At 30.1% G+C, this 57,671-nt stretch carries 45 protein-coding genes, 1 other RNA gene and 1 pseudogene (2 of these 47 cut by a window edge); 24 read left to right on the forward strand and 23 right to left on the reverse strand.

The annotated features are described in order from the left end of the window. Both Q0662_RS05390 and radC read right to left on the reverse strand, forming a co-directional pair. Nucleotides 1–313, reverse strand: partial view of a polysaccharide deacetylase family protein gene (locus Q0662_RS05390; protein ID WP_298947928.1) — the start only. It extends 992 nt beyond the left edge of the window; the window shows 313 of its 1,305 coding nt (coding positions 1–313); it begins with the start codon at nt 311–313; the stop codon falls past the left edge of the window. A 70-nt stretch (nt 314–383) separates the two neighbouring features. Continuing rightward, nucleotides 384–1,070: a DNA repair protein RadC gene (gene radC, locus Q0662_RS05395; protein ID WP_298947929.1), complete on the reverse strand. Its 687-nt coding sequence runs from the start codon at nt 1,068–1,070 to the stop codon at nt 384–386. 132 nt (nt 1,071–1,202) lie between these two features. Between radC and trkA the strand changes: the two genes are divergently transcribed. The 5 genes and pseudogenes from trkA (at nt 1,203) to Q0662_RS05420 (ending at nt 9,075) form a co-directional block, all read left to right on the forward strand. Further along, entirely contained in the window at nt 1,203–2,549 is a 1,347-nt protein-coding gene (trkA, locus tag Q0662_RS05400) for a Trk system potassium transporter TrkA (protein ID WP_298947930.1), read from the forward strand. A gap of 1 nt (nt 2,550) precedes the next feature. Then, the gene (locus tag Q0662_RS05405) at nt 2,551–4,050 is read left to right on the forward strand and encodes a TrkH family potassium uptake protein (protein ID WP_298947931.1); all 1,500 of its coding nucleotides are present in this window, start codon (nt 2,551–2,553) and stop codon (nt 4,048–4,050) included. Nucleotides 4,051–4,257: 207 nt separating this feature from the next. Next, nucleotides 4,258–4,404: pseudogene (locus Q0662_RS05410) on the forward strand (transposase); the annotation flags it as partial. A 209-nt stretch (nt 4,405–4,613) separates the two neighbouring features. Further along, nucleotides 4,614–7,643: a lamin tail domain-containing protein gene (locus tag Q0662_RS05415; RefSeq protein ID WP_298947932.1), complete on the forward strand. Its 3,030-nt coding sequence runs from the start codon at nt 4,614–4,616 to the stop codon at nt 7,641–7,643. A 283-nt stretch (nt 7,644–7,926) separates the two neighbouring features. Beyond that, nucleotides 7,927–9,075, forward strand: a complete 1,149-nt coding sequence (locus Q0662_RS05420) for a hypothetical protein (RefSeq protein WP_298947933.1) — start codon at nt 7,927–7,929, stop codon at nt 9,073–9,075. Between the two features lie 20 nt (nt 9,076–9,095). Here the strand turns inward: Q0662_RS05420 and murC are convergent, their stop codons facing one another. Beyond that, nucleotides 9,096–10,448 (reverse strand): Mur ligase family protein, encoded by a 1,353-nt coding sequence (murC, locus tag Q0662_RS05425; RefSeq protein WP_298947934.1) that lies wholly within the window; start codon nt 10,446–10,448, stop codon nt 9,096–9,098. Nucleotides 10,449–10,881: 433 nt separating this feature from the next. Next, the gene (locus tag Q0662_RS05430) at nt 10,882–11,865 is read right to left on the reverse strand and encodes a M28 family peptidase (RefSeq protein ID WP_298947935.1); all 984 of its coding nucleotides are present in this window, start codon (nt 11,863–11,865) and stop codon (nt 10,882–10,884) included. Nucleotides 11,866–12,071: 206 nt separating this feature from the next. Here Q0662_RS05430 and kdsA point away from each other — a divergent pair, with 206 nt between their 5' ends. Continuing rightward, on the forward strand, nt 12,072–12,890 hold the full coding sequence (gene kdsA / locus Q0662_RS05435; RefSeq protein WP_298947936.1) for a 3-deoxy-8-phosphooctulonate synthase: 819 nt from the start codon (nt 12,072–12,074) through the stop codon (nt 12,888–12,890). 387 nt (nt 12,891–13,277) lie between these two features. Beyond that, nucleotides 13,278–13,850 (forward strand): hypothetical protein, encoded by a 573-nt coding sequence (locus Q0662_RS05440; protein ID WP_298947937.1) that lies wholly within the window; start codon nt 13,278–13,280, stop codon nt 13,848–13,850. A 235-nt stretch (nt 13,851–14,085) separates the two neighbouring features. Here Q0662_RS05440 and Q0662_RS05445 read toward each other — a convergent pair whose 3' ends face one another. Together Q0662_RS05445 and Q0662_RS05450 are read right to left on the reverse strand one after the other, a co-directional pair. Next, complete coding sequence (locus tag Q0662_RS05445; protein WP_298947938.1) at nt 14,086–14,310, reverse strand: DUF3820 family protein; 225 nt, start codon at nt 14,308–14,310, stop codon at nt 14,086–14,088. Beyond that, nucleotides 14,297–15,502 carry an NAD(P)-dependent oxidoreductase gene (locus tag Q0662_RS05450; RefSeq protein ID WP_298947939.1) on the reverse strand — a complete coding sequence of 402 codons (1,206 nt, stop codon included), beginning with the start codon at nt 15,500–15,502 and terminating at the stop codon, nt 14,297–14,299. The genes Q0662_RS05445 and Q0662_RS05450 overlap by 14 nt, the downstream gene beginning before the upstream one ends. A 521-nt stretch (nt 15,503–16,023) precedes the next feature. Between Q0662_RS05450 and ssrA the strand changes: the two genes are divergently transcribed. Next, nucleotides 16,024–16,418, forward strand: a transfer-messenger RNA (tmRNA) gene (gene ssrA, locus Q0662_RS05455). 133 nt (nt 16,419–16,551) lie between these two features. On the opposite strand, the gene Q0662_RS05460 is transcribed toward ssrA, so the two are convergent. Continuing rightward, a complete protein-coding gene (locus tag Q0662_RS05460; protein WP_298947940.1) occupies nt 16,552–17,637 on the reverse strand; it encodes an aldose epimerase family protein in 1,086 nt (361 codons plus the stop codon). A gap of 350 nt (nt 17,638–17,987) precedes the next feature. Here Q0662_RS05460 and Q0662_RS05465 point away from each other — a divergent pair, with 350 nt between their 5' ends. Next, a complete protein-coding gene (locus tag Q0662_RS05465) occupies nt 17,988–19,073 on the forward strand; it encodes a glycosyltransferase (protein ID WP_298947941.1) in 1,086 nt (361 codons plus the stop codon). Nucleotides 19,074–19,076: 3 nt separating this feature from the next. Here Q0662_RS05465 and Q0662_RS05470 read toward each other — a convergent pair whose 3' ends face one another. Then, on the reverse strand, nt 19,077–19,961 hold the full coding sequence (locus Q0662_RS05470) for a glycosyltransferase (protein WP_298947942.1): 885 nt from the start codon (nt 19,959–19,961) through the stop codon (nt 19,077–19,079). Beyond that, nucleotides 19,961–20,647: a cell division ATP-binding protein FtsE gene (locus Q0662_RS05475; protein ID WP_298947943.1), complete on the reverse strand. Its 687-nt coding sequence runs from the start codon at nt 20,645–20,647 to the stop codon at nt 19,961–19,963. Before Q0662_RS05475 ends, Q0662_RS05470 begins: the two co-directional genes overlap by 1 nt. Before the next feature lie 161 nt (nt 20,648–20,808). Between Q0662_RS05475 and Q0662_RS05480 the strand changes: the two genes are divergently transcribed. From Q0662_RS05480 to Q0662_RS05505, 6 genes are all read left to right on the forward strand, one after another. After that, nucleotides 20,809–23,847 (forward strand): tetratricopeptide repeat protein, encoded by a 3,039-nt coding sequence (locus Q0662_RS05480; RefSeq protein WP_298947944.1) that lies wholly within the window; start codon nt 20,809–20,811, stop codon nt 23,845–23,847. Further along, nucleotides 23,847–25,613, forward strand: a complete 1,767-nt coding sequence (locus tag Q0662_RS05485) for a TonB-dependent receptor (RefSeq protein ID WP_298947945.1) — start codon at nt 23,847–23,849, stop codon at nt 25,611–25,613. Before Q0662_RS05480 ends, Q0662_RS05485 begins: the two co-directional genes overlap by 1 nt. A gap of 117 nt (nt 25,614–25,730) precedes the next feature. Next, nucleotides 25,731–27,161 carry a M20/M25/M40 family metallo-hydrolase gene (locus Q0662_RS05490; protein WP_298947946.1) on the forward strand — a complete coding sequence of 477 codons (1,431 nt, stop codon included), beginning with the start codon at nt 25,731–25,733 and terminating at the stop codon, nt 27,159–27,161. Nucleotides 27,162–27,165: 4 nt separating this feature from the next. Continuing rightward, on the forward strand, nt 27,166–27,528 hold the full coding sequence (locus Q0662_RS05495) for a MauE/DoxX family redox-associated membrane protein (RefSeq protein WP_298947947.1): 363 nt from the start codon (nt 27,166–27,168) through the stop codon (nt 27,526–27,528). Between the two features lie 10 nt (nt 27,529–27,538). Continuing rightward, the gene (locus Q0662_RS05500; protein ID WP_298947948.1) at nt 27,539–29,152 is read left to right on the forward strand and encodes an amidohydrolase; all 1,614 of its coding nucleotides are present in this window, start codon (nt 27,539–27,541) and stop codon (nt 29,150–29,152) included. 39 nt (nt 29,153–29,191) lie between these two features. After that, complete coding sequence (locus tag Q0662_RS05505) at nt 29,192–29,644, forward strand: FKBP-type peptidyl-prolyl cis-trans isomerase (RefSeq protein ID WP_298947949.1); 453 nt, start codon at nt 29,192–29,194, stop codon at nt 29,642–29,644. A gap of 63 nt (nt 29,645–29,707) precedes the next feature. Here Q0662_RS05505 and trpA read toward each other — a convergent pair whose 3' ends face one another. The 13 genes from trpA to Q0662_RS05570 form a co-directional block, all read right to left on the reverse strand. Beyond that, nucleotides 29,708–30,472: a tryptophan synthase subunit alpha gene (gene trpA, locus Q0662_RS05510; RefSeq protein ID WP_298947950.1), complete on the reverse strand. Its 765-nt coding sequence runs from the start codon at nt 30,470–30,472 to the stop codon at nt 29,708–29,710. A gap of 13 nt (nt 30,473–30,485) precedes the next feature. Continuing rightward, entirely contained in the window at nt 30,486–31,253 is a 768-nt protein-coding gene (locus Q0662_RS05515; RefSeq protein WP_298947951.1) for a DUF3050 domain-containing protein, read from the reverse strand. Then, nucleotides 31,253–32,437 (reverse strand): tryptophan synthase subunit beta, encoded by a 1,185-nt coding sequence (trpB, locus tag Q0662_RS05520; RefSeq protein ID WP_298947952.1) that lies wholly within the window; start codon nt 32,435–32,437, stop codon nt 31,253–31,255. Before trpB ends, Q0662_RS05515 begins: the two co-directional genes overlap by 1 nt. A gap of 31 nt (nt 32,438–32,468) precedes the next feature. Continuing rightward, nucleotides 32,469–33,155, reverse strand: coding sequence for a phosphoribosylanthranilate isomerase (locus Q0662_RS05525; RefSeq protein WP_298947953.1), 687 nt, complete (start codon nt 33,153–33,155; stop codon nt 32,469–32,471). A 98-nt stretch (nt 33,156–33,253) separates the two neighbouring features. After that, nucleotides 33,254–34,042, reverse strand: coding sequence for an indole-3-glycerol phosphate synthase TrpC (gene trpC / locus Q0662_RS05530; protein WP_298947954.1), 789 nt, complete (start codon nt 34,040–34,042; stop codon nt 33,254–33,256). Between the two features lie 18 nt (nt 34,043–34,060). Further along, a complete protein-coding gene (locus tag Q0662_RS05535) occupies nt 34,061–34,231 on the reverse strand; it encodes a hypothetical protein (RefSeq protein WP_298947955.1) in 171 nt (56 codons plus the stop codon). 56 nt (nt 34,232–34,287) lie between these two features. Continuing rightward, a complete protein-coding gene (gene trpD / locus Q0662_RS05540) occupies nt 34,288–35,280 on the reverse strand; it encodes an anthranilate phosphoribosyltransferase (protein WP_298947956.1) in 993 nt (330 codons plus the stop codon). Between the two features lie 31 nt (nt 35,281–35,311). Next, the gene (locus Q0662_RS05545; RefSeq protein WP_298947957.1) at nt 35,312–35,917 is read right to left on the reverse strand and encodes an aminodeoxychorismate/anthranilate synthase component II; all 606 of its coding nucleotides are present in this window, start codon (nt 35,915–35,917) and stop codon (nt 35,312–35,314) included. Nucleotides 35,918–36,072: 155 nt separating this feature from the next. Further along, the gene (locus Q0662_RS05550) at nt 36,073–37,464 is read right to left on the reverse strand and encodes an anthranilate synthase component I family protein (protein WP_298947958.1); all 1,392 of its coding nucleotides are present in this window, start codon (nt 37,462–37,464) and stop codon (nt 36,073–36,075) included. Nucleotides 37,465–37,725: 261 nt separating this feature from the next. Then, nucleotides 37,726–41,079 carry a bifunctional amidotransferase subunit GatB/aspartate--tRNA ligase AspS gene (gene gatB/aspS / locus Q0662_RS05555; RefSeq protein WP_298947959.1) on the reverse strand — a complete coding sequence of 1,118 codons (3,354 nt, stop codon included), beginning with the start codon at nt 41,077–41,079 and terminating at the stop codon, nt 37,726–37,728. Then, nucleotides 41,079–42,473 (reverse strand): amidase family protein, encoded by a 1,395-nt coding sequence (locus tag Q0662_RS05560; RefSeq protein WP_298947960.1) that lies wholly within the window; start codon nt 42,471–42,473, stop codon nt 41,079–41,081. Before Q0662_RS05560 ends, gatB/aspS begins: the two co-directional genes overlap by 1 nt. Before the next feature lies 1 nt (nt 42,474). After that, nucleotides 42,475–42,741: a hypothetical protein gene (locus tag Q0662_RS05565; RefSeq protein WP_298947961.1), complete on the reverse strand. Its 267-nt coding sequence runs from the start codon at nt 42,739–42,741 to the stop codon at nt 42,475–42,477. Nucleotides 42,742–43,038: 297 nt separating this feature from the next. After that, nucleotides 43,039–44,295 carry a porin gene (locus Q0662_RS05570; RefSeq protein ID WP_298947962.1) on the reverse strand — a complete coding sequence of 419 codons (1,257 nt, stop codon included), beginning with the start codon at nt 44,293–44,295 and terminating at the stop codon, nt 43,039–43,041. A gap of 377 nt (nt 44,296–44,672) precedes the next feature. Between Q0662_RS05570 and gyrB the strand changes: the two genes are divergently transcribed. From gyrB to obgE, 7 genes are all read left to right on the forward strand, one after another. Further along, nucleotides 44,673–46,610 carry a DNA topoisomerase (ATP-hydrolyzing) subunit B gene (gyrB, locus tag Q0662_RS05575; protein WP_298947963.1) on the forward strand — a complete coding sequence of 646 codons (1,938 nt, stop codon included), beginning with the start codon at nt 44,673–44,675 and terminating at the stop codon, nt 46,608–46,610. A gap of 171 nt (nt 46,611–46,781) precedes the next feature. Then, a complete protein-coding gene (locus Q0662_RS05580; RefSeq protein ID WP_298947964.1) occupies nt 46,782–47,819 on the forward strand; it encodes a DUF6588 family protein in 1,038 nt (345 codons plus the stop codon). 125 nt (nt 47,820–47,944) lie between these two features. Then, nucleotides 47,945–48,871 carry a malate dehydrogenase gene (gene mdh, locus Q0662_RS05585; protein WP_298947965.1) on the forward strand — a complete coding sequence of 309 codons (927 nt, stop codon included), beginning with the start codon at nt 47,945–47,947 and terminating at the stop codon, nt 48,869–48,871. A 114-nt stretch (nt 48,872–48,985) separates the two neighbouring features. Next, nucleotides 48,986–49,588, forward strand: a complete 603-nt coding sequence (locus tag Q0662_RS05590; RefSeq protein WP_298947966.1) for a hypothetical protein — start codon at nt 48,986–48,988, stop codon at nt 49,586–49,588. 159 nt (nt 49,589–49,747) lie between these two features. Next, nucleotides 49,748–52,753, forward strand: a complete 3,006-nt coding sequence (secDF, locus tag Q0662_RS05595; RefSeq protein WP_298947967.1) for a protein translocase subunit SecDF — start codon at nt 49,748–49,750, stop codon at nt 52,751–52,753. A gap of 108 nt (nt 52,754–52,861) precedes the next feature. Continuing rightward, a complete protein-coding gene (locus Q0662_RS05600; RefSeq protein WP_298947968.1) occupies nt 52,862–53,980 on the forward strand; it encodes an adenylate kinase in 1,119 nt (372 codons plus the stop codon). Nucleotides 53,981–54,043: 63 nt separating this feature from the next. After that, nucleotides 54,044–55,033, forward strand: coding sequence for a GTPase ObgE (gene obgE, locus Q0662_RS05605; protein ID WP_298947969.1), 990 nt, complete (start codon nt 54,044–54,046; stop codon nt 55,031–55,033). A gap of 28 nt (nt 55,034–55,061) precedes the next feature. Here obgE and Q0662_RS05610 read toward each other — a convergent pair whose 3' ends face one another. Further along, nucleotides 55,062–55,514: a hypothetical protein gene (locus tag Q0662_RS05610; protein ID WP_298947970.1), complete on the reverse strand. Its 453-nt coding sequence runs from the start codon at nt 55,512–55,514 to the stop codon at nt 55,062–55,064. Between the two features lie 224 nt (nt 55,515–55,738). Here Q0662_RS05610 and Q0662_RS05615 point away from each other — a divergent pair, with 224 nt between their 5' ends. Both Q0662_RS05615 and lysS read left to right on the forward strand, forming a co-directional pair. Then, nucleotides 55,739–56,239 (forward strand): DUF456 domain-containing protein, encoded by a 501-nt coding sequence (locus tag Q0662_RS05615; protein WP_298947971.1) that lies wholly within the window; start codon nt 55,739–55,741, stop codon nt 56,237–56,239. Between the two features lie 238 nt (nt 56,240–56,477). Further along, a protein-coding gene (gene lysS / locus Q0662_RS05620; protein ID WP_298948066.1) for a lysine--tRNA ligase crosses the window boundary here: on the forward strand, nt 56,478–57,671 show its 5' portion. The gene runs 501 nt beyond the window's last position; only the first 1,194 of its 1,695 coding nucleotides appear in the window; its start codon is at nt 56,478–56,480; its stop codon lies beyond the right edge, outside the window.

Below are 57,671 nucleotides of genomic sequence, written 5' to 3' on the forward strand. Positions count from 1 at the left end.
AAAAACTTGCTGCAAAAATATCAAAAGGAATTGCAGATTTACTTCCAGTAGCAAAAAAACATGGTACTTCTTCCCATTTTTGTATGTTTATTTCTAAATCGTTTACACCTTGTTCAAATAACAATTCGTTACTTTTTATAAAAAACTCGTTACTTAAAGGTGATTTTGTATAGGTTAATTTAGGCCCTTTATGTGCTACAAATTCTTCAACTTTAGTTGTAAAACTAACCGGTATTTGTAAGGTTCTAGTTAAAATATGTTTAAATATATAACGAACTCTGGGTGTTATTTTATGTGTATATACTACAATCATTATTTTTTTACATTACAGCGTTTAGCAGTAGTTTACAGTGTTTTTTTTTACTAATCAATGCAACTTAAAACTACAACAAGCCTTCATCTGCAAAGCTAAAATACGCTTTTTCTGTAATTATTAAATGGTCTAGTAGTTTAATATCTAAAGTATTGCCAGCTTGTTTCATTTTTTCGGTTAAATTTTTATCTGCAACACTGGGCTGTAATTTTCCTGAAGGATGATTATGACAAACAATAATGGCTACAGACACCAACTCTAAAGCTCTCTTAAACAACAGTCTAATATCTACAACTGTAGCTGTTAACCCACCTTTACTAACTTGACTTTTTGCTAAAACTTTATTAGAGTTACTTAAAAAAAGAACCCAAAATTCTTCGTGGTCTAAATCGCCAATTATGGGTTGCATTAAGTTTGCCACATTTTTACTACTAACAATTTTAGGTTTTTCTAAGGCTACTTCTAGCTGCCTTCTTTTCCCTAATTCTAATGCAGTAATAATTGCAATGGCTTTTGCCTCTCCAATACCATTAAACTCGGTTAATTTTTCTACAGATAGTTTTGCAAGCTCGTAAATATTACCATTTACAGCACTTAAAATACGTTTAGACAATGCCACTGCACTTTCATTTCTATTACCTGAACCAATTAAAATTGCTATTAATTCTGCATCAGACAATACTGCTTTTCCTTTTGCTAATAACTTTTCTCTAGGCCTATCGTCTAAAGCCCAAGATTTGATTGTTAACTTATCCATTCGCCTATTTTTTTATAAATATACAAAATAGAAAAATGTTATATTTATTTACAAAAAAGGGAAAAAACTCAATTATTTGCATTTGCACCTAAACTCTTTATATCTTTGCGGTTAATATTCTATATTTGAAATATGAAGATTATTATTGCTGGTGCTGGAGATGTAGGTTTCCATTTAGCAAAACTGCTTTCTTACGAGTCTCAAGATACTTACATAATAGATTTTGATGGCGAAAAACTAAATTATATCAATAATCATTTAGATGTAATTACCAGAAAAGGAGATGCCACATCTATCAAACTATTAAAAGAGCTTGGTGTAGATTCTGCTGATCTTTTAATTGCTGTTACAGAAAGTCAAAACACCAATTTTACAATCTCTGTTATTGGTAAAGCTCTAGGAGCAAAAAAAACAATAGCAAGAATAGACAATCCAGAGTTTTTAAATGAGTGCGAAGTAGACTTTAAAAAGTTTGGTTTAGACTTTATGATTTCTCCACAAGAGTTGGCCGCAAATGAAATAAAAATGTTGTTAAATCAATCTTCATTTAACGATACTGTTACTTTTGAAAGCGGTACTTTTAATGTAATGGGTACTTCTTTAACCTACAAATCTCCTTTAGTAGATTTGACGGTTAAAGAAGCGAAACAAAAGTTTAAAAATATAGATTTTATAACCATTGCTATCAAAAGAGATAATGTTGCACAAACAATTATTCCTAGAGGTGATGTTGCTTATCAATTAAATGACCAAGTGTATTTTTCTGTTCCCAATTATAGTATGAAGGATTTGTATCCCATCATAGGAAAAAAACAGTTTAATATTAAAAATGTAATTATATTAGGGGGTAGTAGTATTGGCGAAAAAACTGCTAGAAATCTTTGTGAAGATAATTTTAAAGTTAAATTAATAGAAAAAAATAAAGAGAAAGCAGAAAATTTAGCAGAAAGTTTAGACAATGTATTAGTTATTAATGGAGATGGAAGAAACCTTGAACTTTTAGAAGAGGAAAATATTAGAGAAACAGATGCTTTTATTGCAGTTACCAACAACTCAGAAACCAATATTATGTCTTGTTTGGTAGCAAAATCTAAAGGAGTAAAAAAAACCATTGCACTTGTAGAAAATATGGACTATATTGATATTTCTCAAACGATTGGTATAGAATCTCTTATCAACAAAAAACTAATTGCTGCAAGTAATATTTTTAGACACATTAGAAAAGGAGAAATACTAGCATTAGCAAATCTACACAATATAGACGCAGAAGTATTTGAATTTGAAGTAAGACCTAACGCAAAAGTTACTAAAAAACCAATTAGAGATTTAAATGTTCCTAGAGAAGCTGTCTTTGGAGGTATTATTAGAAATGGAAAACCGTTAATGTCTTTTGGGGGTATGCAAATACAAAGTGGAGATAAAGTAATTGTGTTCTGCTTACCAGAAGCTATAGAAACTGTAGAAAGTCTATTTAGATAAAATGGGTACTTTAAACACAAAAATAATCTACAGGTTTTTAGGCATAACAGCTATTTTAAATGGTTTGTTTATGTTTTTAGCTGTTCCTTTTAGTATTTTTAATGATGAACCCGAAAAATGGGGGATTTTAAATGCTGGAATTATCACCGTTTTTATTGGTGTGATTTTATACTTTGCAAACAAACCCACAAGTACAAATATTCAGAAAAAAGAAGGGTATTTAATTGTAACATTGGGTTGGTTAATCCTTTCTTTTACAGGGATGTTGCCTTATTTACTTTCTGGAGCAATATCTAGTGTTACAAATGCATTTTTTGAAACTATTTCTGGCTATTCTACCACAGGTTCGTCTATTTTAACTAACATAGACAATATGCCAAAAGGAATTTTATTTTGGCGAAGTGCAACGCATTGGATTGGTGGAATGGGAATTATTGTATTAACCATTGCTATTTTACCTCTTTTAGGTATTGGTGGTATGCAGCTGTTTATGGCAGAAGCACCTGGACCATCAGCAGATAAATTACATCCTAGAATTACAGATACAGCCAAAAGACTATATTTAATATACGTTTTATTAACGCTTTTAGAGTTTTTGTTGCTAAAATTTGCAGGTATGACTTGGTTTGACGCCATCAATCATGCAATGGCAACCATGAGTACAGGTGGTTTTTCTACAAAAGGAGATAGCATTGCTTTTTATAATGGTAAACCCTTAATACAATACATTATTATAACTTTTATGTTTGTTGCAGGCACCAACTTTGTACTTACTTATTTTGCCTTAAAAGGGAAAATTCAAAAGGTATTTAAAAGTGAAGAGTTTAAATATTATTTATTTGGAATTTTAAGTATCTCTGCCATTATTGCAATCATTATCATCTTTTTTCAAGACCCAAATTTAGAAAGTACCTTGGCACATCCTAAAGTTTTAGGAGAAACAGAGAGTGCGATAAGACATTCTTTATTTATGGTTACATCAGTGGTAACAACAACTGGTTTTGTGTCTGCAGATTTTACCATGTGGAATTTCTTTGCAACAGGTATTTTCTTTGCCTTATTTTTTACAGGCGGTTCTGCTGGTTCTACAAGTGGTGGTGTTAAAGTGGTAAGGCACATTGTGATGTTAAAAAACAGTTTTTTAGAATTTAAAAAAGCCTTACACCCAAATGCAATAATTCCTGTTAGGTATGATGGCCAAACTGTGCATAAAAATATTGTTTTTAATATTTTATCTTTCTTTATTATTTATATGCTAATTTTTATAATGTCATCTGTGGCTTTAACATTATTTGGATTAGATTTTATGTCTGCATTAGGTGCCGCAGCATCCTCTTTGGGTAATATTGGGCCAGCAATTGGCTCTGTTAGTCCTGTTGATAATTTTAATCACCTAACTTCGGCTGCAAAATGGTTTTGTTCTTTTTTGATGTTAATTGGTAGGTTAGAATTATTTACTGTATTAATTTTATTCACTCCATTTTTCTGGCGGAAGAATTAAGTATCTCACCTTTAATACTAAGTTTTTAGTATTTTAGTTAAATGACTTTTACTACTTTAAACTCTAAAAGATAAAAAAATGATACTATTATTTGTATAAAAAAAATGTATCCGTTTTGATAATCTTGTTGATTGTATATATTAAAATCTGAATGTCCGTAATCACCCATAATTTTGTATATTTAAAAGAACGTAAAGTATATAGGAAATGAATCTTTTTACATTTAGTGCACATTTTGGAGATGAAGAAGCTTGTAGGCTTCATTTTAAACAAGAGCGTGATGAAATTGGAGTAAAATGCCGTAGATGTGGTCACGACCAGCATTATTGGATAAAGAGTGTATGGAGTATTAAAATTTACATTCTGAGAATAAAAAAATGAAGTTATTTTTCTTTTTAAAAAAATTCTTTCTTTAACAAAAGAAATATTTTAAAAAACACCTCTCTTTTTTATCAAATTATTTTTTTGTTAAGACGAAGATAGTTAAGAGTTATCTTATTGCTAATTAATTATTTGAGTTTCTATATTTTATATTTATTTGTATTTTTAACAAAAAAATAAATATGAAACAAAAAAACTTTTTAAAAATTGCTTTATATATGTTGTTTGCTATATCAACAACATTTTCATTAAAAGCTCAAACACTAACTATTGGAGATTTAGCTATAATCGGGGTTAGTGTCGATAATGAAGAATTTCTATTAATTGCTTTAGTAGACATACCTTCAGGAGAATCTGTTTTCTTTACAGATAACGAATGGAATGGTAGTACCGCTTTTAATACAAGTGAAGGTTTCTACGAGTGGGTAACCCCCTCTATTACAGCTGGTACTACTATAACTTTAACAACAACATCATCCTCTTTTGGTGGAACTGTAACTCAAAGAGCTGGTTCTTTTGCTTTAGGAAATAGTGGAGATGGAGTTTTTATTTATCAAACAACAACAAATGTATATAATACCGGTACATATACAATACTTGGCTTTGCAGGTGAAGATTCAGGTGATTCAGGTTCTTTAACTGGAACTGGCTTAACGGAAGGTACAAATGCAGTTTATTTGGGTGGCGACAATGGTATTTATACTGGAGTTAGAACAACTAATGATAAACCTGGTCACTTAACGAACATTTACAATAGTACAAATTGGACAACTTCTGGAACCGCACAAACATTTGATACCACTAACTTTGCAATGGCAAGTGCAGGACCTGGTATAACTTTAGGTGCAGTGTCAGGTAACACCTCAGAAGATGGTACTACAGCAACATTTACAATTGTATTAAATGCACAACCAACTACAGATGTAGTTTTAAATATTACTAGTGGAGATACTGGAGAAGTTACCTTAAATGAAGCTACATTAACGTTTACAAATGCCAATTGGGATACTCCACAAACAATTACTGCAACAGGTGTAGATGATGCTTTACAGGATGGAAATATAGAAGTTACTATTACAGTTTCTGTAGATGATGCTAATTCTGATGATGCTTATTCTCCAGTTGCAGATGTTACTACTATAATAACAAATGATAATGATGAATTACCTAATTTAGTAATTAATGAAATCTTAGCTGATCCAGATGAAACTAATGGTGATACTAATGGAGATGGAACTTTAAGTACTACAGAGGATGAATTTATAGAAATTTATAATGCATCAGGAGGTGAATTGAATATTGGTGGATACGCCATTGAGGATGCTACTGGATTAAGACATACATTTCCTAAAGGAACTATTATACCTACTACAGGAACTATTGTTGTTTTTGGTGGAGGTACCCCAACAAATATACCTTCACTAACACAAACTGCATCAGCAGGTTTCTTAGGTCTTAATAATGGAGGAGATACAATAACTATAAAAGATGCTAATGGCACAACTATTACTTCTTACACCTATGCTAGTGAAGGAGGTAATAATATCTCATTAGCAAGAGATCCAGATTTTACAGGTAACTTTGTTACACATGATAATGTAACTGGTAATGGAAGTGTTTTATTTTCTCCAGGGAGAAATAATACAAGTAATACAGGTTTTTATAAAACATGGTCTGGAACCACAGATAATAATTGGAATACTACAACTAACTGGATAGATAGTAGTAATCCATCTGGAACTTCTGATAATATTTTAATTCCTACTGGTATAACCAATTACCCAACCGTAAGTACTGCTGTAACTATTAACTCCTTAAATATAGCTTCAGGAGGAACTTTGAAAGCTACAAATACTTTTACCGTAAGTTCAGCTACTTTCAATAGAAATTTTTCTAATGGCTCTCAATGGTATTTAATATCATCACCTATTGTTGGGGAAACTTATGATGCAAATTGGGCAACATCCAACTCTATTCCTACAAGCAGCCTAGATACAGATAATATTGGTTTGAGTTGGTATGATAATACATCTTCTGATATAGACACAGATAATGAAGGTTCAGATACAGCAACTGGTCATTGGAGATATTTACAAACAGACGATAGTAATAATGGAACTTTTGGTAAAGGTAAAGGATATGGAATTATAAGATCTGGTAGTGGTCTAATCTCTTTTACGGGAACAGGGATTTACACTTCTACACAAACTACAACTATTACTTATGGAACATCCAATCCTAATAATTACAATTTGGTGGGTAATCCTTTCACATCATTTTTAAATTTAGGAAGTTTTTTTACAAGTAACAATACAGCTAATCTTATTGGTGGAACAGTTTGGTTTTGGAATGGAAGCTCTTATGATGCAAAAATGTCAGGTATTACAGAAGATACTAATTTTGAAATTGCACCAGGACAAGGATTCTTTATAGAAGCAGGAACTGCTGCAACGAGTTCAGATAATATAAGTTTCGATATTAGTGGCACAGATCATCATAGTACTGAAACATTTCAAAAATCAAGTAAAATAACATCTTCAATCTATCTAAACGTAAATGATGGCATTAATAATAGATATGCCAAAATTTATTATGTAGATGGAACTACAAAAGGCTTTGATAATGGTTTTGATGGTAAATTGTTTGGAGGAGTTTCTCATAATTTTGCAATTTACTCCAATCTGTTAAACGATAATACTGGGAATAAATACCAAGTACAATCTTTACCAAATACAGGTTATGAAAACATGGTAATTCCTATTGGACTAATTTCAGCAGCGAATTCAGAGATTACTTTTTCTGCTGAAGTAAATAATTTTCCAAATGGTTTAAAAGTTCAATTAGAAGATAGAGCAACAGGTCAGTTTACAAATTTAAATGAGGCTAATTATACAGTCGTTTTAAATGAAAAACAAGATGGTTCTGGTAGGTTTTTTCTACATACTTCTCATAAGACGTTGTCTGTAAATTCAGATATATTAACTACAGCAAGTATTTATAAAGTTAACAATCAAACTTTAAAAATAAACGGTTTAGAAACTAGTAATGCTTCTATAGCTATATATAACATTTTAGGTAAACAAATTTTAAATAAAAACTTGCAAACTACAAACTCTTTTGAAGTTGCACTACCTAATATGTCTACTGGTGTTTATGTTGTAAAATTATATACAAAAGAGGGGCAACTATCAACCAAAATAATGATAGACTAACTTACACGAATTAAACAATGGCAAAATATGAACAACAAAGAACAAAATAACGATACTATTTCTCGTAAAGAAGCTATAAAAAAAATAGGTAATTACAGTAAATATGTTTCTTTAACAGCATTAGAACTTATCTGATTTTAAATGCACAAGAAGCACAAGCTCAAAGTCCAGAAGCGACTGGAACAGGATTTTAAACTAAAATTAATTTTTTTTAAAAACGTCTCGAATATTTTCGAGACGTTTTTGTTTTATATAACTATAAAAATAACTACATTTATTTTTTATGAAAAACAACACATCTTTTTTATATAAACCAGTAGAAGACAAAACAATTACATGGTTTGAAAACAGTAACAAATATCTAGTTTTAGAAAATACAACTGCAGGTATTTTAAAACGATTAAGTAAAGGTGTTTCTGTTGAAGAAATAGCAAAGGCACTTTCTAAAAAGTTAAATGTTCCTTTAGACAAAACAATCGATTTTATTCTAGATTTAGAAAAAAAGATTTACGCTTCTAAATCAACAAAAAAATCATTTTTTTTAAATGATTACAGGGATATAGAAAAACCAACCTACTTTGAATTTACCAAGTTTTATAAAATAAATGATATCATATTTAAAGTCGCTTTTTCATCTGAATATGAGTTGTATTTGGTGCACCCGAAATTTGCACATTTAGAAATAGAAAACTCTGAAAATATAACTCATGAATTTTTGGTTTTTTTAAATAATAAATATGTTTTTTTCTACGTAGATAAAAATTTTATTGGTGCTTGGAGCAATAAAGATATTCATTATTTTCAAGGGAAATTTTCTATGGAATTAATTCAGAAAATTCATCAAAAAGAAGAACATGAATGGATGGGTGTTTTTCATGCATCTGCAGTTTCTAATACAGAAAAAACTATTTTATTTTTAGGAGATTCTGGAAATGGCAAAAGCACTTCTTTGGCATTATTACAAGCCAATGGTTTTACTTGTTTAGCTGATGATTTTGTGCCAATAGCTAATAAAAATATTCATGTATACAGTTTTCCTGCAGCTATTTCTATTAAAAAGAATAGTGTAGAAACGTTACTTCCACTCTACCCTGAATTACAAAATTCTGCAGAATATCATTTTAAAAGATTAAATAAAATTGTACGTTATTTAAAACCTAACAATACAGATTTTTACAATCATTTACCATGTAACGACTTGGTTTTTATAAAATATGAAAAAGAAAGTGACTTACAAGTTCGTCAAATTTCAAAAATAGAAGCTTTTCAAGAACTGGTTCCAGACTCTTGGCTATCTCCTTTAAAAGAAAATGCTCAGAAGTTTTTAGACTGGTTTCATCAAATAAACTGCTATCAAATTACCTATTCAAACAATACAAAAATGATTGATACTGTTTCTAAAATATTTAAAAATAACATAGATAAAAACTGATTCAATTCAGTCTAAAAAAACTAAATCAAACTCTTAACTTCTTCAAAATCTAAACCGCCATAGTTCCCAGAACTCATCAGTAAAATTGCTTTATTTTCTAATTCTAAATTGAATATAAATGTTTTAAATTCTTTAGGATTTGTATAAATTATTAAATCATCTCTTTCGAAAGCTGTAGCTATTTGCTCTTTTGTAACTTCTTCTAATTGCTTAATTTTTACTGCGTGAGGAGCGTAAAATACAACTGCTTTATCTGCAAATTCTAAAGCACCTTTATACTCTGCTAAGAACGCTGCATTTAAACTAGAATAGGTATGCAATTCTAAACAAGCAACTACAGTTCTGCTACTATATTGTTCTTTTACAGCTTTTGTAGTAGCTGCCACTTTACTTGGAGAATGCGCAAAATCTTTAAAAATAACTGTTGATGAATTTTCAGCAATTTTTTCTAGACGCTTACTTGCTCCTTTAAAACTAGCTATTGCTTCGTAAAAATCATCTTCATCAATTCCCATGTGCTGACAAATCCATTTAGCCCCAGCTAAGTTTTGTAAATTATGATTTCCAAAAATCTCTAAAGGTAAGTCACCTTCTTCGGTTTCTAAAAAGGTGATTCCGTCTTCTATAAAATGTGCTGGTGTTTGGTATGGGTATTTTTTAATATGATTGGTTGATGATTCTACTACCTCTTTCACAATTACATCTTCTTCGTTATAAACCATACTCCCACCATTTACCATAGATTCTGTAAATATTCGAAACTGTTCAGTATAATTATCAAAGGTTGGAAAAACGTTAATATGGTCCCAAGCTATACCACTTAACAAAGCTATATTTGGTTTATATAAATGAAATTTAGGACGCATATCTATTGGTGAACTTAAGTATTCATCACCTTCTAAAACAATAAATTCGTTATCTTTTGTTAAGTGCACCATCGTTTCAAAACCTTCTAATTGAGCACCAACCATGTAATCTACTTCTTTTTCATGATAATTTAAAACATGTAAAATCATAGAAGTAATGGTTGTTTTACCATGAGAACCACCAATTACAACTCTAGTTTTATCTTTAGATTGTTCGTACAAAAATTCTGGATAAGAATAAATTTTTAAACCTAATTCTTGGGCTTTTAAAAGTTCTACATTATCTTGTTTTGCATGCATCCCTAAAATAACAACATCTAGATTATGGGTTATTTTTTCTGGAAACCAACCAAATTCGTCAGGTAATAAACCATATTTTTCTAACCTAGATTTAGAGGGATCGTGTATAGTATCATCACTTCCTGTAACTTGGTATCCTTTTTGGTGTAAAGCGATGGCAAGATTATGCATTGCGCTTCCGCCAATAGCTATAAAATGAATTTGCATGTAAAGATTTTTAAAAAGTAAAAATACAAAAGCTCTCTATAATATTAATTATATTTAGCACTAAACTGAACTAAAAGTTTATTTTACTATTAAAAATACTAAGTGATTATAATACACTAATAATGCTTTAGGTTTGAGAATTGATTTTAGGGATTTTAAAGCAACCATATGGTATGGATGGGTTTAGTATTTAAAAAACAAATTCAATTCGCATAGCCTCAGAAATACCAAAAACACCATTTATACCTCTGCGGCCTACTCCAATTTTGAAAGTGATTTTTCATATATTTTCGTTTATTTTAATATCAAAAAAAACTTAGAAATCAAAAAAATATACCTTAAGAAATTGATGTCTTTTTTATCATCTTTAACTACACCAGAAAAGAAAAATTTAAAAGACAATTAAAAAAGCAGTCGTCGTTTAATTATATAATTATTTGTATTCTTTTATCACGACTCTTTTAGGGGTATCTTTTCCGTTTATAATACTTGTTGTTCCCTTTGCAACAGCTTGTATAGTTTGTGTAATTACAGTCATGTTTAAGGTTTCTGATTCGTCTGTAAGTTTATGATAATCTGGATCCACATCAATAGGGGTTGTAGAAAATGTATGGGAAGGCACACCCAATCTTGCTAAAGAAGCATTGTCTGACCTAAAAAATAAATTGTATTTTTTATAAGGATCTGGAAATAGCTGATAACCTGTACCTTCTAAATTATTCTGAATAATTTTACCAAAATCGCTTCTTTCAAAACCTGTTAACCAGGCAGTATTGGGCCCAAAACTTGGTACTTTACCAATCATTTCTAAATTAATGCCAGCCACAAATTTGCTAGCATCTATCCCTTTACCAAAATGTGTAGATCCAATTAAGCCCATTTCTTCTGCAGTAAAAGCAGCAAAAACAATAGTTCTTTCATTACCCATTTCTTTAAAATATTTTGCCAGTACCAAAACAGCGGCTACACCAGAAGCATCATCATTGGCTCCATTATAAATCAAATCTCCTTCTCCACGCTTTTTCTTCCCTAAATGGTCATAATGTGCAGAAACTATCACATATTCGTCTTTTTTACTTTTCCCTTCTAAAACCCCAATAATATTACTTGATGTAATATTTTCTTTGGTTCTTCTATTTTCAAAATCAAAAGTTTGCCTGTAAGATTGTAAATTCCCAAAGGTTTTTAAATCTAGTTTTTCAAACTCATTTTCTATATATTTTGCCGCTTTTTCAATACCTTCTGTACCTGCTTTTCTTCCTTCCATTTCATCAGAAGCCAACGTGTATAAATGCTTTTTTACAAGTGTGGAGTCTATAAAAAAAGCCTTTACAGCTTTACTTTTAGTGCTACTATTTACTATAGGTTTACCATCTATACCAACTTTAGCTGTTTGCACAACTTTACAACTATACATATTAAAAATAAATACGAAAACAAATACAATACTTTTAACTAATTTGGTCATAATCTGATAAAAATTTAAGCTATAAATATAGCGAATTAAAATAAGAATCTAAAAGAAGAATAGATTTTAAACAGTCATCATTACTTCATTATGACTTCAAAAAAAACAAAGCTAAAAACATATATTTTTATGTATTTTTGATAAAAATTTTACAGATGATTTTATCAGAAATACCAAACATAAAACACACCACCTCTAATAACTTTTTCTTGTTAGCAGGCCCTTGTGCTATCGAAGGCGAAGAAATGGCTTTAAGAATTGCAGAAAAAGTAATCTCTATTACAGATAAATTAGAAATTCCTTATATTTTTAAAGGAAGTTTTAAAAAAGCCAACAGAAGTAGAATAGATAGCTTTACAGGTATTGGAGACGAAAAAGCATTGAAAATTTTACGTAAAGTTTCCGAAACTTTTAACGTACCTACTGTTACAGATATTCATGAAGTTTCAGACGCTGCAAAAGCAGCACAGTATGTAGATGTGTTGCAAATTCCAGCATTTTTGGTTCGACAAACAGATTTGGTTGTGGCCGCTGCAAAAACAGGCAAAGTTGTCAACTTAAAAAAAGGGCAGTTTATGAGCCCTGCTGCCATGAAACACGCAGTACAAAAAGTAAAAGATGCTGGTTCTAATAAAGCATGGATTACAGATAGAGGTACTATGTTTGGGTATCAAGACATGATTGTAGATTTTAGAGGAATACCAGAAATGCGCGATTTTGCACCTACTGTTTTAGACGTTACACACTCTTTACAACAACCTAACCAAACTGCTGGTGTTACTGGCGGTAGGCCAGAAATGATAGAAACCATTGCTAGAGCTGGTGTTGTAAATAATGTAGATGGTTTATTTATAGAAACACATTTTGATCCTGCAAACGCAAAGTCAGATGGTGCTAATATGTTGCATTTAGACAACTTAGAAAACCTACTAACTAATTTAGTTACCATCAGAAAAACAATCAATAATTTATAATATGTTTTATTTTTTTTTCGTTTTAAATCGCTTTAGCTACTCATTTTTTTCCAAAAAAGATAAAAGGTGTGTGTAAATAATATACATAACCTTTTAAAATATTTTGTATGTAAAAAATTATACTTTTTTTTATTTTCTTAAATTAAATAGTCATTATATTATATAGTTGAGCAAATAGCCAAAAAGGTCTATCATTTAAGTAATAAAAAGGAATTTTCCTTTTGATTTGTAAATCAACTTCTTGAATAGTGCTTTTTATGAAAATTTGCAAATGCATCTAAATAGAATTAGATAGTTTTGGCTGTTTTAAAAAGTATGCTTCTCCACAGAGTATATGAATAAAAAAAGGTAAAGGTAATTTTGTATCTTTACGAAAGTTAAAAAAATATGTCAAACAAAATACATTTACACGATAATTTTGAAGTAAACTTTCAACTTAAAGGTTTTAATAGCATATTAATTGGTATATATATATTTTTAGCTGCCTATGTCTACAAATATGTTTTAGATAGTTATTTGATAGACGATAACCCCTTAGCTTTGTTATCTCCACAACTAATTGAAATATTGTTTATTTCTGTTGCTTTTTTTGTTACTTTATTGAGTTCATTAGCATTATTTTTTAGTGGAAAAAGAAAAGCTAAAAGGTTTCAATTCAAATTATGGAATGGAAAAACTAAAACTGCTTTTTTAAAATATTTGTTAGGTATTTTTATTATTTCTATTAGTGTTTTAACTTTAAAAAACTATGGTAACATAAATTTTATTACTCCTGCATTTTTATTTTTATATGGCTTATTACTTTTAATTTTAAAAAATAAAGGCAGTAAAAGTTTATATATTTTAATTAGTTTGTGTTTGCTGCTAGGTGTTTTATGTATTTTAATACCAACATATTGGTATTCTTCTTTAACCATTGTTGCTATTGCACATATCACTTATGGTGTAGTTGTAAAATAATTTATTTTTAAAAATAATTTTTTTTTACTCAAGTATAATTTTATGTTTTAATCTAATAAATTATACCTCTTTTTATTGTTGGCAATATTTATAGCCAAATCCACAGGGCTTTTACAGGATATTCTGTAAAAGACTAGTTTAGTTTTTTACTTATGTACACCTTTATAATAAAAAGTATTTTTTAAATATTTGTAAAAAATAGAATTAAGCTTTAAATAAAAATTTATGGTTTGAATTATTTAATCTTTCTAATTAAATCTTCTAAACCATTTAATTTTAACTCGTAAACTAATTGCATTTGTAACCCTAACTTACCTTTTGGAAAACCTTTGTTGTGATACCAAACCATATAATGCTCTGGTAAATCTATTAAAAATCTACCTTTGTATTTACCAAAAGGCATTTTCATTTTAGCTAAATCAATTAAAAATTGCCTGTTTTGTAGATTATTCTTTTCCATCTACATAATCTTGTAAATAAGAAAAACGAGGTGTTAATTTGCCATTTTCTGTCATTTTAGCACGTTGTAAAACTCCATCTTTATCGTTATTAAAAAAAGCAGGGATTACATTTTCTAAAAACATTTCTCCAAAACCTTCACTTGCATCTTTTGGCAATTCGCAAGGTAAATTGTCTACAGCCATTACTACTATAGCATCTTTATCTTTAAAATTAACTTCTTTTTCTGTTTGTGGGTTATAACCGTAAATAGGATCTGCAATGGTTGAAGAACGAATTGTTGAAGCTACAGGACCATTGATATCACATGAAATATCTGCTACATATTTTATTTGAAAATCGTTTGATTTTGCATCTTCTCTTGTGTATAAATACGGAGCTCCATCACCATAAAAATGACCTGCAATAAAAAAGTCGGTTACCTTTGCAAAACGCATAAAATTAGCTTCGTAAGCTTCTGGATGCTCGTAAAAATCGAAATTATCTACTACCTTACCATCTGTGCGTTTGTTATAATCTAACACATCTGCCAAACAATACACTGTTTCTGAATAAGTATTTTCTAAATACTCATTTACAGAAACTTCTCTTATCTGCATGGCATCTAACATTTCTTTGGCTCCATAAGCTACTTTACCATTCCCTGTTAGTAATATTTTTATTTTTTTTAGGTTGATTGTTTTTAATTCTGAGATTAATTCTTGTTGGCTGTCTAAAGTTTCTGCTTTAGGTAAATTAAAGGTTTCGTTTGCTAAACCAATGGCTCTAAAACCATTGTAAGCGCCAACGATGCCAGCATACCGTCCGAAACCAATTAAACGTGCGCCATTTTCTTTTACTATGGTTTCATGATCAAAAAGTTGAATTTTTTTATGTAAAATAGCCTTTAACAAATCTCTATTATAGGGTTGTTTTTTAATAGTATGACTAAAGAAAAAGTATTTTTTATTGGGTATTAAAGCATCAATTGGCACTTCTTTTACACCAAATAAAACATCGCAGTCTGATACGTTTTCTACAACATCTATTCCTACATTTTTATATTGCTCATCAGAAAAAACTCTTATGGCTGAACTTTCTACAACAATTGCTGCTGTTGGATACTTTTGCTGGAATTGCTGCAGTTTTTTTGGTGAAAAAACAACTCTTCTATCTGGTGGATTTTTGCGCTCTTTAATAATGCCAAACTTCATATTTCTGTAATTTTATTCGAAGATATTTATTTTAATGTTAATTACGAAAAATTAATTTACTCTTTAGACTTCTATTTCTAATTTTAATATAAAATCGCCTTCATTTTGTTTGATATAAAAGGTTTTGTTATCATCGATGCCATTTCTTGTAACCTCGTGTACTATTCTGTTTTTGTTGATTTATTTTTCTTTAAAACTTAGCGTTGTTATACTTATAACTTTTTGTATTTTTGCAGACCGCGTTAAGGATTGAAGTGATATCCTTTTTTTGTTATTTTTAATATGTATTCTATTCTTTTAAAAAGATTGTTTTTTTTATACTAATGTTAAAATAAATGCTGCAAAAAAAGATTTAACGGAAAGCCTGACCTCGCTTTTTTGCGGGGTAACGCCCTAAAAAATGGTCTGATTTTTAAACTATTTTTTATGTTCTTTGAAAAAATATAATAAGAGTTGTTACGATGCTAAAATAAATTAAGTGTTGTGTTGACTATGCAAAACAGGTTTTGCAAACTTATTAAGGGGACGACTGGTTTTGACAGCAAGGTCAGTGAATTTGTAAGCATATCAAGGAATGAAACTATACTTGTAAAACTTGTTTCAACTTTATAAACGGCGAAGATAACTACGCTTTAGCTGCCTAATCTGAATTAATAGTAAGATTAAGCCTCGGCTCACAAGGTGAGCAAGCTTTATGTCCACGAAAAGCCTTGGTTTATGGCGTTTCATTTATGGGCATCGTAAAAATAAACATAGAAAACTTGTAGCTTTGGCAGGTTTTTGAAACTAAAAAAGATAAGTTAAAAGTGGATTGTTCTTAATCAGCTTTTAAACGAAAACTAAGAAAGAACTAAATATGTAGAAAGCCAATTTGTTGCTTGTTTGGACCCGAGTTCGATTCTCGGCGTCTCCACAATTAAAAAACCTAACTAATTTATTATTAAATTGTTAGGTTTTTTTTAATTGATTATCAGTATTTAAATTGCTAAAAGTTAGCCTAAAACGTAAGCAAAAATAAAATCGATTTATATCATATACATTTTTGCGTTTTACTTCACCGAAAATTTAAATGACGTTGTAGTTGAATAAGTGTCTCCAGGTTTCAAAATTGTTGATGGAAAATCTTTTTGATTAGGAGAATTTGGGTAATGTTGAGTTTCTAAACAAAAGCCTGTTCTATTTGTATAAATACCACCTTGTTTATTTGGTAAAGTTCCACCTAAAAAGTTACCTGTATATAATTGAATTCCTGGTTCATCAGAAAAAACTTCTAATAATCTACCACTATTTGGTTCGTAAGCAGAAGATGTAAAACGTATACCTTCATTTTGGTCATTTAAAACCCAACAATGGTCGTAGCCTAATCCTCTTTTTAATTGCTCATTATCAGCATTAATATCTTGCCCAATTGTTTTTGGCTCTCTAAAATCAAAAGGAGTATTTGCAACTTCTTTAAGCTCTCCTGTTGGAATTAAAGCTCTGTTTACAGGTACAAATCTATCTGCATTTATTTTTACAATGTGATCTAAAATAGGTTTAGTAAAATCTCCAGATAAATTAAAATAAGAATGTTGCGTTAAGTTTACAATTGTTTTTTTATCGGTTGTAGCTTGGTAAGCAACTTCTAAAGTATTGTCATTCGTTAAAGTGTAGGTAACTTCTGTATTTAAATTTCCAGGATATCCTTCTTCCATATCTTTACTCAAGTAAGATAATTTTAAAGCCCCTTTATCTTTTAAAACTTCTGCAGTCCAAACAACTTTATCAAATCCTTTAACGCCTCCATGCAAATGATTTGAACCATCATTAGTTTTTAAAGCATATTCTTTACCATCTATAGAAAATTTACCATTTGCAATTCTGTTACCATACCTACCAATTAAAGCTCCAAAATAAGGGGTTGCTTTTTCATAACTTGCCAATAATTTGTAACCTAAAACAACATCTTCTGAAACACCCTTTTTATTAGGTACTTTTAATGTAGTTATGATACCTCCGTAAGTAATAATACTTGCTTCCATACCTTTTTCGTTTTTTAGGGTAAAGCTTTTTACAGAAACACCATCTGTGGTTGTGCCAAAAACTTCTTCTGAAATAGTAATAGGATTATTTTTTGTTATTTGTGTTGAGTTCATTTCCTTCTTTTTGTCTGATTTACATTTAATACTGCTAAAAGTAACTAAAATTTCGGTCAACAAATAAAGATACTTTTTAAATACATTCATAAAAATAATCTAAAAAAACATTAAACCTAAAGTAAGTCTATACTATTTAATTGAAAATATAAACTTACTCGTTTGAACTATCGTTTAAAACAAAAATTTCTTTTTAGCTTTTTTTAGCTAAACATTTAGAAATTTCACAAAATAGCTATTGCAGCGCTTTTTCATCAATATAATTATAAGTTAATGTATTTAAAATAAAAATCACTTACTTTATTATACTTATAGTTTACGCTATATTTGTTTTTTTAAATTTCTTTTTGTTGAATAAAATAATAGTTTCTGTTTCAAACGATTTACATACAGACCAAAGAGTTGCTAAAGTTTGCGACTCTTTGTACAAAAATGGCTATGAAATTGTTTTAATAGGCAGGGAACTTAAAAACAGTAAAAATATTGATAGAAAATATAAAACAAAAAGATTTAAACTTTTATTTAACAAAGGTTTCTTATTTTATTTTGAATTTAATTTAAGATTATTTATATACCTTTTTTTTACACAAAAAAACATATTACTGGCGAATGACTTAGATACGCTTTTACCTAATTTTTTGATTAGTAAAATACAGAGTAAAAAATTAGTTTTCGATAGTCACGAATTGTTTTCTGAAATACCAGAATTAGTGCACAAACCAAAAATTAAAAATTTTTGGATATGTCTAGAAAATTGGATGTTACCAAAACTTAAAAACAATTATACAGTTTGTAATAGTATTTCAAATTACTACAAGAAAAAATACAACGTAAACTTTACAACTATAAAAAATTTACCTTTTAAGAAGGAGGTAAAAAAAGGGACTTTTAATTTTGATACAAAGGGTAAAAAAATAATTCTATACCAAGGTGCTATAAATATTGGGCGTGGACTAGAATTAATGATTGATAGTATGGAATTTTTAGACAATCATATATTGGTAATTATTGGGTATGGAGATATTTACAAAGATTTACAACAAAAAGTAAGTTTAGAAAAACGAGATAAAAAAGTAGTTTTTTTAGGTAAAATGGCACCAGAAAAATTACAATTATTAACGCCTTTAGCAGATATAGGAGTTAGTGTAGAGGAAGATTTAGGTTTAAATTATAGGTTTGCACTACCTAACAAAATTTTTGATTACATACAGGCAGAAGTACCAATTTTAGTATCTGACCTACCTGAAATGAGACAAGTTATTACAAACTATAAAGTAGGTGAATTTATTTCTAAAAGAAAACCAGAACTAGTAGCAAAACAGATTAAAAACATCTTAGAAAAAGACTTTTCGGAAAAATTAAAAATAGCTAAACAAGAATTGATTTGGGAAAAACAAGAAGCCGATTTACTATCTATTTTTAGAAATATAAAATAACATTTAGGTTGCTTTTTTATCCTTTTTTAAAAAACAGAAATAAGCCATTTTCAAACAATTTAAATAAAATACCGATTTTTTTTGCAACGCTTTTTTCTCAAAAAAAGAATATGTTTTTCCAATAATACTTGTAAGTTTTAAAGCATCTAATTTATTAGCTAGTTTTAATAACTTTAAATCGTATTTGGTTACTAAATTTTGCTCTTTTAAATAAAATAGATTTTCTATAGCTTTTTTTGTTTTTTTAATAAATATCAAATCAGTATCTAAACCTAAATGGTATACTTCATTTGCTAAATGCTCTATTTTGTAGCCATTTTTAATCAAATCTAAAGAAAACAACAAGTCTTCTCTACCATATTGTGTTAGTTTTTCTTCAAAATTTACCTGATTAAAAATTTTCTTTTCAATTAAAAAATTTGAGGTAAAAAAATATTTTTCGGGTTGTTGTTTTCTTTTTTCAACAGAGACTTCTTCTTGTTTTTTTCCGAATTTATAGCGTAAGAGATTTACATTTTCTTCCTTATTTTCATATAGTAATCCTCCACAAAAAACTGTATTTTCTTTTTGAAAACAGTTTATATAGTTTTTCATAAAATTGTTAGTTACTGGCATTACATCTGAATCTAAAAAAAGTAACCAAGTGTAATTTGCTTTATGAGATAATAAATTTCTTATTGCGCTTCTGCCAATATTTTTATTTAAAGCAGAAAAAATTGCAAAATCTAAAGTATTTATTTTTTCGTTTTCTGAATTTAAAACAGACTTAGAAGCATCATCTAAACAAATAATTTCAAATTTTATATTTTCTAAAATTAACTGTTGATGAATTTCTTTCACCAAAAAAAAAGCGTTGTAATTATATGTGGGTATTAAAACTGAAAGCATTATACAGTGGCTTGTTGGGCTACTTCAAACAACTCACCACCTTCGCATTTTAATGTTTTTTGCTTAAATTTTACAATTAGTTGATAATCATGTGTAGCCATTAAAATGGTTTTTCCACTTGCGTGGATTTCGTTTAAAAGCTCCATTACTTCCATAGATGTTTTGGGGTCTAAATTTCCTGTAGGTTCATCTGCTAAAATAAGTTCTGGGTCGTTTAATAAAGCTCTTGCAATAGCCACTCTTTGTTGTTCTCCTCCAGAAAGTTCAAATGTTTTTTTATAGTATTGAGATTTCATTCCCACTTTATCTAAAACTTCATGAATTTTCTCTTTCATCAACTCTTTGTCTTTCCAACCGGTTGCTTTTAAGACAAATTTTAAATTATCAAAAATATTTCTATCATTCAGTAATTTAAAATCTTGAAAAACAATACCAATTTTTCTTCTTAAAAACGGAATTTGCTTTTCTTTTAACTTTTTTAAATCAAAATCTACAATACTGCCTGATCCTTTTTGCAGAGGTAAATCGCCATATAAAGTTTTCATTAAACTACTTTTACCACTTCCTGTTTTACCAATTAGATAATAAAAATCTCCTTTATTTATGGTTAAATTAACGTTAGAAAGCACCAAAATATCTCTTTGGTAAATATTTGCGTCTTTTAATTGTAAAACAATATTTTGCATAATTTGAAGTAGTTTGTACAAACTTAAAAGTTTCTATTGATTTTTTTACTATGAATTGGCAACTATTCTTATTTTTGAATAAAATTATTATATTTTACACTTCCCTAATCCAACAAATTAAAATTTTGTACGTTATTAATTTTGAATGTAAAAATAACTATATGAAAATTCGTTTTTTAAAAAAACTATTTATTTTCTTGTCTATTACATTTGTAGTAAATTATAGTTTTTCGCAACAAACAGTTGCCAATACTACAGATTTAAAAGTGTTTAACAATGCGCTAAATCTGTACAATAGTAAAGCTTATGCTGTTGCTCAAAAAACATTTGCACAGGTTAGCAAATTTGCGTCTATGGGCTCTAATTTAAAAGCAGATGCTAGTTATTATGAAGCTATGTGTGCTGTAAAATTAAATCAGCCAGAGGCAGATAAAAAAGTTTTAAGTTTTGTTAAAGAAAACCCAAGTAGCAATAAAAAAAACGTTGCTTTTTTTAATCTTGCCAATTATTATTTTTCTAATAAAAACACTACTTACGCTTTAAAATGGTTCCAAAAAGTAAATATTAATGCACTTTCAAACGAAAATCAAAAGGAATTAAATTTTAAAATGGGATATAGTTTTGTAGTTACCGAAAACTTAAACCTAGCAAAAGAACGTCTCTTGCCTTTAATTAACGATGCAAAATATGGCAATGATTCAAGATACTACTATGGTTTTATTTCTTACAAATTAGGAGATTATGACAAAGCAGAATCTACTTTAAAAGAAATTGCAGACAATGATTTATATAAAGCAGAAATCTCTTATTACTTATTAGATATTAGTTTTAAAGCTGGTAAATTTAATCGTTGTATAAAAGTTGGTTTAGAACTCTTACCAAGCATAGATAAAAAGCTAAAATCTGATGTTTCTAAAATTATTGGAGAAAGTTACTTTAATTTAAAAAAGTATGCACAATCTATACCTTACCTAAAGGTTTATAAAGGTAAAAAAGGTAAATGGAACAATACAGATTATTATCAATTAGGATACGCTTATTACAAACAAAACAATTTTAAAAATGCTATTAACAATTTTAATAAAATTATTGATGAGAAAAATGCAACTTCGCAAAATGCATACTATCATTTAGGCGAATGTTATATGAATTTAGAAAAAAAACCTGAAGCTTTAAATGCATTTAAGTCTGCTTCTGAATTGAACTTTAATAAAAATATACAAGAAGATGCAGCTTTAAATTATGCCAAATTAAGTTACGAAAGTGGCAACCCTTTTAAAACGGTTTCTGAGGTTTTACAAGACTATTTAAAAAAATATCCGAATTCTAAAGCCTATCAAGAAATTAATGAGTTGGTAATTTCTTCTTTTTTTAATCAGCAAGATTACAAAGGTGCTTTGGCATTTTTATCAGAAAAAAAATCGAAAGCAAACACTAAGTTAACTTTTGAAGTTTCATTATACAGAGGTATCCAGTTATTTAACGAAAACAACTATAAAGAGGCGCTCCCTTTTTTTACAACTGCAAAACAATCTACAATTGACAAAGTGCAACTAAGGGCAAAATATTGGGAAGCAGAAACAATTTATAGGTTGAATAATTTTAAGGATGCTTTACAGAAATTTATCACTCTAAACACTACTTTACAGTCCAATAGAAAAGATGATTTTAAACTAATAGATTACAATATAGGCTATAGTTTTTTTAGGTTGAAAAATTATGAAAAAGCAGCACTATGGTTCTCTAAATTTTTAAAACTTAATTCCATTGCAGACCCTTATAAATTTGACGCACTTATACGATTAGGAGATAGTTATTTTGCAACTACAAATTATAGAAAAGCTATAGATACTTACAAAAAAGTAACCGAAAATTTTGGTTTAGGTGCAGATTATGCCGAGTATCAAACTGGAATGAGTTATGGTTTTATAGATGCTAATAAAGCAAAAATTAGAGCTTTAAAAAATGTAATAAACAACTATGAAACTTCTACTTTAAAAGACGATGCGTTGTATCAACTTGGAAACACCTATGTAAAATTAAAAGATTCTAAAAATGCTAATATTACTTATAATAGGTTGATAGAAAAACACCCAAAAAGCATATTTGTTTCTAGAACGCTTTTAAGACAGGGTTTGCTTTATTTTAACGAAAATAAAAACATACAATCCTTAAAAAAATATAAAGATGTTGCTGCAAGATTCCCTAATACTCCAGATGCTTTAGAGGCTGTTGCCAATGCTAGAAACGTATATATTGATGAAGGAAATTTAGAAGATTATGTAAATTGGACTTCTTCTTTAAAATTTGTAAATATTAGTAACTCAGAACTAGACAATACTACATTTGCAGTTGCAGAAAAAAAATATTTAGAGTCTAAAAAAAGAGAGGAAATTATAGAAAGTTTACAAACTTATATTAGAAAATTCCCAAAAGGAAAACATATTTTAAAAGTAAATTACTATTTAGCAAATATATTTTTTAAAGAAAAAGAATTTAAAAATGCGATACCTTCTTACGAGTTTATTATAAATAATAATACTTCTGAATTTACAGAAGACTCTTTAAACAAATTAGCACAAATATATTTAGAGCTAGCAGAATACAAGAATGCGTTACCTCTTTTAGACAGGTTAGAGCAAGAAGCCTATATTACAGAAAACATCTTGTTTGCGCAAAGTAATTTAATGAAAGGTTATTACGAAACTGAAGCTTATGATTTTGCCATAAAATATGCTAAAAAACTTTTACAAAAAGACAAATTAGACATTACTCTAAAAAACGATGCTAAAACTATTATTGCAAGATCTGCCCTAAAGAAAGAAGATTTTAGCACTGCAGAAGAATATTATACAGCCGTAGAAGAAACTGCCAATGGCCAATTAAAAGTAGAGGCCTTGTACTACAATGCATATTTTAAAAATCAGCGAAAAGAGTATGAAGCATCAAACAAAATCGTACAAAAACTAATTTCAAAATATACTACATACAAATATTGGGGTGTAAAAAGCTACGTAATTATGGGTAAAAATTACTATGGTTTAAAGGATGTATATCAAGCCACTTTTGTATTAGAAAATGTAATTAAAAACTTTAAAGAATTTAAAGATATTATTGAAGAAGCACAACAAGAATTAAATAGAATTAAAGAAAACGAAGCCAAAACTAACAATTCAGTTAACCCAGAAAAAAAGAACTAATGAAAAAAGGCTTTCTAACATACATGCTATTATTTGTTTTTTTGTCTGCATTTGCACAAGGGCAAAAAAAAGATACTATTGTAAATACAGAGGTTGTTAATGTAGTTACAAAATACAACCCAGAAATAGCAGATGCAAAAAAAATAAAAAGCAATCCTACCATAAAATTGTTAAAGAAAAATAATAAGAAAAAATTGAAATACACTATTTTTTCAGCACCTGTAGCATCTACATTTACACCTAAAACAGGAGTTTTAAAAAGTATAAATTTTGATGTAAAAGAAAGGATTTACAACAATTATTTTGCTGGTGGTTATGGTAATTATAAAAGCCCTTATGCTGAATTATTTATATATCATCGCACACGTTTTGACAACGAATTTGGTTTGCATGCAACATATGTAGCATCAGCAGAAAATGTTAGAAACTCTCTTTTAAATAGTGATTTTTCTAACTTTAATGCTACCTCATTTTTTAAACAAGAAGCAAGCTCTTTTGATTGGAAAGTAACTTTAAACACAGAACTTAACAAGTATAATTGGTATGGTTTACCCTCTAACAAAATGTTCAACCAACTTGTTATAAACTCAATAGATGAAGTCCAGAACTACAACTATTTAAAGCTAGCAGGTAAATTTAAATTTCATGATTCGCACATAAAATATGGTAATATTGCTGTTTCGTATTTTACAGATAACTATAATAGTGCAGAAGTTTTAGTTGATTTTGATTCGCAATTGTATTATCCTTTAGATTTTTTGAGTAAAAACCTGAATGAAATTGCTATTAAAGCAGGGATAGAATTTTTAAAAGGAAATTTTAAAAATAATTATAATGATACTACTCGTAAAATTAATTATAATCAAATAACCTTTAGAGTAAATCCCACGTATAAATTAGAGTATTTAGGACTAAATTTAAATGCAGGTTTAAAAACATATGTATCACTAGACCCAGAAAACAGTAGCAATAATATTTTTATATTTCCCAATATATTTATACAAACTCCAATCCTAAAAAAATATATAAATACTTATGCTGGTTTTACAGGAAATTTACACACCAACACCTATAAAAGTTTTACTGAAGAAAATCCATACGTATCACCAACATTATTTATAACACAAACTGCAGAAACCTCTAATTTTTACGCAGGTTTAAAAGGAAACATTACAAGAGACATTACTTACAACCTAAAAGTGAGTTTTATCAAAGAAGAAGACAAACCTTTGTTTTTAAGAAATAGTTCTAAATCAGATGGCACAACATCTATTATTCATGGAAAAAACTTAAAAGGTTATGAGTATGGTAACTCTTTTAGAGTTTTTTATGATGATGTAAAAACTACTACAATATTTTCTGAAATAGAATATTTATTTAATAAAAACCTTACTTTTTCAACACAAGTAGAATTTAATAATTACACAACTACAACCGCTGTAGAGAACTGGAATTTACCAAGCTTACAAAGTACTTTTTTAGCCAAATACAAAACCAATTACTGGTATGCGACAGCTAATATTTTTTATGTAAGCGAGCGTAAAGATGTTTTATACAATGCCATAAACTCAACTAGTTTAGAAGGCATAGAAACAATAAATTCTTTTGTTGATATAAACTTAAATGGAGGCTATCATTTTAATGATAAGTTCTCAGTATTTTTAAATATAAACAATGTTTTAAACACAAAATACCAACGTTTTGCAAATTTTGACACGCAAGGTTTTCAAATATTGGGAGGTATTACTTACAAGTTTGATTTTTAATTGGTAAAAATTCATTAAAAAAAGATTTATTTTTAGTGTAATAGAAAAACTTGCATAATTTTTTAAAAAATATATAATTTCAATTTTGTAATTTTATAGAAAACAAAAAACAACTTCATGAAAAAGGTTTTACTTCTAATGGCTGTTTCACTTGCTATTATTTCTTGTACTAAAAAAACTAAAAAAATAGCAGAAACAGGTCTTTCTACAGAAGAAAAAAAAGATTCTACCACTATTAAAACATTATTTAATAGCGCTTTAACAGATGGTAAATCTTACGAATGGTTAAGAGATTTAACTCAAAATATTGGTGGTAGATTATCTGGTTCTCTAGAAGCAGCAGAAGCTGTAGAATGGGGTGCAAAACTGATGAAAAACGTAGGTTTAGATTCAGTTTGGCTACAACCAGTTATGGTACCACATTGGGTTAGAGGAGAAAAAGAAATTGCTACATATACTACAAATAAAACACAAAAAAATGTACCCATTTGCGCTTTAGGTTTTTCTGTTGCTACTCCAAAAACAGGTGTTTTAGCGGAAGTGATAGAAGTTAGCTCTTTAGAAGAAGCCACAAAGTTAGGAGATAAAATGAAAGGTAAAATTGTGTTTTTTAACAGACCTTTCGACAATACTTTAATCAACACTTTTAAAGCTTATGGGGGTTGTGTAGACCAAAGAGTTCAAGGTGCTGCAATTTGCGGTAAATTTGGGGCAAAAGGCGTTATTGTGCGTTCTATGACAAATTCCATAGACGATTTCCCCCATACAGGAACCATGTCTTATGGAAATTTACCAAAAAGCCAATACATACCAGCAGCAGCTATTAGTAGTAGAGCTGCAACAATTTTGAGTGATGATTTGAAAGAAAATCCAAACTTAAAATTCTATTTTAAACAAAGCTGTAAAACACTACCTGATGCACCTTCTTTTAATGTAGTTGGAGAAATTAAAGGATCAGAAACACCCGAAAATATTTTTGTTGTGGGTGGTCATTTAGATTCTTGGGATTTAGGTGAAGGAGCACATGATGATGGTACAGGAATCGTACAATCTTTAGAAGTTGCCTATTTGTTTCAAAAAAACAACATCAAACCAAAAAACACTTTACGAGTGGTCTTTTTTATGAACGAAGAAAATGGAACCAGAGGTGCTAAAAAATACGCAGAAGTGTCAAAACAAAATAAAGAAACACATATTGGAGGCTTAGAATCGGATGCTGGTGGTCACACACCAAGAGGTTTCTCTATTGATGCAAATACCATAAACACAAAACTATTACAAAGCTGGAAAAAACTATTGTCTCCTTATGGTTTACACGATTTAGATAAAGGTGGTTCAGGTGCAGATATTTCTCCTTTAAAAGACGAAAACGTAACTTTAGTTGGTTACAGACCAGATTCTCAGCGTTATTTCGATTACCATCATACAAGTAGAGATACTTTTGATAAGGTAAACAAACGAGAATTAGAATTAGGTAGTGCATCTATGGCTAGTATTATTTATTTAATGGATAAATATTTATACAATAACACTCTTGTTAAACCATAATTTTATGGATACATTTTCACTTTTTTTAAAAATAATTTTAGGAATTTTATTCTGTTTTGCAGGTATTATGCATATTATAAAACCAAAAAATTTTAAAAACTTTATTCCAGATTTTTTACCAAAACTTACAATAAACTATCTTTTTGGTGTCATAGAATTTTTATTAGGAATTGGTTTATTTCTTTCAAATTACACAAAACATGCAGCCGTAGGAATTTTTATATTAATGATTATTTTCTTACCAATCCATATTTGGGATGCAACAAAAATTAGACCAGCAATTGGCTCTAAAAAAATAGCTTACATTAGAATACCTTTACAGTTTTTATTAATGTATTGGGCGTATTATATTTATCTAAATGCTTAAAAGCAATACAATGAAAAAATTTATACAATTTGCTATTATTACATTCATAATCTATTCTTGTACAAAAGAAAAAGTAGATTTAATTGTAGTAAACGCAAATATTTATACTGTAAATAACAATTTTGATAAAGCAGAAGCTTTTGCTATTAAAGATGGCGTTTTTGTTGCAGTTGGCAACAATCAACAAATAGAAGGCAAATATGAAGCAACAGAATTTATAGATGCAAAAAACCAAACAATTGTACCTGGTTTAATTGATGCTCATTGCCATTTTTACAGAATGGGTTTACAACAACAAAAAGTATCTTTAGAAGGTACAAAAAGTTATGATGAAGTTTTACAAAAATTAGTCGACTTTCAAAAAGAAAAAAATACAACTTTTATTACAGGACGTGGATGGGATCAGAACGACTGGAAAATTAAAAAGTTTCCAACCAAAGAAAAACTAGATGCTCTTTTCCCTGAAATTCCTGTTGCTATTACAAGAGTTGACGGGCATGCGTTATTAGTAAACCAAGCTGCATTAGATTTCTCTAAAATAACAGCCCCTTTTAAGGTAAAAGGTGGAGAATGTATTACCAAAGATGGGAAACTTACAGGGGTCTTAATAGACAATGCTATGGATTATATAAAATTCCCAAAAACCTCTAAAAAACAAGCCATACAAGGTTTACTAGATGCTCAAAAAATAGCTTTTTCTTATGGTTTAACCACTGTAGACGATGCTGGTTTAGACAGAAACACTATAGAATTAATAGACAGTTTACAAAAAATAGGCTCCTTAAAAATGCGTGTTTATGCAATGGTTTCTGGTGATAAACAATCGCAAATTGATTACTACATCAATAAGGGAATTATTAAAACTGATAGATTAAATGTTAGGTCTTTTAAAGTGTATGGTGATGGTGCTCTAGGTTCAAGAGGAGCTGCAATGCGCAAACCCTATTCAGATAGAGAAAATCATTTTGGTGCATTTATATATGCCCCTAAAAGATATCAAGAAATTGCAACGCAAATTGCTGCCTCTGATTATCAAATGAACACCCATGCTATTGGAGATTCTGCAAATACTTGGATGTTAAAAACATATAAAGAAGTATTAAGAAACGATAAAAACAGACGCTGGAGAATTGAACATGCACAAATAATATCAGAAGAAGATTTTGATAAATTCGATAATATTTTACCATCTGTACAACCTACACATGCCAGTTCAGATATGTATTGGGCAGAAAACAGAATTGGTAAAAAGAGAATGAAAGGTGCGTATGCCTTTAAAGATTTATTAAATAAATATGGTAAAATTGCATTAGGAACTGATTTCCCTGTAGAACAAGTAAATCCATTTTTAACATTTTATGCAGCAACAATAAGAAAAGATTTAGACAACTATCCTGAAAATGGTTTTCAAATGGAAAACGCTTTAAGTAGAGAAGAAACTCTAAAAGGGATGACTATTTGGGCGGCATATTCTAATTTTGAAGAAGATGAAAAAGGAAGTATCGAAGTTGGTAAATTTGCTGATTTTGTCATACTAAATCAAGATATTATGACTGTTGAAGGTAATAATATTCCTAAAACTGAAGCTGAAAGTACTTATTTAAACGGAAAAAAAGTATATTAAATTTTTTCCTTTTATATTCACCAAATAAATTATAAAAAAATGAAAAATATTTTATCTCTTATTCTATTTACTACTCTTTTTGGTTCTTGTTCTTCTAATGATGAACCAAATTTTGAGCCTCAAACAGAAGCTGATATTCTAAAATACATTGACGAAAATGGTTTAAATGCAGAAAAAAGTAATACTGGACTTTATTATGTGATAGAAAACGAAGGAAGTGGAGAAAAACCAACATCAACCTCTAATGTTACTGTTGCTTACAAAGGTTATTTTTTAAATGGAACAATTTTTGATAAAAGTAATTCTAGTGGAGTTTCGTTTAACCTACAACAGGTAATAAAAGGTTGGACCGAAGGTATTACCTATTTTAAAGAAGGTGGAAATGGAATTTTAATAATTCCATCTAACTTAGGTTATGGTAATAATGGAAGAAGAAGTATACCTGGTGGCGCAGTTTTGGTTTTTGATATAAACTTAATTAGTGTGAACTAAATGACAAAGCGAAACAAAAATGTTTCGCTTTTTTTATTCTTGCAATAAATAATTAAGTTCTTTTTAACTTATAATTGGCGCTATAAAATCCTTAATTTTAGAAACACCATTTGCCGCTAAATACCTAATAAATGCTGAGCCAATGATAGCTCCAGTTGCATAATTACAAGCAGTATCAAAAGTAGTTTTATCTGAAATACCAAAACCTACAATTAATTTACTTTGTAAATGCATGTTTTTTATTCTTTCAAAATAGGCTATTTGCTCTTTTGAAATTTCTCCTTTAGCACCCGTAATAGATGATGATGCAACTACATAAATAAACGCTTTTGTGTAAGCATCTATTTTTTTTATACGATCTTCTTCTGTATTCGGTGTAATTAAAAATACGTTTGTTAAACCATATTTATCAAATAATTGTTGATAATGATTCTCATATTCTACCATTGGTAGATCTGGAATAATTAAAGTTTCAATACCACATTCAACTACTTTCTGGCAAAATTTATCTTCACCATATTTTAGCATTTGATTTAAATACCCCATTAAAACTAAAGGAGTTCTATTAGTAGTCTTAATTGTCATCAGTTGTTCAAAAACAACATCTAAATTAACACCATTTTGTAGTGCTTTCTGGCTACTATCTTGTATTGTTGGGCCATCTGCTAAAGGGTCTGAATATGGCAGACCAACTTCTATAAAATCAACTCCGCTTTTTTCTAATTCCGTAATTACTGTTGTAGTATCTTCTAATTTTGGAAAACCACAAGTAAAATAAATGGAAAGTAAGTTATTTTTCTCCTCCAATAATGTATTTAATGCTTTCATTTAAACCTTTTTTTTAACTTAAAAGTTGTGCTGCTATACCGCTCCACAAACGAATTCTTACTTCTAAAGATTTTTTGGCAACCTCTAAAACTTCAATCCATTTTTGATCATCATTGCCACATAATTCTGATATCATTTGCAAAGATAAAGGACCATGCTCATCACCATCCAACTCTATATGTCTTTTTAAATAATACACAAAGCTGTCATAATTATTATCTTCTGTAGAGGCTTCATTTACAATATTTAAAAACATGTCTGGTATTACATCTTCTCTACCAAATGTAAATGCACTGGCAATTTTATGTAATTGTTTCGATGCAATTACCTCAAAAGTAAAGTTTACAAATTCTTTGACAGCTTTTATAGTATTGGTTTTTTCTAAACTTTTATTTACAGAGGTTGATTGCTTTAAGGCTTCAATAAAAAAATGAATTTCTTTCGTATTTGCTCCCATTTCATTCATGGCGTCTAAATACATTTCAAAATGACTTTTTACAACACCATCCTTATCAAAATCGCTTTCTTCTGCTAATGTTATTTCATTGATAAAACGAACCAAATTCGTGTTTTTCTTTGGAAACCATGGCAAAGAAACTGATGTTAAATTGATTTGTAACGCTTTTAAAAGCGACATAAAATCCCAAACTGCAAAAACATGACTTTCCATGAATGTTTTTACATCATCTATATTTTCTAGTTTTTTATATAGCGAATGTTGGTTTAATTGTTGTCTTAAAGGCGCTATCTCATTTTTTATAAAACTAATTCTCGAATTCATTATGCTTCTAAGTGTTTGATATATATTTCTAAATCTTTGTCTCCTCTACCAGATAAATTAATCACTACAACTTGGTCTTTTGTCAAATCCATTTTTGGTAAAACCGCTAAAGCATGCGCTGTTTCTAAAGCAGGAATAATACCCTCTATTTTAGTTAACTCGTAAGCTGCTGTTAATGCCTCTTGGTCTGTAGCATTCATAAATTTGGCTCTTTTACTCTCATATAAATAGGCGTGTAAAGGCCCTACTCCTGGATAATCTAAACCAGCAGAAATTGAATACGGTTCAACAATTTGACCATAATCATCTTGCATTAAAATGGTTTTAGAACCATGAATAATACCCACTTCACCTAATTGGGATGTTGCAGCACTTTCACCAGAACTTACACCTAAACCTGCAGCCTCAACTGCAATTAACTCAACTTCTTCATCATCAAAATAATGATAAAAGGCACCTGCAGCATTAGAGCCACCCCCTACACAAGCAATAATGGTATCTGGATTTTCTTTTCCTGTTTTCTCTTTTAATTGCCATTTCATTTCCTCAGAAATTATAGCCTGTAATCTAGCTACCATATCTGGATGTGGATGTGGACCAACTACAGAACCAATTAAATAAAAGGTTTCTGGGTTTTGAATCCAATATCTAATAGCTTCATTAGTAGCGTCTTTCAAGGTTTTTGAGCCTGATGTTGCTGCAACTACCTTAGCACCTAACATTTTCATTCTAGCAACGTTAGGTGCTTGACGTTCGATATCTTTTTCACCCATAAAAACAGTACAATCTAAGCCCATTAAGGCACAAACTGTAGCTGTTGCAACACCGTGTTGTCCTGCACCCGTTTCTGCAATAATTTTGGTTTTACCTAACTTTTTTGCAATTAAAATCTGACCAACTGTATTGTTTACTTTATGTGCTCCTGTATGGTTTAAATCTTCGCGTTTTAAGTAAATATGCGCTCCATATTTTTGGGATAACCTTTTTGCTAAATACAATGGAGTTGGTCGTCCAACATAGTCTTTTAGCAACGATTTGTATTCTTTTTGAAACTCTTCAGATTCGATAATTTGAATGTAATTATCTTCTAATTCTTTTACATTTGGATACAATAATTCTGGAATAAATGCGCCACCAAATTGTCCGAAATATCCATTTTTATCTGGTTGAAATTTACTTTTCATATTTTTATTCTAAGCTGTTATTGCGATAAAATTACTTCACTGTGTTTGTAAAGAAGCTATTTTTAAACTTCTCTAACTCTTCTATTTTCTTAACCCCTGGTTTGCTTTCAAATTTACTATTTACATCTAACGCATAAATGGGTAAATTAGATTTTAATACTATTTGTAACTGTTCTAAATCATTTAAACTTATACCTCCACTTAAAAAAAATGGCTTTTTGTAAGGGTAATTTTCTAAAACTGACCAATCAAATTTTACACCATTACCACCTCTTTCTTTTCCTTTGGTATCAAATAAAAAATAATCGACTACGTCTAAGTAAGGTTGTAATGCCGAGAAATTAAATTCATCTTTTATGCCAAAAACTTTTATAATTTCAACTTCTTTTTTAGAAATATAATGCTGATTTTTTTTCTTTTTGATCTGCTTATTTTCTTCTATAAACAAGGCTCTATTGTTTGCTAATTGCTGTTTTAAATCTAAAATATATGATACAGATTCATCTCCATGTAACTGAATAGCATCTAATCTATACTCCTCTACCAAAGAGACAACAATTTCTATATATTCGTTTACAAAAACACCCGTTTTCTTAATTTCTTTTGGCAATTCTGGAATAATTCCTTCAAAATTTCTTTTCGATTTTTCATAGAAAATAAACCCCAAATAGTCTGGTTGTAAAGCAGCTACTTGTTGCATATTTTCTGTAAATTTCATTCCACAAACCTTTAATTTCATATCTCTTTGTAATTCCCCAATTTATAGGAAATTAATTTATTATGTTATAACCTTCTCTTTTAAGACAATAACGTGTATTATCTAATCTGATTAATAAATTCTTGACAAGCTTCACCTGGGTTGTCTGTTTTCATAAAATTTTCTCCAATTAAAAAACCTTGAAATCCAAATTCTTTCAATCCAGTAATTATTTTTGGGTCAGAAATTCCACTTTCTGATAGTTTTAAGCAAGTATCTGGTATTTGATTTGCTAATTTTATAGAGTGCTCTAAATCAACTTCAAACGTTTTTAAGTTTCGATTATTTATCCCAATAATTTTATTATCTAAATCGTTAATCTTATCTAAATCTTCTTGCGTATGAACTTCATACAAAACTTCCATACCTAAATCTGTTGTAAGATTTCCATAATTTTTTAATTCTTCGGATGTTAAGCAAGAAGCGATTAATAAAATTACATCTGCTCCAATAGCTTTTGCCTCAACTATCTGAAAACCATCTACAATAAAATCTTTTCTTAAGATTGGTTTTTGTTGGTTAATAACTCTTGCTTCCATTAAATCTGCCATGGTTCCTCCAAAAAAAGAGGTATCTGTTAAAATAGACTGTGCTGCTACATTGGCATCTAAATAACCATTTGTAACTTCTGCAATGGTTGCTTTGTCGTTAATAATTCCTTTTGATGGAGATTGGCGTTTATATTCTGCAATAATGCCTGTAGAACCTACTTCTAATAAAGACTTTTTTAAAGAAAATGTAGTTCTACCAAAACTAGGACTTTCTACCAATTTTTTAACAGGAATTTCAGCTTTTATCTTAGCAACTTCCTTCTTTTTAAATGCGATTATTTTATCTAAAATTGTCATTTTAATAATTACAAATTTTTAATTATTCATTCTCTTATTTCTATATCTCAAAAAAAGATAAACAATAACACCAACTATTAATCCAGTTATTGTGTGCTTAAAAAGCTCTTTTGTTTGCACGCCAACTGCAGCTCCCATTAATAAAAATGCTGGAATAATTAGAATTAAATTGTTTTTCTTTTTTTTCATTATTAGCTTTCATTATAGACCTTACAGGTTATAAAAACCTGTAAGGTCTTGTGAATTTATAAACTTACTAATTTTTCTAATGTTTGTTTTGCTTTTAAACCCAATAAAGAATCTTTACTTTCTTTAAAAGCAGTTTCAAAACTTTTATTTTCATCAACAATAGTTAATGCAAAAGCAGCATTGGTTAATACTACATTGTTTTGCGCTTCTGTACCTTTTCCTTCTAAAATGGTTTTAAAAATTTTTGCAGCATCTGCTACATTATTTCCTCCAAATATTTCTGATTGTGCAATTCTTTTCTGACCTAAATCTTTTGGATTTATGATTTGTTCGCCTTTTTTTGTAAACAACTTAAATGCGCTTGTGAGTGAAATTTCATCATAACCATCTAATGCATGTATAATTCCGTAATTGATGTTTTTTTCTTCTTGTAAAATATAATTATACAAACGTGCAGTTTCTAAATTAAACGTACCTAGCATATGGTTTTTGGGTGAACTCGGGTTTACCAAAGGTCCTAACATATTAAAAAATGTTTTTAATGCCAATGCTTTTCTAGTTGGACCCACAGCTTTCATTGCTGGATGAAATTTTGGCGCATGCAAAAAGCAAATGTTTGCTTTTTCTAAATGTACTTTTAAAGTATTTTCATCATTAGTAAATTGATACCCAAAACTTTCTAACATATCTGATGAACCAGATTGCGAAGAAACAGAGTAATTACCATGTTTTGCCACTTTTTGACCTGTACCTGCAACTACAAAAGAAGTTAATGTAGAAATATTAAACGTATCTTTTCCATCTCCTCCTGTTCCAACAATATCAATAGTGTTGTAATCAGAAAAATCGACTTTTATAGTCAATTCTTTTAAGGCGTTTCTGAATCCAGAAAGTTCATCAACAGAAATCGGGCGCATCATAAAAACCGTCATAAAAGAAGCTAAATGTGCGTCGTTATATGTTGAAGCAGCAATATCTTTTAAGATTTGTGTTGCTTCAGATTTTGATAGTCTTTCGTGATTGTATAGTCTGTTTAGAATTTGTTTCATTTTATGCTGAATTTATTTCAGTATCTTTTTGTTATGATGCTGAATCAAGTTCAGCATTAGACACTTTACAAGCGTCTATAAAATTTGTAACCAACTGCTCACCTACATCTGTTAAAATAGATTCTGGATGAAACTGAACTGCAGAAATTGGATACACTTTATGCTCGATTGCTTGTATTAAACCATCTTCATCTCTTGCAGTTACTTTTAGTTCGTTTGGAAACCCTTCATCTGTAGCTGACCATGAATGATATCGCGCTGCTAAAAAAGTTTCTGGAACATCTTTAAAAATAATTGCACTAGCATCTGTTACTGACATTTCTGTGGCTACACCATGAAATACATCATCTAAATTGATGATTTTTCCTCCAAAAACTTCTGTAATGGCTTGCAAGCCTAAACATACTCCAAAAATGGGTTTAATACCTGCATAGGTTTTTATTACTTCTTTTAAAATTCCTGCTTCATCAGGTATTCCAGGTCCTGGAGATAACATTATGATATCAAAATTACCAACATCTGCAATACTGATTTCATCGTTTCTATAAACTGCAGGAAATTTTCCTGTAATTTTTTCTACCATGTGTACCAAATTGTAGGTAAATGAATCGTAATTGTCTAAAATTAATATTTTCATATTTTTTTCTTGTGTAATCGTTTAATTGTGGATTTGTTTAATTGTTTACAAATCTTTATTAAAATGCTCTATCTGCGTTAGGGATTGAATGGCCTGTTTGAGCTCTTTTTTGTTTTTCTCAAAAAAAGCGAGTAATGAAAGCCCGTTAAAACGCCCTAAATATTTTCTGCCAAAATCAACGCTTTTTTTAAGGCTGCTAATTTATTATTTACTTCTTGTAATTCTTTTTCTTCATCAGAATGAATTACAATTCCTGCTCCTGCTTGGTAATACAAAACATTATTTTTACTTACAAAAGAACGAATTGCAATGGCTAAATTAACTGAACCATCTAAACCTATAATCCCTACTGCACCTCCATAAAATCCGCGTGATTGGTTTTCATATGTATCAATTAGTTGCATAGCTTTATATTTTGGTGCACCACTTAAAGTTCCTGCTGGAAAAGTGTCACCTACAATTTCTATTGGGTTTCCTTTTAACTTTCCTGAAACTGTAGATACTAAGTGAATTACATGACTAAAGTACTGTACTTCTTTGAATACCTCAACCTCAACATTATCTGCATGTTTGCTTAAATCGTTACGAGCTAAATCTACCAACATTACATGTTCTGCAGTTTCTTTTTTATCTGCAGATAATTTTTTACCCAATTGAATGTCTTTTGCCATATCTCCTGTTCTTCTGAACGTTCCTGCAATTGGATTGATTGTAGCTCTTCCTTGAGTGATTTTAATTTGAGCTTCTGGTGAAGATCCCATCAACTTAAAAGAACCATAATCGAAAAAGAATAAATAAGGAGAAGGATTTATAGAACGTAATGCTCTGTACACATTAAATTCATCTCCTTTAAATTTTTGTTGAAATTGACGCGATAATACCAACTGAAAAACATCGCCTCTTTTACAATGCGATTTAGCTTTTTTAACGTATTCTATAAATTCTTCTCCTTTTACGTTAGAGGTTTCCTTGCCAACAATTTCGAAACTTTGGGTATTAAATGCTTGTGCATCTATAATGGTCTGAATTTCTTTAATGCGAGATTCTGTGCCTTCTTCTACGTTTTCTATTAGCGTCATTTCATCATTAAAATGATTGATAGCAATAATAAATCTGTAAAAACTGTATTGCATTAAGGGAATTGCTGATGGTGCTTTTTCTACATTTAAGGCAATATTTTCAAAATACTGAACAGAATCATAAGTTGTGTAGCCATACAAACCATTAAATGCTTTTAATTCTGCAGGACAGTCTAATTCTATATTTTGGGTATATTTTTCGAAAATAGCATTAAAGTTTCTACCAATTTTTTCGTTTGCAATTTCTTTTTCTTTGTGAGAAAAAACTAAATGATGATTTTCTGCTTTTATTGAAACTACAGGCTCAATAGCAATAAAAGAAAAACTTTCTTCTTTACTGTGGTAATCTGAACTTTCTAACAAAAGCGTATTTGCAAATTTATCTCTAAAACGCAAATACAAACCAACAGGTGTTATGGTGTCTGCAATTTGTGTTTTTGATAATGTTTTAAATTTTATTGTATTCATAACTGATTGTCAGTTCGAGCGCAGTCGAGAACGTTTTAATTTCTCTTAATTTGATGCCAACTCGACTGCGCTCGAGAAGACATTTTTTAACTGAAAAAAGGCTTATCGTGAGATAAGCCTTTTTTTATAATTTATATATACAGGTTTAGTGCTCACTTATTAAATAAGAGAGTTCCACCACCAAGTATTTTTTGTGTTTAATTTCATTATTGATACAAAAATAAGATAGATTTTTAAATTGAGCAACCTTTTCAAATGATTTTATTTTTTAATAATCTTTACGTTCATTTCTTCTACCTTTTTATCAGATAAAATTGATGGTGCATTAAATAATAAATCTTCTGAACTTCCTGTTTTTGGAAACGCCATTACCTCTCTAATAGATGCTTTCTTTTCTAAAATCATCATTAACCTATCTACACCCCAAGCAATTCCTCCATGAGGTGGCGCACCATATTGAAAAGCTTTGTACATAGTACCCACACTTTTTAGCATTTCTTCTTTATTGTACCCCATATTTTTATAGGTTGCTTCTAAAATTTCTGATTTGTGTGCACGCACAGAACCTCCACCAATTTCATAACCATTTAAGATTAAATCGTATTGCTGTGCAATAATGGTTCCAATTTCTTCATCCTTTCCTGTCATGTGTTTTTCTAAATCGTACACTGCTGGCATAGAAAAAGGATTGTGTGTAAACGTCCATCTACCGTCATCATTTTTCTCGAACATTGGAAAATCTACTACCCAAGCTGGTCTTAATTCTTTTGGATTTATTAGTTTTAAAATACGTCCCATTTCTTGACGAACAGCGTCTAATGCTTTGTTTGCCGTTGCATAATCTGCTGCTGAGAAAAACACGATATCTCCTACTTTAGCATTCGTAGTTTTTATGATATTTGCCGCAATTTCTTCGCCTAAAAACTTAATTATTGGCGATTGCAAATCGTTTTCATTTACAATAATATAAGCCAAACCACCTAAACCATGTTGCTGTGCAATGGCTGTTAAGTTTTCTATTTGACCTTTAGACATACGTTTGTTTCCTTGTTCTGCTGCAGAAACCTTGATACATTTTACAATACCCCCTTCTTCTATAGGTTTACTAAAAACTTGGAAAGTAGTGTCTTTTACAATGTTTGTAATGTCTTGCATTTGCAAACCATATCGTAAATCTGGTCTATCGCAACCATATTTATCCATGGCATCTTTATAGGTAATTACTTCAAAAGGATGTAAAATCCATTTTTTACCATATGTTTTTTTAACGACTTCATTAAACATTTTGGTGTTTAAATCTATAATTTGCTGCATACTTGCATAGGCCATTTCTATATCTAACTGCGTAAATTCTGGTTGACGATCTCCTCTAGAATCTTCATCTCTAAAACAACGTGCGATTTGGAAATATTTCTCAAAACCACCAACCATTAACATTTGTTTGAATTGTTGTGGTGCTTGTGGTAAAGTATAAAAAGAACCAGATTGCTTTCTTGTTGGCACAATAAATTCTCTTGCACCTTCGTCTGTACCCGCTGTTAAAATTGGTGTTTCAATTTCTAAGAATTCTTCTTCATCTAAAATATCACGCAATAATTTTATGACTTTATGACGATTTACGATGGCTCTTTTAACGTCGTCATTTCTATGATCTAGAAATTTGTACTGAAAACGAACTGTTTCATTTGTTTTTGTAGCTCTTTTTATTTCGAAAGGCAAGGTTTTAGAAAGGTTTAAAATTTCTAATTCAGAAGTTTCTAACTCAATTTTACCTGTTCTTAAACCTGCATTATAATCATCTTCATTTCGTTGAACAACCACACCTGTAACGGAAATTACAGACTCTGGTTTTAGTTTTACCAATTCATCTAAATTAGGAAAAGATTCTCTACTTAAACGAACCTGAAAAACTTGCCCACTTGCATCTCTTAAATCGATAAACATTAATTCACCATGATCTCTTACACTAGAAATCCAACCTGACAATGTTACTTTTTCTGAAATTGAATTTTCTGATAATTGAGAAATTGTATGTGTTCTATATTCTTCTTTTATAATGATTGGAACTTCTGTTAATTCATCTTCTTGTTTTTCGGATTTTGGATTAGATCCAACTTCTAACTTCCCACTTCCATCTTTACGTTTATTGCCTCCATTTTCCAACTTCTCACCTCCTGTATTTTTAGCAAGTTGCTCTAAAATTCCTTCACGAATTACTTTCCCAGAGGCACCTTTACCAATTATGCCAATTACTTTTCCTACAAGAATACCAGCTTTACCTTGGTTTCCTGCTTTAATATCATTTGCAATGGCTTCATTTTCTGAAATTACTTTTGTAATAGCAGCTGCAATTTGCGCTTCTGAAATGGTATTTTCATCAAAATACTTTTTATAATCAAAAGTTCTGTCTTTTAAATACCTTGTAATTCCGTTTTGAACTAAAACAGATGTTATTTTATCTTCTTTAAATAATTGAAAAATTTCAATTAAATGATTGATATCGTGAATGTTTTCATACTCATCTGCGCTAATATTATTAACCAATGTTTTTGCAACAAAAGAAGGATCTTGTAGCACATTATTTATGGTCATAAATGTTTTAGAACGAGTGGCATCAGCCGTAAAAAACTTTGCGTCTTGTGGTAATACATCACCTTTAATTAAAACAGATTCTACTGCATGTGGCAATGCACTTGCATCTATTTTTATAGAATTTACCACCTCTTTAATGGAAACGAAAGGAATATCTGGTTCAGAGATAAATCTATAGTCTGCCTCAAATTCTTTTTTACGCATGGTTTTGGTTTGCTTTAAATCTGCATCCCATAAAACCGTAGTTTGTTCTGGTCTAAATTCTTTGTGTTCTGTGTAATAATTTAATTGTTTTTCTACCTCTTCTTTTAAAGCTTCCATCATAAACTTAAAAGAATTTAAGTTTTTAATTTCAGTTCTTGGATTTAAATTATAGGTGTGCTTTTTTCTAAGAGAAACAGACACATCACTTTTAAATTCTCCTTTTTCTAAATTAGCTTCAGAAATGCCTAAGTTTTGTACAATTCGCTGAATGTATTGCGCATAGGTAGATGCATCTTCTATATTTCTAATACAAGGATCTGTTACAATTTCTATTAATGGAACTCCTGCTTTATTAAAATCTACCAACGAAATTTTCTTTTCGTGCATTAATTTAGCTGCATCTTCTTCGATATGAACTTGGGTTAAATTTACAGTAAACTGGCTTCCATCATTTCTAAAACAAGACACTTGTCCGTCTGGAATTACAGGGTTATGAAACTGTGTAATTTGTATGTTTTTAGGATTATCTGGATATTCGTAATGTTTTCTATCCCAAGAAATAACTTCGTTTGAAAAAGTTGATTTTACTGCTTTTCCAAAATAAATAGCTTTGTTAATTGCTTCTTTATTTATAGCTGGCAAAACCCCCATTTGTCCTGTACAAACAGCACAAATATTTGTATTTGGTATTTCGGTTTCTTCATTTGGGCAAGAGCAAAATAATTTACTCTTGGTATTTAAACGAACATGTGTTTCTAAACCTATAATCAACTCTAATTCGTGTGCTTTTAAAGCCTCATTTAATTGCGCTAGTTCCATTATAAAATATCGTTTAAAAGGTTAGCGAATTGTAATACATGTGCATCATTTTTTTTGTCTGCTGTAAGTTGTAATCCTGTATTTGTTCCTTTTGGTAAGGTTAAGGTTGGTAATTCTGCCAAACTAAAACCAACGGTATATGCGTCAGATAAATACATGGCTAAAGGATCTTTTAAGCTGTCGCCAATTTTAGGTGGATTTTGAGGGGTTACTGGAGACAAAATAATATCTACTTCTTTAAAATCATTTGTAAATCTTGCTGAAATTTGATTTCTAACATCTTGTGCTTTCAAGTAAATTTCATCAGAAAAACCTTGAGATAATACTTGATTACCACCTACAATTCTTCGTTTTGTTTCTTCAGAAAATTTTTCTGAACGGGTTATTGAATAAGTATCTTTTAAAGTATCACCTTCAATTCTTGCTCCGTAATTGGTACCATCTAAACGCGATAAATTAGAAGCAGTTTCTGCCATTGCTAATGTGTAATAAGTAGATACTAAAATATCAGAATCGAAAAATTCTAATTCTTTTACTGCAATTCCTTTGGCTTTTATCTTATCAATTATTGCTAAAAAGTCTACTTTTATTTCGTTTGAAATTGCTTTACTTTCAATAAAATTTTTAAAATAACCAACCGTTTTAATGTTTGATGTGTTTAGATCTTTTTTAATTTTATCTGACTTATAAGTAGTTTGATCTTTTACATCTTTACCACTCATTACATTTAATACAATTCTAATATCTTCTAAAGATTTTGCAATTGGACCTACACAATCTGTTGAAGATGCATATGCCATTAAGCCATACCTAGAAATACGACCGTAAGTAGGTTTTAACCCATACACTTTATTATAACCTGCAGGCTGTCTAATAGAACCACCTGTATCTCCACCAATTGAAAATATGGTATAATCTTTGGCTACATTTACAGCAGAACCTCCAGAAGAACCTCCACCTACTAAAGCTGGATTTACAGCATTTTTTACTGCTCCAAAAATGGTGTTTTCAGAGGATGAACCATGTCCAAAAGAATCGCAATTTTCTTTAACTAACGGTATTGCACCAGCGTCTAGCAACTTCTGAATAGCGGTTGCTGTATAGGCAGATTTGTAGTTTTTTAGCAAATCTGAACTGGCAGTTGTATAGGTTCCTTGCACCATGTACACATCTTTAATTCCGAATGGTATCCCTTCTAACAAACCAATTTCTTGCCCGTTTGCAATTTTTGCATCTACTTTTTTTGCCAATTCAATAGCTGTTTCCTCTAAAAGTGAATTGACCGTATTGAATGTATTTTGTTGTAACAAATCTAATTTTTCTTGTACCAAAGCTGTACAAGAAATTTCTTTGTTTATCAATTGTTGATGAATTTTATATATCTGCGATTCCATATTAATCTTCTATCACTTTAGCAACTACTAAAAACCCGTTTTTCTCTTTTGGAAAGTTTTCTTTGATAATTTCCTTTTCTATAGCTGAGCTTTCTACAACTACATCTTCTCTTAAATCGTTTAAAGAAACTACCTTATTATGTACAGTTGTATTCGAATTATTTTGCTGATTGGCATTTTTAATAACGTCAAAAAGCTTATTTACAGATTCCGAAGGTTTTGCACCTTTAATACTAGACAAAATGTCTACTGTCATTATTTTACTCATTTCTTATTTTTTTTTAATCTCGAAATCAATTCAAGACATGAAAAAAAGCCTTCCAAAATTGGAAGGCTTTATCTATTTATAAACAACAACCTTCCTGTCCTAAAAATTAGGATTATTGAAATTACGATTGTTATTATTACATGTCATTTATTATAATTTTGCACCAAATATAGAGAGAATAAATAGACTACGCACTATTTTTTAAGATATCTAAACTTATTTATGAATTTAATAATTTAAAGAATAATTATTTATTAGTTCTTCAAAATCTAAAGTTTTTAGTGCTTTTGATTGATGTTACTTCAAAGAAACCTGATATTGTAAAACTGCCAAACCTTTATAGCCTTTTTGTTGAATGGTAGTAGCATCAAATATTGGTCGATGTTGATATCCTAAACTTATTTTATTGTCATGTTTACCATTCATTAAAAAATTTACCGTAAAATCATATACTGTCATTGGATCATTTAATGCATCCCAATTAGATAATTGGATAGCAATATTAGGTTGTACAACTACAGAATGCCCTAAAATCTTATCTTTTGGAAATGCATACCCAAATTGCATGTACCAGGTTGTTCCTGTTCCTATCATAGGAAACGCAACTCCTGCTCTGTTAAAATCTGTACCTCCACCAGTTGTTGGGTTGTTTGCACCTACATTTCTAATATAGTTTTTTCCAAATTGATAATCATAATAACCTAAATAAGCTGTAATTGCTGCATTATTAACTAAAGGTAAATTTAAAAAAGAATCTACAGCCCAATGTTTTATATCGTACAAATTTGTGATTGCTAAACTTGCATCACCATCACTCATAGCTTTTTCTTGAAACTGAAAACCTGCACCAATGTTAAATACTTTTTTATCTTGTACATAAGTACCAGTTTGATATGCAGACTTATTAGATTCGTGTTCAAAAAACTGATACTTTACATAAGAAGATGTTTTAATTCTTGGTCTATTATTAGCAAAATTAACTTCGTTATTTGGAGCCGTATTAACTAATAAAGGCCTATTAAAAACCAATCTATAGTCTATTTTACCAAATTGTCCCTTAAACCAAATACCTAATAAACGACCAATATCATCTGCTTTTTCTACAGTATTTAATGTAAACAATGGAGAGTCTAAACCCATTAGTGTTTTGTTAGATCTAATATTCCATCTATTTAAACCCTGCCAACCCGATTTACCGATACCTACCTCAAGAGCTCTATTAAAGGTATATTCTACGTATAAATCTAACACCTCTAAAGGAAACTCTTTAGTTCTAAAATTATAATTATTTCCACCTAGAATACTATATAAAAAAACGTTTGGTGTAATTTGAGAGGAAATTGGAATTCTTAAACGGCGAATAGAAACATCGGCAAAACTGTTTGTTAATTCGTTATTAATTATAGAGCCTTCGTTTAAATCTGAATAACGCAACCAAATTTGCCCTCTTAAATTCCAATTTACAGTTGGTTTAATTTTTTTTCTCTCTTGCCCTAAAGTGATGGTTGAAATAAGTAAAACTACAATCAACAAACTATTTTTTAGTATTTTCATTTTATGTACATTATCATCAGAACAAAATTAAGGGTAACTATTTTTTAATTTTGTGACAAACATCATGTTTATACTCCTTTTTTTTACATCAAATTGACACTAAATGGTTCTCTCTCATAAATTTTAAAATCTTAAAATAAAAGCTATAACGCATTTTTTTAATTCTTACAAAAGTAAAAAATAAGAAAATTATAAAAATCTATTTTAAGATGCTTTTTAGAGCTTTTAAGACACTTTTTTGTTTTTAACAAATGTTGATAATTTTAAAAGCAAATCGCTAAAAACACTTGAAAAAGGGATTAAAAATTGTAAATTTGACTTAGAAAATTCGTTTAACGAGTTTTATCAACCTAAAAAATAAATAATTCACTTTTATAATGAGCGACGAAATTAAAAAAGAATATGATGCTTCCAGTATTCAAGCATTAGAAGGTATGGAGCATGTGAGAATGCGTCCTTCTATGTATATTGGAGATGTTGGAATACGCGGTTTACACCATTTGGTGTATGAAGTTGTAGATAACTCTATTGATGAAGCCATGGGTGGCTATTGTGACACCATAGAAGTTACCATTAACGAAGACAATTCTATAACCACAAGAGATAATGGGCGTGGTATTCCTGTTGGAATCCATAAAAAAGAAGGTGTTTCTGCTTTACAAGTAGTAATGACCAAAATTGGTGCTGGTGGTAAATTTGATAAAGATTCTTACAAAGTTTCTGGAGGATTACATGGGGTTGGTGTAAGTTGTGTAAACGCACTATCTGACCATTTAACAGCTACAGTTCATAAAGAAGGTAAAATTTGGCAACAAGAGTATGAAAAAGGAAAAACTTTATACCCAGTAAAAACTATCGGAGAAACAGATTTTACAGGTACTATTGTTACTTTTTTACCAGACAAGTCTATTTTTAAACAATCTACAGAGTACAATTACGAAACGCTTGCTACAAGAATGCGTGAGTTAGCATACCTAAACAAAGGTATTACCATCACTTTAACAGATAAAAGAAATACCGATGATGAAGGAAACTTTATCTCAGAAACATTTCATTCTGATGAAGGGTTACCAGAATTTATTAAATACCTAGATTCTACAAGAGAGCAATTAACTGCCAATGTAATTTCTATGGAAGGTGAAAAAAATGGTATTCCTGTAGAAGTTGCTATGGTTTACAATACTTCTTATGCAGAAAATTTACATTCGTATGTAAACAACATTAATACACACGAAGGTGGAACGCATTTATCTGGATTTAGACGTGGTTTAACCAGTACATTAAAAAAGTATGCCGATGAATCTGGATTACTTAAAAATGTAAAGTTCGAAATTGCTGGAGACGATTTTAGAGAAGGCTTAACAGCTATTGTTTCTGTAAAAGTAGCAGAACCTCAATTTGAAGGACAAACCAAAACAAAATTAGGAAATAGAGAAGTTACTTCTGCAGTATCACAAGCTGTTTCAGAAATGTTAACAGACTACTTAGAAGAAAACCCTAATGATGCAAAAACCATTGTTCAAAAAGTAATTTTAGCCGCAACTGCAAGACATGCAGCACGTAAAGCCAGAGAAATGGTGCAACGTAAAACAGTGATGTCTATTGGTGGTTTGCCTGGTAAATTATCTGACTGTTCAGAAACAGACCCAGCACAATGTGAGATTTTCTTAGTTGAGGGAGATTCTGCAGGTGGAACAGCCAAACAAGGTAGAGATAGAAACTTTCAAGCAATTTTACCACTTCGTGGAAAAATTTTGAACGTAGAAAAAGCAATGCAACATAAAGTTTTTGAAAACGAAGAAATCAAAAACATGTTTACTGCTTTAGGTGTTTCTATTGGAACAGAAGAAGACCCAAGAGCTTTAAATTTATCTAAAGTTCGCTATCATAAAGTAGTAATTATGTGTGATGCCGATGTTGATGGATCACATATTGCTACCTTAATATTAACATTCTTCTTTAGATATATGAGAGAAATGGTAGAGCAAGGTTACATTTACATTGCAACACCTCCTTTATATTTGGTTAAAAAAGGACAAAAAAGAGAATATGCTTGGGATGACAATCAACGAGATATGATTGCACAAAAGTTTGGTGGTGGTGTAAATGTTCAGCGATACAAAGGTTTAGGAGAAATGAATGCAGAGCAATTATGGGACACAACCATGAACCCTGAATTTAGAACTTTAAGACAAGTAACGATTGATAGCCCAACAGAAGCAGATAGAGTTTTTTCTATGTTAATGGGTGATGAAGTACCTCCAAGAAGAGACTTTATTGAACGTAATGCGAAGTATGCAAATATTGATGCATAAATTCTCTTTTTTTAAAATTAAAAGAAAAACCTCAGCTTTTAAGTTGGGGTTTTTACCTACTTATAAATAAATAAATGTTTCCCTTATTTTAAGAGTAAAATTATTTTATAACAAAAAATGACAACATATTTTTATATATTACAGATAAAATCACTACAAAATTTAACCAAAATGAAAAAAACTATTTTAATATTCTTAGGTGTATTTGCGTTAACACTTAACACGAAAGCTCAAGACGGATTTGAAGCAATTTTACTTGCTGACAAAAATGATTCTAAAAAACTAATGGAAGCATATTTTGGTCCTGCCATGGAAGGATTTATAAACGCTATGAACAATGGATGGTATCACACTGCAAAAGTGCACAAACCCTTTGGCTTTGATTTGTCAGTAGGTCTTAATGCGTCTTTAGTACCAACTGAAAAAGAATTATTTAATATAAGCGCTTTAGGATTAGCCTCTGTATCTTCAAGCAGCACAGAAGCATCAACTTTTGCTGGCCCTAGTAACACTACACAAATGACAGTAAACACAACCATTAACGGTGAAAGTGCAAGTGCTACTTTTGATTTTCCTGGAGGAGCAACTGAAGATTTGCCTTTAAATGCAGTTCCTGCACCAATGGCACAATTAAATGTAGGTTTACCTTGGAAATTTGAAGCAATGGTTAGGTTTGTTCCTGAAATTAGTATTGGAGAGGATGATGGGTCTGTTAAAATGTTAGGTTTAGGTCTTAAAAAGGAAATTACAGATTGGTTTGGTCCTTTAGACAAAACACCTTTACATGTATCTTTACTTGCATCTTATACAACTATGGATGTAGTTTATGGAATTGCTGATGTAAATTCTGCGAATCTGCAAGTTACAAACGCATTAACAGAATTCAACTTAACAGCATTTACGGCTCAAGCAATTGCATCTCTAAATTTCCCAATAATCAATTTATATGGTGGTGTTGGATATAACAGCGGTACTTCTACTTACAATATGAGCGGAACTTATACAGGTACTTATGATACTGGTTTACCTGCTCCAAATGACACTGTTTCAAAAACTTTAACAATTCCAGATACGTTAGATTTTGAATCTAGTGGTTTTACTGCAACTGCAGGTGCTAGACTAAGCCTTGGATTTTTAAAGATATTTGGCTCTTATTCATTTCAAGAATACAATACTGCTAGTTTAGGTGTAGCTATTAGTATCAGATAAATTTTTAAAAAAATAAAAAAAAAGACATCTAGTTTAGATGTCTTTTTTTTGCTTAAAATTAACTGATAACTTCAACAAAAACCGTATTTTTGCATAAAATTATTAAACAAAAAAACAGAAAAAACATGAAAGTTACAGTTGTTGGTGCTGGTGCAGTAGGTGCTAGTTGTGCAGAGTATATTGCCATTAAAAATTTTGCATCTGAAGTTGTATTATTAGATATTAAAGAAGGTTATGCAGAAGGTAAAGCTATGGATTTGATGCAAACAGCATCTTTAAATGGTTTTGATACAAAAATTACAGGAAGTACAAATGATTATTCTAAAACAGCAAATTCTAATATTTGCGTTATTACTTCTGGTATTCCTAGAAAACCTGGTATGACTCGTGAAGAATTAATTGGTATTAACGCAGGAATTGTAAAAACTGTTTCTTCTAACTTAATAGAGCACTCTCCAAATACAATTATTATTGTAGTTTCTAACCCTATGGATACCATGACGTATTTAGTGCATAAAACTACTGGATTACCAAAAAATAGAATTATTGGTATGGGTGGCGCATTAGATTCTGCTCGTTTTAAATACAGATTAGCAGAAGCATTAGAAGCACCTATTTCTGATGTTGACGGAATGGTAATTGGCGGGCATTCAGATAAAGGAATGGTACCTTTAACAAGATTAGCTACAAGAAATTCTGTACCTGTTTCTGAATTTATTTCTAACGAAAGATTAAACCAGGTAAAAGAAGACACCAAGGTTGGTGGAGCTACTTTAACAGGTTTATTAGGTACTTCTGCTTGGTATGCACCTGGTGCAGCTGTTTCTGGTTTGGTACAAGCTATTGCTTGCGACCAAAAGAAAATTTACCCTTGTTCTACTCTATTAGAAGGAGAATATGGTTTAAATGACTTATGTATTGGTGTACCTGTAGTTTTGGGTAAAAACGGTATTGAGAAAATTGTAGCAATTCATTTAAATGATGCTGAGAAAGCTCATTTAGAAGAATCTGCAGCAGGAGTTTCTAAAACAAATGGTTTATTAGAATTATAGAAATTTCTTACATAACGATATTTAAAAAATCCAGCTAAAAAGCTGGATTTTTAAGTTTTAATAAGTTTCTAAAATCCTAGATACAATAAGCATACTTTTTTATATATTTGACGCATGAAAGCGAAATGGTACATAAGTACTTTATTTTTAATATTTACACTTTTTGGTGCGTTTCATGAGCAGGGATCAATCCCTAATCAAGAAATTGTACTAGACTTTGTAAACACAAAAAATAACAGGAATTATATAGACCATACCATTACTGATGTAAAAGAGAAATTACTAAATATAGGTGTTTCTCACATTAACATTAAAGAAATTAAAAATGGCACTTTAAAAATATCTTATTTTAGTGAAGTTCCTGTTGATAATATTAGAAATATTTTAAAAAAAAATAACTCGTTTCTATTAAAAAACAAGTCTAAAAATAAACAAAACAAAGATGTTGTTTACCACTACAGTTTAGATGTTTACGATTTAAACAAACCCACAGATAATGCTAATTTAGACTACAAATATGCTTTAGAGATAAAACATCAATTAGATAGATTTACAACAGATACTAATTTTGATAATTACAACGCATCATTAGAAAGCAAAACAAATCAACTTTATAAAGTTGCCTGCAAAATAGCTAAAAACAATCCTTTTAGTAAAGAGTACAGATCTAACAAAGAACCAGAAGTTAGAGCTGGCCCCAAAAACTTCCAAAGTTAAAAATGTAACTCAACACATTTTTCACACCTTTTATAATTGATGAGTAACCTACTCACAATCACAAAAACTATCAATAAAAATAATTGTCAGGTTCTTTTAGAAACTATATATTTGCTCGTTTTTTAAAAAACTTGACAAACCATAATTAACAACAACAAAATGCAAAATAAAGGACTAATTAAATTATTTGCTATCCTGTTTGGATTAGTAAGTTTATACCAATTATCATTTACTTTTTTAGCAAACAAAGTAGAAGATAATGCAAAAGTATATGCAGAAAAAAATGTAAAAGATAACGACGCTAGACAAAAAGCTACTTTAGAAAGAAAATATTTAGACAGTGTTGCCAACAAAAAAATTATAGATTTAGGAGTTGCACAATACACTTATAATGATGTTAGAGACAAAGAAATGAATCTTGGTTTGGACTTAAAAGGTGGTATTAATGCCATTTTACAAGTTTCTGTAAAAGAGGTTTTAAAAAGTTTATCTAACGATTCTAAAAACGAAGCTTTTAACAAAGCTCTAGAAACTGCAGACGAAAGACAAAAAAATAGTAATGCTACGTATTTAGACTTATTTTTCGAAGAGTTTGAAAAAGTAGCTGGAGACACAAAATTAAGTGATCCATCTATTTTTGGTACAAAGGCTTTAAGTGATAAAATATCTTTTAACGAAGATAATTTTACAGTAAGAGAAACTTTACAAGAAGAAATTAACAGTTCTATTGGTACTGCTTTTGAAGTATTAAGAAGTAGAATTGATAAGTTTGGGGTAACTTCTCCAAACATTCAAAGAATTGGAAATTCTGGTAGAATTCAGATTGAATTACCTGGTGCAAAAGACATTGAGCGTGTTACAAAATTAATTACTAGCAAAGCAGAATTACAATTTTGGGAAGTATATACAAATGCAGAAGTACAAAACTTTTTCTTTACTGCAAATACTAAAGTTGCTGAATTACTAAAAGATAACACAACAACTGAGCAAGTAAAAGATAGCACAGAAAAAGATGATATTGATGATCTTCTAGGTGATGTTGTAGATTCTACAAAAGTTCAAAAGAACTTATTTACGTATTTAATGCCAAACTTTGCACAATCTCAACAACAAATGAGTTCTTTAGTTGCTCAAGCTTCTGTAAGAGATACTGCAATGGTAAATGAATTATTAGGCAAAAAAGAAATTAGAGACTTATTGCCAAACGAATTGCGTTATGTAAAATTCTTATGGGATTACAAAACTTTTACACCAGTAAAACCCGCAAACGCAGGTGATGACTACGAATCTAGAGAATTGATTGGCTTATACGCAGTAAAATCTAACAGAAACGATAAACCAACCATTGAAGGTGATGTTATTTTAGATGCTGCACAGGTGTTTGACCAATTAAATAAACCAGAAGTTAGCATGACTATGAATAGCTCAGGTTCAAAACAATGGGCTAAAATGACTGCAGATAATGTAGGTAGATTTGTAGCTGTTGTTTTAGATGATTATGTGTATACAGCACCTTCTGTTAATCAAGCAATTACTGGAGGTAGAACCTCTATTTCTGGTGGAAGCATGACTATTGAAGAAGCAGAAGACATCGCAACGGTTTTAAAAGCAGGTAAATTACCAGCTGCAGCAAGAATTGTTGAAGCAGAAGTTGTAGGTCCTTCTTTAGGCCAAGAAGCAATCGACGCAAGTTTCTTATCATTTGGTTTAGCTATTGCATTGGTATTACTTTGGATGATATTATATTATGGTAAAGCTGGTTTATTTGCAGATGTTGCCTTACTTGTAAACATCTTATTTATTTTCGGAATTTTAGCATCATTTAATGCTGTCTTAACTTTACCTGGTATTGCTGGTATTATTTTAACTATTGGTATGTCTGTAGATGCCAACGTAATTATTTTCGAAAGAATTAAAGAAGGCTTATTTAAAAAGAAAGGTTTAAAACAATCTGTAGAAGAAGGTTTTTCTGTAAAAGGAGCTTTATCTGCAATTATAGATGCAAACATTACAACCTTATTAACAGGTATTATTTTATATGTATTTGGTACAGGTCCAATTAAAGGTTTTGCATTAACATTAATGATTGGTATTGCAACCTCATTATTTACAGCTGTATTTATTACACGTTTATTAATTGATGGTTCCATAAATAGAGGGACTAATTTAACATTCAACACTTCTATTTCTAAAGGATGGTTCCAAAATATTAATCTAACGTTCTTAAGAAAACGTAAGATTGCTTATATCATATCTGGGGCAATTATATTAGGAGGTATTGCTTCTTTGGTTACTATAGGATTAAAGCAAGGTGTAGATTTTAAAGGTGGGCGTTCTTACACAGTTCGTTTCGATAAAGACATGAATGCTACAGATGTTGCCTCTACTTTAAAAGATGCTTTTGGTACAGCTCCAGAAGTAAAAACATATGGTACGTCTAATCAATTAAAAATAACAACGGTTTATAAAATTGATGAAGAAGGCCAAGAGGTAGATGAACAAGTTCAAAACACATTATACAATGGTTTAAAACCATATATTGGCACTACATCTTACGAAGATTTTAAACCAGGTTTCGAAAAAGCAGAAAATGCTAATGGAATAATGAGCTACAGAAAAGTAGATCCAACCATTGCAGACGACATTAAAACATCAGCATTATATGCCGTATTTGGTTCGTTATTAATTGTTTTCTTATATATTTTATTACGATTTAGAAAAATATCATTCTCTATAGGTGCAGTCGTAGCCGTTTTCCATGATGTATTAATTGTATTAGGTGTATTCTCAATTACATACAGTTTTATGCCTTTTGATATGGAAATTGGACAATCATTTATAGCAGCCATTTTAACTGTAGTAGGTTATTCTCTAAATGATACCGTAGTAATTTTTGATAGAATTAGAGAATTTGCAGGAATACATACAAAATGGAAATATAGCGAAGTTGTAGACAAAGCATTAAGCTCTACTTTAGGTAGAACTATCAATACATCTTTAACAACATTATTAGTAATGTTAGCTATTTTCTTATTTGGTGGAGATTCTATAAAAGGTTTTATGTTTGCTTTAATAGTGGGTGTAATAGTAGGTACTTATTCATCTTTATTTGTGGCAACTCCTATTATGTTTGATGCTTCTAAAAAAGAAGAAAAAAACAACTAGTTTTTTAACAACAAATAAAAAACCGTTTTCCATGTAAAGCCTGAAATTTATTCAGCAAGTGGAAAACGGTTTTTTCATTTGATTTATAGCAATTATATTTGCATTCTTATGAGTATTATAAAACTACACGATTTACACTTTAGCCCTTATATTGATAAGGAAAAGATTGCTACTATTGTAAAACACTTAGCAAGAACTGTAAAAGCAGATTTACCAGAAAACGAAGTACCTATTTTTGTAGGTATTTTAAATGGTTGCTTTTTATTTGCTGCAGATTTTATAAGAGCTTTTAAAGGCAATTGTGAAGTTTCTTTTGTAAAATTAGCCTCTTATGATGGCACTAAAAGTTCAGCAAACGTAAAAGAATTAGTAGGCATTAATGAAGATCTAACCAACAGAACTGTAATTATTTTAGAAGACGTTATAGATACAGGGAATACTTTACAAGAAATTTATGCTATTTTTAAAGATAAAAATGTAAAGCAATTAAAAATTGCTACCTTATTATTTAAACCAGACGTTTTTAGAAAAGAATTACCAATAGATTATATTGGCCTTAGTATAAAAGACAAATTTGTAGTAGGCTATGGTTTAGATTATAATGGCTTAGGAAGAAATTATCCAGAAATATATCAACTAACAACACCACCAAAAATGAAAAACATCGTATTATTTGGCCCTCCAGGAGCAGGGAAAGGTACACAAGCAGAATTTTTAAAAGACATGTATAATTTGGTACACATTTCTACTGGAGATGTATTTAGATTCAACATAAAAAACCAAACAGAACTTGGTGTATTAGCAAAACAATACATGGACGCTGGTAATTTAGTACCCGATGAAGTAACCATAAATATGCTAAAAGCAGAAGTAGAAAAAAATACAGATGCCAATGGTTTTATTTTTGACGGTTTTCCAAGAACACAATCTCAAGCAGAAGCTTTAGATGTATTTTTAGGGGAAAAAGGAGAGCAAATAAACGGAATGGTTGCCTTAGAAGTACCAGAAGATTTATTAGTAGAACGTCTGTTAGAAAGAGGAAAAACCAGTGGTAGAACAGATGATACTGATGAAGGTAAAATTAGAAATCGTTTTAACGAATACAACACAAAAACAGCTGTTTTAAAAGATTATTTTGAAGCACAAGGAAAATATTACGGAATTAATGGTGTAGGTTCTATTAAAGAAATTACCCAAAGAATTTCCGTAGTATTTGACACACTATAATTCAAGGTTCAAAATTTAAAATTCAAGTTTGAATCTTAAATATTGAATTTTAAACAATAAGTTATGACTGAAGGAAATTTTGTTGATTACATAAAAATATACGCATCTTCTGGAAAAGGTGGGCAGGGTTCTGCGCATTTACACAGAGAAAAATACATTACCAAAGGTGGACCTGATGGTGGTGATGGTGGACGTGGAGGACACATTATTTTGCGTGGAGATAAAAATATGTGGACATTATTTCACCTAAAGTTTAAACGTCATTTTAGGGCTACACAAGGGGGTGCAGGAAGCAAAAGCAGAAGTACAGGTCATGATGGAGAAGATGTTTATATAGATGTGCCTTTAGGAACTATTGTAAGAGATGCAGATACAGACGAAATTTTGTATGAAATTACAGAAGATCAAAAAGAAGTTATTTTATTGCCTGGTGGAAAAGGTGGTTTGGGTAACTGGCACTTTAAATCGTCTACAAACCAAACACCTAGATATGCGCAACCTGGTATAGATGGGCAAGAAGGCTGGTTTAGAATAGAGCTAAAATTATTAGCAGATGTTGGTTTGGTTGGTTTCCCAAATGCTGGAAAATCGACACTTTTATCTGTTTTAACAGCTGCAAAACCAAAAATTGCAGATTATGCTTTTACTACGTTAAAACCTAATTTAGGTATTGTAGAATATAGAGATTATAAGAGTTTTGTAATTGCAGATATTCCGGGTATTATAGAAGGTGCTGCAGAGGGTAAAGGTTTAGGCCATCGTTTTTTACGTCATATTGAACGTAATTCTACCTTACTATTTTTAATTCCTGCTGATAGCGATGACATTAATAAAGAATATGAAATTCTTTTAAATGAGTTGAAGAAACACAATCCAGAATTGTTAGATAAAGATCGTTTGTTGGCCATTTCTAAAACAGATATGTTAGATGATGAACTAAAAGCAGAAATTAAAGCAGAACTCCCAAAAGGTGTTGATGCTTTATTTATTTCTTCGGTTGCACAAACGGGTTTGCAAGAATTGAAAGACAAACTTTGGAAAATGCTGAATTAGTTTTTCATCAACAAGAAAATTTATAAAACTACTCTTTCAACTGAATTAAAATAGGTAATCTGTATTTTGTAGCTACAGGAACACCTCTTTTATTGGCAGCAAAAACCCTTGGTAAATTATCTACAGTAATTGCTAAAACACTGTCTAAAGCTGGTAATTGATTTTTAATATTTTCTGTAGAATGCATGCTGTCTAAAATAATTTTCCCTTTTGCATCAATTAAAACATCCACATAAATAGTTTCATTAATAGAGTCTTGTATTTTAAAAGTGTGTTGATTTAGCTGTTCTCCTATTTTTTTATGAATGGTATTTTTAAAACAAGTAAATTTTGCCTGTTTTTCTATAATGGAATCGCAAACTGTAAAAGATGGATAGGTATCTACAGAAGTAAAATCGATAACTGTATCTAAAACTTGTTGATTTTTTGATTTTGTAAAAGATAAATAATCACACGAAGTGCAATATATAAGGATAAACAAAAAAGAAAAGGTACGCAAAAACATAAAATGAATTATTGGGTGAATTTACTAAATTTTAAATACAATTAGCCTTTTTTTCATCATCCCTTTCAACAATTAATGGAAATACAAAACCATACTTAACGTTTATATTTTTTTTTAAAACCTATCTAACAAAGGTTTTGTATTTTCGTCTTACAATAAATAAAACTGTCTACTTACGTGCAGTAGAAACCTAAAATACTATGGATATTTTTTTATTACTTGTAGGCTTTGTTTTAGTACTGCTAGGTATTATTGGCTCTTTTTTACCCGTTTTACCAGGTCCATTAACGGGTTGGCTAGGTTTATTGTTATTACACTTAACATCTGCGGTTCCAATAAATTGGACTTATTTAGGAATTACACTGGCAATAGCCATTTTAATTTGGATTCTAGATTATATTATACCAGCCATTGGCACCAAGCGTTTTGGTGGAAGTACTTATGGTGTTTATGGTACCACAATTGGTTTAATTATTGGGTTGCTTTCTCCTATACCCTTTGGTATTTTAATAGGTGCTTTTTTAGGTGCGTTTATTGGCGAATTGTTATATGACAAGTCAGATAAAAAACGTGCTTTCAAAGCTTCTATAGGTTCTTTTATAGGTCTACTCGCTTCTGCAACCATTAAATTTAGCGTTTCTTTTGGCTTTGTAGTCTTATTTTTAATGAAGTTTTGGGACTATAAAGGAAGGTTTTTTTAGACAAAAAAAAAGCGTCCCATTTAAGGGAAGCTTTCCATTGGTTAACAAAACCAAGACACTTTTTCTAAAGTGCCAAACAACACAACTAATGCTACTTCAACAAAAAGTAGCATGCAAATATACAATGTTTTGATATTTCTGCAACTCTTATAAGATATTTTATTGAAATCTTCAACAGATAAATTATTGAAAGATTGTATCTTTGCAATCTTTAAAATTCATCACTAAATTATTAGAAATGCAATTATCAGAACAAGAAGTTGTACGTAGAGAGAAACTTACCAAATTAAGAGCTTTAGGTATTAATCCTTATCCAGCAGATTTATTTCCATTAAATTCTGATTCTAAAGAAATTAAACAGAATTTTACAGAAGGAAAAGAAGTGGTTATTGCAGGCAGATTAATGGCTATTAACATACAAGGTAAAGCTTCTTTTGCTCAGTTACAAGATGGTGAAGGTAGAATACAATTGTATTTTAATCGTGATGAAATTTGTGCTGGCGAAGACAAATCGTTATACAATGATGTTTTTAAAAAACTATTAGATTTAGGAGATTTTATAGGTGTTACTGGTACCCTTTTTAACACAAAGGTGGGCGAAAAAACAGTAATGGTAAAAGAGTTTAAATTACTTTCTAAATCTTTAAAACCTTTACCAATTCCTAAAGTAAAAGATGGTAAAACTTACGATGCTTTTACAGATCCAGAAATGCGTTACAGACAGCGTTATGCAGACTTAGTTGTAAATCCGCATGTAAAAGAAGTGTTTGTAAAAAGAACAAAATTATTTAATGCCATGCGTTCGTTTTTTAATGATGCTGGCTATTTTGAAGTAGAAACTCCTGTTTTACAACCTATTCCTGGTGGTGCAGCTGCAAGACCTTTTATTACACATCACAATTCTTTAGACATTCCTTTGTATATGAGAATTGCTAACGAATTGTATTTAAAACGTTTAATTGTTGGTGGTTTTGATGGTGTTTATGAATTCTCGAAAAACTTTAGAAATGAAGGAATGGACAGAACACACAATCCTGAATTTACAGCCATGGAAATCTATGTTTCTTACAAAGATTATAATTGGATGATGGATTTCTGTGAAAAACTACTAGAACACTGTGCTATTGCTGTAAACGGAACTTCTGAAGCTACTTTTGGAGAGCATAAAATAGATTTTAAAGCGCCTTATAAAAGAATTACCATGCGTGATGCTATTTTAGAATTTACAGGTTTTGATATTTACAACAAAACTGAAGAAGAAATTAGAGCAGCAGCCAAAAAAATGAATATTGAGGTTGATGAAACTATGGGGAAAGGAAAATTGATTGATGAAATTTTTGGAGAAAAGTGTGAAGGAAATTACATTCAGCCAACATTCATTACAGATTATCCTAAGGAAATGAGTCCTTTATGTAAAGAACACAGAACCAAC

The organism is uncultured Polaribacter sp. (genome assembly GCF_947503855.1).
In the GTDB taxonomy this organism is placed as follows: domain Bacteria; phylum Bacteroidota; class Bacteroidia; order Flavobacteriales; family Flavobacteriaceae; genus Polaribacter.

Bases quoted from the DNA above. Each gene is read 5' to 3' on its own strand.
- Q0662_RS05460 (WP_298947940.1), bottom strand. From the start codon at position 17,637: ATGAACTCAACACAAATAACAAAAAATAATCCTATTACTATTTCAGAA.
- kdsA (WP_298947936.1), top strand. From the start codon at position 12,072: ATGATTTTATCAGAAATACCAAACATAAAACACACCACCTCTAATAAC.
- Q0662_RS05565 (WP_298947961.1), bottom strand. From the start codon at position 42,741: ATGAGTAAAATAATGACAGTAGACATTTTGTCTAGTATTAAAGGTGCA.
- Q0662_RS05450 (WP_298947939.1), bottom strand. From the start codon at position 15,502: ATGAAGTTTGGCATTATTAAAGAGCGCAAAAATCCACCAGATAGAAGA.
- Q0662_RS05550 (WP_298947958.1), bottom strand. From the start codon at position 37,464: ATGAATACAATAAAATTTAAAACATTATCAAAAACACAAATTGCAGAC.
- murC (WP_298947934.1), bottom strand. From the start codon at position 10,448: ATGCAAATTCATTTTATAGCTATTGGCGGAAGCGCAATGCATAATCTT.
- gatB/aspS (WP_298947959.1), bottom strand. From the start codon at position 41,079: ATGGAACTAGCGCAATTAAATGAGGCTTTAAAAGCACACGAATTAGAG.
- Q0662_RS05485 (WP_298947945.1), top strand. From the start codon at position 23,847: ATGAAAAAAGGCTTTCTAACATACATGCTATTATTTGTTTTTTTGTCT.
- gyrB (WP_298947963.1), top strand. From the start codon at position 44,673: ATGAGCGACGAAATTAAAAAAGAATATGATGCTTCCAGTATTCAAGCA.
- Q0662_RS05580 (WP_298947964.1), top strand. From the start codon at position 46,782: ATGAAAAAAACTATTTTAATATTCTTAGGTGTATTTGCGTTAACACTT.
- Q0662_RS05525 (WP_298947953.1), bottom strand. From the start codon at position 33,155: ATGAAATTTACAGAAAATATGCAACAAGTAGCTGCTTTACAACCAGAC.
- trpC (WP_298947954.1), bottom strand. From the start codon at position 34,042: ATGACAATTTTAGATAAAATAATCGCATTTAAAAAGAAGGAAGTTGCT.
- Q0662_RS05500 (WP_298947948.1), top strand. From the start codon at position 27,539: ATGAAAAAATTTATACAATTTGCTATTATTACATTCATAATCTATTCT.
- Q0662_RS05415 (WP_298947932.1), top strand. From the start codon at position 4,614: ATGAAACAAAAAAACTTTTTAAAAATTGCTTTATATATGTTGTTTGCT.
- secDF (WP_298947967.1), top strand. From the start codon at position 49,748: ATGCAAAATAAAGGACTAATTAAATTATTTGCTATCCTGTTTGGATTA.
- Q0662_RS05600 (WP_298947968.1), top strand. From the start codon at position 52,862: ATGAGTATTATAAAACTACACGATTTACACTTTAGCCCTTATATTGAT.
- trkA (WP_298947930.1), top strand. From the start codon at position 1,203: ATGAAGATTATTATTGCTGGTGCTGGAGATGTAGGTTTCCATTTAGCA.
- Q0662_RS05430 (WP_298947935.1), bottom strand. From the start codon at position 11,865: ATGTATAGTTGTAAAGTTGTGCAAACAGCTAAAGTTGGTATAGATGGT.
- Q0662_RS05475 (WP_298947943.1), bottom strand. From the start codon at position 20,647: ATGCAAAATATTGTTTTACAATTAAAAGACGCAAATATTTACCAAAGA.
- Q0662_RS05420 (WP_298947933.1), top strand. From the start codon at position 7,927: ATGAAAAACAACACATCTTTTTTATATAAACCAGTAGAAGACAAAACA.
- mdh (WP_298947965.1), top strand. From the start codon at position 47,945: ATGAAAGTTACAGTTGTTGGTGCTGGTGCAGTAGGTGCTAGTTGTGCA.
- Q0662_RS05495 (WP_298947947.1), top strand. From the start codon at position 27,166: ATGGATACATTTTCACTTTTTTTAAAAATAATTTTAGGAATTTTATTC.
- Q0662_RS05470 (WP_298947942.1), bottom strand. From the start codon at position 19,961: ATGCTTTCAGTTTTAATACCCACATATAATTACAACGCTTTTTTTTTG.
- trpB (WP_298947952.1), bottom strand. From the start codon at position 32,437: ATGAAAAGTAAATTTCAACCAGATAAAAATGGATATTTCGGACAATTT.
- Q0662_RS05615 (WP_298947971.1), top strand. From the start codon at position 55,739: ATGGATATTTTTTTATTACTTGTAGGCTTTGTTTTAGTACTGCTAGGT.
- Q0662_RS05445 (WP_298947938.1), bottom strand. From the start codon at position 14,310: ATGGAAAAGAATAATCTACAAAACAGGCAATTTTTAATTGATTTAGCT.
- Q0662_RS05480 (WP_298947944.1), top strand. From the start codon at position 20,809: ATGAAAATTCGTTTTTTAAAAAAACTATTTATTTTCTTGTCTATTACA.
- trpD (WP_298947956.1), bottom strand. From the start codon at position 35,280: ATGAAACAAATTCTAAACAGACTATACAATCACGAAAGACTATCAAAA.
- obgE (WP_298947969.1), top strand. From the start codon at position 54,044: ATGACTGAAGGAAATTTTGTTGATTACATAAAAATATACGCATCTTCT.
- Q0662_RS05490 (WP_298947946.1), top strand. From the start codon at position 25,731: ATGAAAAAGGTTTTACTTCTAATGGCTGTTTCACTTGCTATTATTTCT.
- Q0662_RS05440 (WP_298947937.1), top strand. From the start codon at position 13,278: ATGTCAAACAAAATACATTTACACGATAATTTTGAAGTAAACTTTCAA.
- Q0662_RS05590 (WP_298947966.1), top strand. From the start codon at position 48,986: ATGAAAGCGAAATGGTACATAAGTACTTTATTTTTAATATTTACACTT.
- trpA (WP_298947950.1), bottom strand. From the start codon at position 30,472: ATGAAAGCATTAAATACATTATTGGAGGAGAAAAATAACTTACTTTCC.
- Q0662_RS05560 (WP_298947960.1), bottom strand. From the start codon at position 42,473: ATGGAATCGCAGATATATAAAATTCATCAACAATTGATAAACAAAGAA.
- Q0662_RS05515 (WP_298947951.1), bottom strand. From the start codon at position 31,253: ATGAATTCGAGAATTAGTTTTATAAAAAATGAGATAGCGCCTTTAAGA.
- Q0662_RS05570 (WP_298947962.1), bottom strand. From the start codon at position 44,295: ATGAAAATACTAAAAAATAGTTTGTTGATTGTAGTTTTACTTATTTCA.
- Q0662_RS05535 (WP_298947955.1), bottom strand. From the start codon at position 34,231: ATGAAAAAAAAGAAAAACAATTTAATTCTAATTATTCCAGCATTTTTA.
- Q0662_RS05405 (WP_298947931.1), top strand. From the start codon at position 2,551: ATGGGTACTTTAAACACAAAAATAATCTACAGGTTTTTAGGCATAACA.
- Q0662_RS05545 (WP_298947957.1), bottom strand. From the start codon at position 35,917: ATGAAAATATTAATTTTAGACAATTACGATTCATTTACCTACAATTTG.
- Q0662_RS05505 (WP_298947949.1), top strand. From the start codon at position 29,192: ATGAAAAATATTTTATCTCTTATTCTATTTACTACTCTTTTTGGTTCT.
- radC (WP_298947929.1), bottom strand. From the start codon at position 1,070: ATGGATAAGTTAACAATCAAATCTTGGGCTTTAGACGATAGGCCTAGA.